Genomic DNA, 57,010 nt, shown 5'->3' with positions numbered 1-57,010 from the left:
AGCATCCTCGCTAAACCTGGTCCTTCTCCATTGTGTAATGATTCAGCAGTTCAATTCTGAACATGATGATCTCCTCCTTCTCCTCCGTTTTGGCCCTTCGTGTCCGTTAGTTCATATAAAAATGTTTCAGCTGGCGTTCTTTCGCTTCATTATAAAACTCTTCGACCTGCTGTTCTCGTTCATACTCTTCCGCACTTTTAAAACGCTTTGAAATGGTCAGTGTTAAAAAGAAAAGATTAATGGTCATTATCGCTCACCCCCTTTCAATATCCGCACAAGCGAAAATAACCCGCAGCAAAGTTCATATGCGCTGCGGGCAGACTAAATCCGCAGACAAAAGAAGACGATGCTTCTTTCCCTGCGGGGAGCTGCGAATGTCCTGATACTCCGAAATTAACGTGCTTGACGGGCAGAGGTTAAGGAAGGACACGAACTCTTCCACAGGCTGAATCGGTTCAATTGTAGATTTTGATTGCCGTTTAACGTCGTCATGTGATTCAACCTCCCTTTGCTTTTTTCTTACTTTGTAAGTATATCCATCAACTTCCATTTTGTAAACATTTTTTTCAAGATTTGGACGGAAAATGTGCTGGCATTCCGCTTCAATTGTCCGTGTTTTCCGGCATCTTTCTTACCTCAGGAAACTCTTTTCATCCCTTGCTTTTTCTGATCTTTTTTTGAATATGCAATAAAATAAATAAGGCCGACAAACACTGCCCCGCCGATGACATTCCCGATAAAGGCCGGAATGAGATTGCCAATCAGATCACCCCACGAAAAAGAACCTGCAAAAATCGCAGCCGGGATGATAAACATATTGGCTACAACGTGCTGAAAACCAATTGCGACAAACGCCATAATCGGAAACCATATACCCGCGATTTTTCCGGCTCCGTCTTCTGCGCCGAAAGAAAGCCAGACGGCCAAACAGACAAGCCAGTTACAGCCGATCGCCGAAACAATAACTTTTCCAAACGGCATATCCAATTTGCCTTGTGCGACCGCAATCGTTTTTTCCAAGTAAGGTCCTGTTTCGGTTAATCCGACAACATGTCCGAAAAAGTAAGCGACAAACAGTGCGCCGACAAGATTCATCAACGTCACGATCACCCAATTTTTCACTAATGCACCGGCGGATATTCTTCTGGAAAACAGCGCCATGGATACCGACATCATATTTCCCGTAATCAGCTCCGCGCCGGCAAGAACGACGAGCACCAATCCGATGGGAAACACGGACGCCCCGATTAAACTCGACAGGCTTCCCCATTCTTTCGGAAGGTCGCCGATGACACGGATATCAAGCAAATAACCGAGTGCGATAAACGCTCCTCCCAAAAATCCTAATACAATCAGTGCTGAAAGCGGTGAATGCACCTTTTTTACCCCTGATTCGACCGCAAGCTCCGCTATTTCGTCCGGTTTACGAAAAGCCATAATAACCCCTCCATTTAACAATTCAGCCCGCAGTTTCCAAAGACGCCTAACAAAAAAGGCAGCATTCAACTAACCCGTCTGAAAAAACGAGGGTTTGAATGCTGCCTAACTTGTATGCATACCCATACACCAATATCAAGCAGAATGAAAATATGCGGTATAGAATATGTACAGATCATGCACACATTCCATAAAAAATCGTCCTTAGGCCACTGCCGGCAGTTCATATCATATCAAATGTGACAATTTCGTGTCAATTGAATATTGTCAGCTTTTGATTTCTTCTTTATGCTCTTCAATTGAGCGGTCAAAGACAAACACCGATACAGCAATATTTTCCTCTATTTTTATATCTGAAAACAGATGCACCAGCTTTGCTCCGATGAGCTCTTCCATTCCGTCAGGCGTTTGTTTTGAATACAGTTCCTGAATTAAGCTGGTCCGCGCCGCATGAACCATTTCTCTTCCTTCAGGCGTGCGTGCGATAAACTGCTCACTTGCGCTTAGATTGCCGTAAAGTGTAGATACCGCCATGTTATCCACAAAAACGGTGTGAATTCGTTCAGGCCCCTTTCCAAATAATTCTTTGCGCAATTTCCGGATAATATCGTTAAATTCATGAATTTTTTTAGACATATTGTCCCCTCCGATTTTAGCCTATGAAAGACATTCCCGGTTCCCCTTTGTGACATTTCACCTGGTTAAAGTTTTCCTTTCGTATTGTATTATAATAAATATCACCTTATAATAAAAGCAGTGAAGATGGATTTGTAATAGGAAACGTGTTACGAGTCTATCGTTTTATACAAATAGGATTGGTCTGTTAGTAAGACTTGCTAGTGAACTATTCCGCCATGCGTATTTATACCGTTCTCCGGACAGGAGGCCGGTATCTATGTGCATGGCTTTTTTTCGAGTTTAAAAGATGGAGGGGAATTGGAAGTGACAGACGTTCAGTCTATCCGTGTCAAAATTGACGGCACGGAGTATGAAGCACCAGAGGGGTCTAAGATTTTAGATATTTTAAACCAAAACGGAATTGAGATTCCGCAAATATGCCATGTACCGGAAGTGGATCCGATTCAAACATGTGACACCTGTATTGTTGAAGTAAACGGGAAATTGCAGCGCTCTTGTTCCACGGCTGCAGAAAACGGGATGTCCATCTCGCTTACGTCGGGAAGGGTAAAAGAGGCTCAGACAGAGGCCATGGATCGCCTGCTCGAGAATCACCTGCTTTACTGTACGGTATGCGATAACAACAACGGCAACTGCACACTGCATAATACAGCGGAAATGATGGGAATTGAGCATCAGAAATATCCATATACGCCGAAAGATGATTCAAAGTGCGCGGTTGATATGTCTCACCCGTTTTACCGCTATGATCCGAACCAATGCATCGCCTGCGGCCAATGTGTGGAAGTGTGTCAAAACCTTCAGGTGAATGAGACTCTTTCAATTGATTGGGAGCGCGACCGCCCGCGGGTCATTTGGGATGAAGGCGTCGCCATTAATGAATCATCCTGCGTCAGCTGCGGCCAGTGTGTCACTGTCTGTCCTTGTAACGCACTGATGGAAAAATCAATGCTCGGCCAAGCCGGATTTATGACAGGTATAAAAGAAGATGTCATGGAACCGATGATTGATTTAGTAAAAAATGTTGAACCCGACTATACAAGCATCTTCGCCGTGTCAGAAGTGGAAGCGGCTATGCGCGATAAACGGACGAAAAAAACAAAAACAGTCTGCACGTTCTGCGGCGTCGGATGCTCTTTTGAAGTATGGACAAAAGGCCGTGACATCCTTAAAATTCAGCCTGTTTCCGATGCTCCGGTTAACGCGATTTCCACTTGTGTGAAAGGGAAATTCGGCTGGGACTTCGTGAATTCGGAAGAACGGATTACAAAACCGCTCATCCGGAAAAACGGCGCATTTGTTGAATCGTCATGGGAAGAAGCCCTTGACCTTGTCGCTTCAAGACTCGGTTCGATCAAGGCCGAACACGGAAATGGTTCTGTCGGTTTTATTTCTTCTTCTAAAATTACGAATGAAGACAACTACGTCATTCAAAAATTGGCACGCCAAGTATTTGAAACCAACAACGTGGATAACTGTTCACGCTACTGCCAGTCACCGGCAACGGACGGCTTATTCCGCACCGTCGGTATGGGCGGAGACGCCGGCACAATTAAAGATATCGCAAAAGCGGGCCTCGTGCTCATCGTCGGCGCCAATCCGGCGGAAGGACATCCGGTTCTGGCCACACGCGTGAAGCGCGCCCATAAGCTGCACGGCCAAAAACTGATTGTTGCCGATCTGCGCAGAAATGAAATGGCTGAACGGTCCGACCTCTTTATCAGCCCGAAACAAGGGACTGACCAGGTCTGGCTCATGGCAGTAACGAAATATATGATTGACCAAGGCTGGCACGATCAGGCGTTTATTGATGAAAATGTCAACTACTTTGATGATTATAAAGAAACGCTGGAAAAATACACATTGGAATATGCGGAGCGCATCACCGGACTTTCTCAGGATACGATCATCCGCATTGCCGAAATGATTCGTGATGCAGACGGCACTTGTGTTCTTTGGGGCATGGGCGTAACCCAGAATACAGGCGGCTCTGATACATCAGCGGCGATTTCCAACCTGCTGCTTGCCACAGGAAACTACCGCCGTCCGGGCGCCGGAGCCTATCCGCTGCGGGGACATAACAACGTTCAAGGCGCTTGCGATATGGGAACTCTTCCAGGCTGGCTTCCGGGATATCAGCATATTACAGATGATGCGGCACGCGCTAAATTCGAAAAAGCTTACGGTGTTGAAATTGACGGCAAGCCGGGTCTTGATAATATCGAAATGCTCCATGCGATTGAAGAAGGAAACATGAAAGCCATGTATCTCGTCGGTGAAGATATGGCGCTCGTCGATTCAAACGCCAACCATGTTCATGACATTTTATCCAGCCTTGATTTCTTTGTTGTACAGGATATTTTCCTTTCAAGAACGGCGCAATACGCGGATGTCATCCTGCCTGCGGTTCCATCTCTTGAAAAAGACGGAACATTTACAAACACAGAGCGTCGTGTGCAAAGATTGTATCAGGCGCTTCCGACACTCGGCGATGCAAAACCCGACTGGTGGATTATTCAGGAAGTCGCCAATCGTTTAGGCGCTGATTGGAATTACACGCATCCTAGCGACATTTTCTCAGAAATGGCGAGCCTTTCTCCGCTGTTCGGAAAAGCAAGCTACGACGTTCTTAGCGGCTGGAACAGCTTCCTGTGGGGAAGCTTTACGGGAGAAAGCACTCCGCTTCTTTATGAAGACGGCTTTAACTTCCCGGACAAAAAAGCCCGCTTTGCGCTGAGCGATTGGGTGGAGCCTGCTGTATTCCCTGAAGAATATGACCTGCATATTAACAACGGACGGATGCTTGAACATTTCCACGAAGGAAACATGACAAACAAGTCAAAAGGCATTCAGTCTAAAGTTCCGGATGTATTTGTTGAAGTATCGCCGGAGCTCGCGGCTGAACGCGGAATTTGCGACGGAACAATGATCCGGCTCGTCTCTCCTTTTGGGGCGGTTAAATTGAACGCGCTTGTGACAGACCGCGTCCGCGCAAATGAGCTTTATCTGCCGATGAACTCTACAGATAAAGATTCTGCGATTAATTTCCTGACCGGGCCTGCGTATGATTCACGGACACATACACCTGCCTATAAGCAGACAAAAGTCCGCATGGAAGTGCTCGGTTCCTGTGATACTCCGCCGCTTCCGAAAACGAATCCGCGGAACAAAAAACGTCATCCGCAAAACGGTGTGGAAGCTCAGCGAAAATGGAACCGTCCGGGCTATGTGCACTTAACTGATTAAGGAAAGGAGGAAACATTATGGCAAGCCCAATTACTGAAATTCAAAAAGAAACGAAAACAGAGGAACAGCTGAAAGCTGAAAAACTGGAAGAGCTGAAGACGCTTCTCGCAGAAAATGAAGAAGCCGTCGCGAAAACGATGTCCATCATGGCAGAGCTGAATAGCTTGGGCATTTTTGATGCCGCCGGCTATATGCTCCAGGCAAAAGAGGAGATTGCCAAAATCGCACTCGGACAGATTTCCCGGGAACCTGTCACCAATCTCCTGAATACGATGATGGCCGCGGGAGGCGCGCTGTCAAAAGCTGATCCCGAATTTATGGGCAGACTTTTAGAAAGCGCCATGGCCGGGACGGATCAGGCGCAAAGATTTTTAAAAGAGGACAGGAAAGTCAGTATGTTTGAACTGATGAAAGCCGTCGGTGATCCTGATATTAACCGCGCGCTCGGCTTCGGGCTGCAGTTTTTAAAAGGAATGGGAAAAGAATTACGCGAAACCCCGTCTGAATAAGAAACGAAAAAACCATTGTCAAAAGACAATGGCTTTTTTTATTCATCGGCCTCTTCCAGCCTCTTTTTATAAATAAGTGAACGGTCAACGCAGAAATAAGCGCCCGCTAAAAATACACAATCCGTTACAAACATCAGCATTTTCTGGCCCGCAGTCAGCCCTTGTCCGGGAAGAACCGCGCCGATATAAATGAAGGTGCTGACTGCAAGCAGAATAAATGCGTAATGCTTAAAATCTTCTATTAATGATTTCAGTCTTTTCTTCTCCATATAAGGTCACCTGCCAGTTTTATAGTCTACCAACATTATAATACAAGCTGACAGCCGACAGAGAATGTAAATCTATCCATTCTTTATAAAAGTGAATCAAGCGCCTGTTTCACATCCGCCGTTAAATCCTCAGTATCCTCAATACCGACTGAGATCCGCACGAGCCCGTCGGTAATGCCAAGCGCAAGCCGGCGGTCGCGCGGGATCGAAGCGTGCGTCATTCTGGACGGCACGGAGATTAAGCTTTCAACCGCTCCTAAACTTTCCGCGATCGTAAACAGGTTCAATTTTTCTAAAAACGTGTCGACGCGTTCGCTGCTGCCGACATCAAAGGAAATCATTCCGCCGAAACCGGAGCTTTGCGCTTTTGTCAGCTCATGGCCCGGATGTTTCGCTGATCCCGGATAGTAGAGCGTCTGAACGGCATCATGCGCTTCAAGCAGCCCGGCGATTTTCCCGGCGCTGTGATTGATGGCATCCATTCTGAGTCCCAGCGTTTTAATCCCTCTCATTAAAAGCCATGAATCCTGCGGTCCTAAAACGCCGCCTGTTGAGTTTTGCACGTAATGAAGCTTTTCACCGAGCTCTTTATCAGCCGTGACGACTAAGCCGCCGACGACATCGCTGTGGCCGCCGAGATATTTTGTCGCGCTGTGCAGCACGATGTCCGCGCCGAAGCTGAGCGGCTGCTGGAAATACGGCGTGTAAAACGTATTATCGACGATAAGCAATACGCCCGCTTCTTTTGCGATGTCAGACATCAGTTTGAGGTCAGTCACTTTCAATAGCGGGTTTGTCGGTGTTTCGATATAAATGGCTTTCGTATTCGGACGAATGGCCTTTTTGACTTTTTCTTCACTGCTCGTATCAACAAAGTCCGCTTCAATGCCGAAGCGGTTCAGCACACCTGTCATCACCCGGTAAGTGCCGCCGTATACATCATCCGTCAAAATAACATGATCGCCGCTGTCAAACAGCATCATGACGGCAGTAATCGCAGCCATGCCTGAGCCGAACGCATATCCCGCCGCTCCGCCTTCAAGCTCCGCAATTAAGCTTTCAAGCGCCGTCCGCGTCGGATTGGCCGTTCTTGAATATTCATAACCCGTGTGCTCGCCCGCTTTCGGCTGCCGGTACGTGCTTACTTGATAAATCGGTACGGAAACCGCTCCTGTTTTTTCATCTCCCGTAATTCCTCCGTGCACCATCAGCGTTTTTTTCTTCATCTTACTGACCTCCTTGAAAAATGTTTTTGCTTATATATCGATCGCTGCCGTCAGGGAAAATGGTGACGATATTTGATCCGGCGGGCGCTTTTTTCGCTTCTTCAAGCGCTGCATAAAGAGCCGCCCCTGAAGAGCTTCCGATTAAGAGGCCTTCTTTCTCGGCCGCTTCTCTGACAAGCGAAAACGCCGTATCGTCTTCCACCGTGTAAATGGCGTCAAAATGGTTCTCGTCCATATAATCCGGGATAAACTCCATGCCGATGCCTTCCGTTTTATGGGCATGCGGCTCTCCTCCGTTCAGGATCGAGCCTTCCGGTTCAACGATCACCGTTTTGACGGCAGGATTTTTCTCCTTTAAATAAGCTGCCGTACCGGCAAAGGTGCCGCCGGAACCCGCTCCTGCGACAAAAGCGTGGATATCCCCGCCGAGCGCGTTCCATATTTCGGGTCCGATCGTTTTGTAGTAAGTCAATGGATTTACTCGGTTTTTAAATTGCAGAACGGCATAAGAATTATTAATCTCTCTCTCCAGTTCAAGCGCTTTTCGGATGGCTCCCTGCATGCCTTCTTCTCTCGGCGTATGCACGATGTCCGCTCCGAGAGCTTTCATAATTTGCTGCTTTTCTCTGCTGAAATGCTCCGGGACGCAAAAAACGGCGCGAAGCTGATGCTTTCTGGCGCACAGAGCGAGTCCGATCCCGGTGTTTCCGGCAGTCGCCTCAATGATAACGCCGCCCGGTTTCACCTTTCCCGTGCGAAGCGCATCTTCAATGAGCATCCCGCCCAGCCTGTCTTTAATGCTTCCGCCCGGATTCATCATCTCAAGCTTAGCATAAACCGCTGTTCCCTCCGGTATATCAAAATGCTTGAGACGGAGCAGCGGTGTATTTCCGATCAGTTCTGTAATATCTGTTATCACGTTCAATATGTGTCCTCCTCCTGGAAAAGCGGAGGAGAACGAGAATCCCCCGCTTAGTGAATTCGTTTGATGACATTCAGGACAAGCTCAGTTGAATGAACGGCAGCCTGTTCTAAAAATTTATCAAATGAAACGTCAGATTCTTTTCCGGCAATATCAGATAAAGCTCTGATGACAACAAAAGGCGTTTTGAACTGGTGGCACACCTGTGCGACAGCCGCAGCTTCCATTTCAACCGCGTACAAATCCGCAAATTTGGCGCGTACGTCTTCAACCCGCTTCGGATCATTCATAAAAGAATCTCCCGTAGCGATTGTGCCTTTGGCGACTTGAATGCCGTTCAGTTCAGAAACCGCTTCCTCAGTAATGCTGATCAGCTTTTCATCAGCTTTGTATGCTGCCGGAAGACCCGGCACCTGTCCGTATTCATAGTCAAACGCCGTCACATCCACGTCATGATGGCGGACATCTGTTGAGATGACGACGTCGCCTACATTCAATGTATGATGAAAACCGCCCGCTGAGCCTGTGTTAATCACATAATCAGGTTTGAAACGGTCAAGCAGAAGCGTCGTGCTGATCGCTGCGTTGACTTTCCCGATACCCGATTTCAGCAAGATGACTTCGACGCCTTCATAGCTGCCAGTTGTAAACTCACAGTGAGCGATCATCTCTTGTTTTGCGTCTTTCAGTTTGCTTCTTAAAATCGTAACTTCTTCTTCCATTGCTCCGATGACTGCCAGTTTCATTTATACACAATCCCTTCGATTTACCGTTTAATCGCCTCCATTATCCAGACAAAGTCATTTTGCTGCGTAAACCGCGCGGCAAATCCCTCTTCTGAAAAGATGTTTTTCATTGTCCCGAGTGTCGGATAATGTTCCGTCTTTAAATCGTCCGCTAATTGATGATAGCCGTTTCGGATTGCTTTTTTAATGGTTTCATCATAAGCTTCATGATCTTTAAAGACTGTATCGGCAAACACTATTTTATCATGCTTCTGAAGGATTGCGCCATACTGCTTTACAGCCGTTCGCTTTTCTTCATCGGTTAAATGATGAAAGGCGTACGAGCTGACGATGGTATCTATTTGAAAAGGCGGAGCGGGAAACTCCAGAAAATCTCCGTCACTGAACACGGCTTTGTCAGAAAGCTTGTCAGCCGCCAGTTTTCTCATTGACGGAGACGGTTCTACACCAAACACCTTTTTGTTCGCGGCGGCTAATTTCGCCGTTAAATTCCCCGTTCCCGGTCCGAACTCTAAAACGTTTGAACCTGAAAGTGCGACAATGCTGTCAAGAATGTTGTCATATCCTTTAAAAACAGCAGCATATTGTTTGTCAGCCCCGTGCACTGTGGCGTCATAAGTCGCTGCCCAATCTTCAAATAAAGGAATAAATTCACGGCCCATATTTTTCACTCTCCATATTTTATAATTCCTATGAGTATAGTATGGATTAATCATGGAACAGTTACTATCCTATCACAAAAAAGAATGGAAGGGTACTAAAATACTTTGGGATTATTGCGCAATTACGGCAGAAAGGCTTATACTTTCATTGACTCAGAAGAAAAATCAGGAGGATCTGTACTGATGAATTTTCAATTGGATTTAATCAAAGATAAAGTAGAGTTTTTCGAAGCGGCATCTTTGCAGGAGCTTGAAAAGAAAATAAACGTTCAGATTGAAAACAACCAGGCGATTATGCTTCGCGTCCGTTCCGTATCCCATCAGGTGACGGCCGTTGACGGCAGAATCCTTTACAGCGCGTCGGTGCATTTTTCAGCTGACGTATGACAGAAAAATGCAGCTGATTAATCAGCTGCTTTTTTGCGGTTATTTTAAGGTTTCTACTTTTGTCGGCTTCCAGCCTTTTTTGTCTTTCCAAGTGATGGTGACCTGATACTTTTTGCCGTTCGTTTTGTCTAAAACTTTACCCTTCGCATCTTGCGGGCTTCCATTGTTTCCGAGCCACAGCACTGTCATGTGATCTTTTGACACGCCGGTTGCGTAAGAGATGGCGTCAAGCATTTCGGACCAGTCTTCAGAGCTTGAGTCATACGTCGCCGCATGTTCTCCCGTTTGCTTTGTGCCGACCGCTTTCCATTTTGGGTTAACAATTGTTTTCTCGACATCGCTTGATGAGCCGCCCTCTGTTATTTTTGCGCCTTTAAAAGGATCGCTTGAATCAGAGTCTTTTTTGCTGCTGTCATCACTTTTCGATGAATCATCGTCTTTTTTGCTGTCAGAGTCTGAAGATGAATCAGATGTGTCCTTATCCTGTTTATCTTTTTTGTCATCGTCTGATGCCGTATCTTTTTTGCTGTCTTTTATGTCTTCATCCGATGTCTGCTTCGTCTTGCCTGATGCAGGTGTTTCCTGCTTCTGGCTCGTGTCCGCTTTTTCGCTCACGTCGCCCGACGGACTGTTGATGAAGAGGCTGACGGCAACGACGACAATAAGAATAGATACGATAGCAATTAAAATGTTAAGCACCATATTTGCTTTTCTGCGCTTATCACGGTTTTCAAAACGAGATTGTTTATTGCTCAATCATTCTGCACTCCTTTATCCCTCTTGCTCAGCATATATTTTAACATGGGCTGAGCGGTTGTTCTATGTCTGATTTATTTCATTTTCATGTACCTTTTTAACAATATCATAAAACACTGTATTTGTCAGAGCCTTATCCCCCGGCGTGTCCATGTGCAGCACCACGAGAGCGTATTTCGGCTTGTCCGCGGGAAAGTATCCCGCAAACCATTTGTGGTAAAGCGTCTGTTTTTCTTTTGTGAACATTCCCGTCTGGGCCGTTCCCGATTTGCCTGCTATCTCATACGGCAGGTCCTGAAACCTTCGGCCGGTTCCTTTCGGTGAGGTGACGACTTCTCTGAGAATTTTTTGAAGCTGCTGCGCCGTATATTTGTCGATGTTTTCCCCTTTTAACGGCTGATCTTTGAATGATGCCATCGTCGTTTTGTTTTTGTATTCAATTTTGTCCGCGATTTTCACTTGTTTTTTTTCACCGCCGCGCGCGATCGCCGCCATCATATTGGCGACTTCAAGAGGCGTGACTTTCACGTTTTTTTGCCCGATCGCCGTCTGTGCGACGGCTTTTTTTACGGTTTTGTCTTTGTCATCTCCCCAAATGACCCCGCTTTTTTCATTATACAGCTGCCTGAATCGGTCTTCCCGGTACAGCTTGCCTTCCCAGCCCGCCCGCTGGGTGAGACCGAGTTTTTCCGCCATGTTTTCAATAACGGAATCATCTTTTTTGATCAATTTTTCCGCAAGACTTGTAAACGTATAATTGCAGCTTTGGGCAAAGCTTTCTCCAAAACTGAGCGTGCCTTTGTCATCCCCCGGCTCTCCGTACAGGTTGAGATTGCAGTTAAAGGATGTGCCCGGCTTCACTTCGTTTTGTTCTATTGCGGCTGCGGCGATCACCGTTTTAAATACTGATCCCGGATAAATCGGCGTCAGCATGTAATTTTGCAGTGTCTGCTGCTTTGACATGTCGGCGTCAGGCTTTGATACCATTCCGAGCACACTGCTTTTTTCAATGTCTAAAAGGACGGCTCCCCCCTTTTTTAACCCGCGGTCTTTCAATACATCTTCCATTGCTTTTTGAATATTGCGGTCGATGGAGGTTTTGACTTGCAGCGGATAAAACGCGTTTGCTTCAGCCGTATATTTGACGTCCATTCCGAATAAAGGGTTTCCCCTTCCGTCGACATGATACAAAAGTTTTGTGTCCTGATCCGCCAGTAAAAACTCATCAAACGTCCGCTCCATCCCGCTTGTCCCGATTTTTGCCGTGATCGGCAGTTCCTTCCTGCCGGGGTATTTCTTTTTCAAAAGCTCAGGGTCCTGGTTTGTCGCGCCCAACAGATGAGCGGCTATGTTTGTTTCTTTGCTGTCTTTCATATATACGCCGTAAATGCCGGGATATTTCAAAGAATTGATATTTGACACGGATTGTTTCGTCAAATGTTTTATTTTTCTGCTGTTCAGGATCACCGGTTTTTTTGCTTCCGTGAGCAGCTGCCTGAGCTCCCTCTGTTTCATTCCGAGAATGTCTGATACCCGGTCAACCGGCCAATCCTGCGTCACGAGAAAGGGAAACAGTATGACGGCAGGCTGCTTTTTTCCGGTCAGTTCTTTGCCGTTCCGATCAAGAAAAGAGCCGCGTCCGTCTGAAATAAGGACTTCTTCCGTCCGCTGCTTGACGCTTTCCTGAATCAGATTAATATTGGATTTTGAAAAAGATTCTGTAAAAAACAGCTGAATTTCAGCCAGCCTCGCAAGGAGAAAGAAAAACACGAGCAGAAAACAAATCACGGCCGTTTTCAGCCTTTTTGATACGATCATAAAAAAACACCTCATCCACATTTTGGACGAGGTGTTTCATTGTTAAACGGATCTTATGAAATTTTCACAATTTTCACGAGCATTTCTCCGCCCGGCGTCTGAACTGTCACTTCTTCGTCCACTTTTCTGCCGAGCAGGCTTTTGGCGATTGGCGAGTCGTTTGAAATTTTTCCTTCAAACGGATCAGCTTCAGCGCTTCCGACAATCGTGTAAGATTCTTCTTCACCGTCCGGCAATTCGATAAATGATACGGTTTTTCCCAAACCGACTACATTTGAACCGCCGTCGTCCTCGATGATTTTCGCATTCCGGATCATGTTTTCAAGCGTCGTGATGCGCCCTTCCACAAATGCCTGTTCTTCTTTTGCAGAATCATACTCAGAGTTCTCTGACAGATCTCCGAAGCTTCTTGCGATTTTAATGCGTTCTACTACTTCTTTACGTTTAACCGTTTTCAATTGCTCTAATTCTTGTTCAAGTTTTTGTTTTCCTTCGTGAGTCATCGGAAAAACTTTTTCTTGTGCCATGTTCCTTCACTCCTTGGTGGTTGTCCCTCAACAATAACGTGTGATTATGTATGAGAGCATAAACGAAAAAATCAAGAATGAGAACACAGGGCAGTCCTCGTTCTTCTCTCCCATATAGGTACTGTTTATCTTAAACTGAATGTGTGTTTTCTGCAAATGTTTCGGTTTATAAACAGGGAAAGAAGGGAACTGTCTCATTCCCTTCCAGCCTATACATAATATGGTCTGAGTTATTTATGTCTATGCTATGGTATTACAAAATTGCATTTTGTTCAAGGATCGTTTGAATCTTCGTGACCATCAGATCGATTGCGACGTGGTTTTGCCCGCCTTCCGGAATAATGATGTCCGCGTAGCGTTTCGTCGGTTCAACAAACTGATTGTGCATCGGTCTGACGACGGACACATACTGCTCAATGACAGAATCGATTGAACGGCCTCTTTCGTTAATATCTCTCATAATCCGTCTGATGATACGGAGATCCGCGTCCGTGTCAACATAAAGTTTCATATCCATGAGGTCGCGAAGCCTTTTATCTTCGAGAACGAGAATGCCTTCCAGAATTATGACATCCTTCGGCTCAACCGGAATGGTTTCCTCAGAACGCGTATGCAGTTTATAATCATAAATCGGCTTTTCTATCGGCCGGTAATTCAAAAGCTCTTGAATATGCTCGATTAAATAGTCATTATCAAATGCGAGCGGGTGATCATAGTTTGTGTTCAGCCTTTCTTCAAACGGAAGATGGCTTTGGTCTTTATAATAAAGGTCTTGCTGGATCATTAAAATCGAGTGTCCTTTAAACTGTTCATAGATGGAACGGGTGACGCTTGTTTTTCCTGATCCGGAACCTCCTGCGATGCCTATAACTACAGGACTCTTACCCATTGGTGATTACTTCCCCTTTCTCATCATGTTGCTCGGATAAATCTTTTTGTCTACTTTAAATGTAACGATTTGCAGGGGATGGCGGGCAGCATCAAGCTCGTTTCCGTCTTCGTCCCAAATAGTGCCGATTGTGAATGTGAAATTGTCGATTTCAGGACCGAAAAATTCCACTTCGTCACCTTGTTTAAAGAAATTGCGCTGCTGGAGCGTCACCATTTGAGTGTCCTCGTTATACGCGAGCACGAGACCGGCAAAATCAAATGTTGTTTTCTTTCCGTGTTCACCGAACATCTGCTCTTCATACCCGGGCGTGCCTTCAAAGAAAGCAGGCGCGGTATCCCGGTTTGCACATTTGTCCAGCTCATCCAGCCATTCTTTTTGAATGACAAAGTTTTCAGGATCAGCGCAGTATGCGTCGATGACTTTGCGATACACGCTGACAACCGTCGCAACGTAATGAATTGATTTCATCCGGCCTTCAATTTTCAGGCTGTCGATGCCCATCTCGATCATTTGCGGAATGGATTCAATCAATTTTAAATCTTTCGGACTCATCGCAAACGGAGCGTCTTCTTCATCATAGAGCGCGACCGCGTTTGCACCGTCTGTCTGATACAGGTCATAATCCCAGCGGCAGGACTGACAGCAGCCGCCGCGGTTGGAATCCCGGGCCGTCATATGATTGCTCAGCACGCATCGGCCTGAATAAGCGATACACATGGCGCCGTGGATAAAGGTTTCAATTTCAATATCCACCTTTTCCTTCATTTCTTTAATTTCCAGTCCGCTCGTTTCACGGGCAAGCACCACGCGGTCAAGCCCTTCTTCTTTCCAGAACTGCACCGCTTTCCAGTTGGAAAGGGACTGCTGTGTGCTGAGGTGAATTTCTACGTCCGGGACCACTCTCCGGCATGTTTCAATAATCAGCGGATCAGCGACGATAATTCCGGCAACTTTTGCGTCTCCCAACGCTTTTAAGTATTCTTCCAGACCGTCCATATTTTCATTATGGGCGAAAATGTTTGTTGTCACATATATTTTTGCCCCGTATTTTTTGGCAAATTCTACGCCCTCTGCGATTTCTTCTATTGAGAAGTTATCCGCATTTGAGCGGAGTCCGTATTCCTGTCCTCCGATAAAAACCGCGTCCGCTCCGTAATGAACGGCAATTTTTAATTTTTCAAGGTTTCCTGCCGGAGCAAGGAGTTCAGGTTTTTTCGTAATGACGCGTTTTCCGTTTACGACTTTGGAAATGGTTTGATTTACGGCTGTCATCCGTTGCACCCTCCTTTTTAATAGACCGTTTCTTTAAAGAAGAATCCTGTGTCGATGCTTCTGTTCACAGGCTGAATGCTTTCAATCCGCTCTATCCAGCTCTCTTTTTTCTCTTCGTATGTCTCTCGGCTTTCGAAGCACAAATCGATTGCTTCTCTGTACATGCGGGTCACTTCAGTTAAGTATTCAGGAGACTTCAAAACTCCGTCGATTTTGAAAGAATCGATGCCGGCGTCCATCAGGTCCTCTAATTCATCAATCATGCACACATCGTTCGGGCTCATGATGTGCGTGCCGTTTTCATCTTCAAAAATCGGGTATTTATTGCCCCGTTCCTTGTCATGCAGAAACATCCCCGCTTCTTTTTTCTTCTGTTCGATGTCCATGACTTTTCCCTGGTATTCGAAGTAATGGCCCACTAAAGAACGCTTCGATTGGAACATGCACGTCATGCCGTGGATTTGAATTTCAATTTCCACTTCGGCGTTTTCTTTTATGTCAATGATGCTGTCCATATTTAATTCCTTAGCCAGCACTGCCCGCCGTGCGCCTTTGCGTCCCCAGTAATTGCAGGAATAGTAGTTGGTTCCCGTTGTTTCCGTGCTCCAGTGCAGTTTAAGCTCGGGAGCCGCTTCACGCGCCGCCATTAAAACGGCCGGATCACCGAAAACAGCCGCATCAACGCCGGCCTCCTGCAAAAAGGCAAGATAGCCGTTCAGCTCGTCCACTTTTTCGTTGTGAAAAATAGCATTCACGGCGGCGTACACTTTCGCGCCTTCCTGATGAGCTGTCTTTACGGCTTCTTTTATATCTTCTCTTGAAAATTCACCGGCCAGTCTTAGGCCGTATCTCTGTTCTCCGACTAACAGGGCCGTTGCGCCCGCTTGAATGAGCGGAAGAATATCCTGTACAGAAGTCGGAGTCACCAAAAGTTCAGGTTTTTTCATGATCCTTCACCTCTTCTTTTTACTGATGGCGATGCCGTCTCCGACCGGCAGTATGACCGTTTGATAGTCAGGCCGGTTCATCAGCCATTGGTTATATTGATCAATTTTTTCAACAAGCTTCCGTCTTCTTTTCGGCTCAATGTCCGAGTGATTTTGTGCCACCAGTCCTTTAAACAGAACATTGTCCGTAAAAATGACTCCATCCGGCGCAAGCATCGGTTCATAGAGCTCAAAAAAGTTCGTGTACTGGCCTTTGGCCGCGTCGATAAAAATGGCATCATAAGGAGCCGTGACACGGACAGACTCAGAAAGTTCCAGCGCATCCCCGTGCATTACGTGAATCCGATTTTCCATTTCAAAGTCTTTTATATTGTTCACAGCTTCTTCATAGCGTTTGTCGTCCCGTTCAATCGTGTAAATATTCGCATCCGGAAGCTCAAGCGCCATCCGTATGGCGGAATATCCGATTGCCGCGCCGATTTCCAAAATGTTTTTCGCCTGTTGAATCGACAGCATTTGAAGCAGCACTTCAATGCCCGCTTCTTCCATAATCGGAACATGGTGCTCTTTTGCATAGGCTTCAAGCTTTTTCACTTTATCAGGCCGAGGCTTCAGCATCGCGTTTATATACTCGTTTATTTGTTCATACCGATCATTCACGGCAAACAGCCTCCGTTCTAAAAAGGAGTGCCCCTGACGAATCCGCGGGGACACTCTCTTAAGACACTTCTTTATCCATAAGTAAACAACCCGATATATTTTATCATAAAACCTTTCAGAATGGAATAAAAGGAGAGCTTTTGCCCTCCTTTTATTCGCTGTCTTTTTTGGAAATATACTTTTCCTTCGCTTTATTATGGTCTTTTAATGTTTTGGTGAAAACAACCTCGCCGTTTGATTTTGCAAGGAAATAGAGATAATCCGTTTTGTCAGGGCGGAGAGCCGCTTCCCATGATGAATCGCCGGCATTTGCAATCGGTCCCGGCGGCATCCCCTTATGTTTATACGTATTAAACGGAGAATCAATTTTCAGGTCTTTGTAGTAGACCCGGCTTTTATGCTTACCGGCCGCATATAATACCGTCGGGTCAGTCTGCAGCGGCATTTTTTCTTCGAGCCTGTTGTAAAAAACGCTGGCGATTTTGTGACGGTCGGCTTTGGCGGTGGCTTCTTCTTCAATAAGTGATGCCATTGTCAGCGCGTTATGGACGGAAAGTTTCTTTTTTTCCAGTTCAGATTTATACGTTTCGATACGGGTGTTTGTTTCCTGAACCATTGCCGTCAAAATCGTGTCAAGCGATGCATCCGGATCATTAAACGGATATGTGGCCGGATACAGATAGCCTTCGAGCGGATGCTTGAGCTTCTTGTTTGAAAGCGCGTCCGTTATCGTATCAGGAAACTGTTTTTTCAGTTTGCCGATGAATGTTTTGTCATCCAGTTTCGCCATGATCTCTTCTTTTGAATATGATGTTTCTTTTGCGATCGCATCCGCAATCTGTGTAAGCTGTTTTCCTTCAGGAACGGAGATCTGAAAGGCATATCCCGTTGATCCCGCGGTCAGTTTTTTGATAATCGCATCCGCATCCATTCCTTTATTCAGGTGGTAAAATCCCGCCTGAAACCCGGAAGCGCCTTTATACTTCACATACAGCTGAAATGCTTTTTTGCTTTTGATGACATGCTGATACTCAAGAATTTCAGCGATTGCCGAAACGGAAGAACCGCTCGGAATATTAATATTGACTGCCGTTTTGCTGCCTTTGTCAACCGGGGACAGCAGAGATTTTCCATAGAAAAAAGCACCGCCAATGATGATAAGCAGAGCGATCACGGAGGACAGTATTATCGTCGTTTTTTTGTTTTTACGCGGAAATGAATTTTTAGTCTGATTGATATTCATACAAGTATTTTCCTCCCAACAGCTCTTATACTACATGATTCTTGTGCATTCGGCAATTTATTACAAAAAAAAGCCGAAGCGCATATGCGCTCCGGCTTTTTCCGTTCATTTTATTCTTCGTCTTCTTCCGCTAAAAACGTGTTCAGCGTTTCTTCGATCATTTCCCACTCTTCATCGGTTTCAATCGGCATCAGTTCGCCGTCTTCACCGTTTTCGTTCGGTTCGAAGCTTGAAGCGTGAATTTCGATTTCATCATCGTCTTGAGCATCAATCGGATAATAAAGTACGTAAGATTTGTTGAATGTGTCGTTTTCAAATGTGAACAGCACTTCGCAAAGCTGTTCGTTGCCTTGATCATCGACAATTGTAATGTGTTTTTCGCCGTGTTCCATTTCTTTCACCTCTTAGTTTAAACTGTCCAGATATCCTTGAAGGATCATGACAGCCGCCATTTTATCAATGACTTTTTTTCGTTTTTGCCTGCTCACGTCAGCCGCGATCAGCATTTTTTCAGCCGCCATCGTCGTCAGACGCTCGTCCCACAGCACAACAGGGACATTGTACGCTGTTTCAAGCAGTTTCGCAAATGTTTGGCTGGCTTCGCCTCTTGGACCGATCGTCCCGTTCATGTTTTTCGGAAAACCGAGCACGATCTTCTCTACATTATAGTCTTTCATCAGCTCGGATAAACGGTCCAGACCGTAATCTCCTTCAGCCTCGTTTATTTTTATCGTCTCAATGCCTTGAGCGGTCCAGCCCATTTCATCGCTTAAAGCTACGCCGAGTGTTTTCGTTCCAAGATCAAGTCCCAATATTCTCATGAATGTATTTACGCCTCTTTATGCTGTTCTAGATAGGATTTTACCAATTCCTCGATTAATTCGTCACGTTCCAGTTTGCGAATTAAGTTCCGGGCGTCGCGATGCCTAGGAATGTATGCAGGATCTCCAGACAGCAAGTATCCGACAATCTGGTTGATAGGATTGTACCCCTTTTCCTGAAGCGCATCATATACCGTAATCAGCACTTCTTCGACGTTTGTTTCAGCAGAATCATCGGAGAAATTAAATTTCATCGTTTTATCAAACGAGCTCACCGTTTTGCACCTCTTTCCCAAATTCGCAGGCAAAGTTCAGCCTGAGGTCCTCATCTTATCATCATTCTACACTAGTTGAAAGGATTATAAAACGGATTTTATCCAATCTTCCGCAGATGCGAGCGCCTCTTCCAATTTTTCAGGCTGCTTTCCGCCGGCCTGCGCCATGTCCGGACGTCCTCCGCCTCCGCCTCCGCAGACTTCAGCCGCTTGTTTGACCATTTTGCCGGCATGAAGGCCTTTTTCGATCAGGTCTTTCGTCACGCCTGCTGAAAGGTTGACTTTCTCATTTTGCACGGCGCCGAGAATGATGACCGCAGAACCGAGCTTCGCTTTCAGATCATCCACCATAGTGCGAAGGTGGTTCATGTCTTTCGCATTTACTTTTTCAGCCAGCACTTTTACGCCGCCGATGTCTTTTACTTTAGACAGAATGGCTCCGGCTTCCACATTGCCGAGTTTGCTGAGCAATGATTCATTTTCTCTTTGCGCTTCCTTCAGCTCTGCTTGAAGAGACTGAATTCGCTTCGGTACGTCTTTTACGTTTGATTTCAGCTCGTCCGCAGCGTGCTGCAGAAGGCTGAGCTGGCTGTTCATTTCCTGATAAGCGCCTTTTCCTGTTACGGCTTCGATTCTTCGCGTCCCTGCGCCGATCCCTGATTCGGATACGATTTTAAACAGACCGATTTCTGCCGTATTCGTGACATGGCATCCCCCGCAAAGCTCAAGGCTGTAATCTCCGACTTGTACGACGCGGACGATATCGCCGTATTTCTCGCCGAACAGGGCCATTGCGCCCATTTCTTTCGCTTCATTGATCGGTTTCAAATCAATCGCTACCGGAATGCTCTCCCAGATTTTTTCGTTGACGATTCCTTCAATGCGTTCAAGTTCTTCTTTCGTCACTTGACCGAAATGAGAGAAGTCAAAACGCAGGCGATTTTCGGTAACGAGTGAACCCGCTTGGTTGACATGTGTGCCGAGAACGTCTTTCAGCGCCTGGTGCAGAAGGTGGGTAGCCGTATGGTTTTTCACCACGCCGCTTCTCATTTGATCTTCCACTTCAGCCGTCACGCTTGCGCCTTTTTGAATCGTGCCGCTATCCACCGTGCCTTCGTGTACATGCTGACCGTTCGGAGCTTTTTTCACGTCTTTAATGGTTACGACAGCCTGCTCGCTTCTCAGCACTCCTCTGTCACCAATCTGTCCGCCGCTTTCAGCATAGAAAGGCGTTTTGTCAAGAAGGATTTGGACGGTATCCCCTTCATGCGCCTCGCTGATTAATTGCCCGTCATGAAGAAGCTCGATCACCTTCGCTTCAGCTTTTACGGCACTGTAGCCGACAAATGTGCTTTCTGCGGTAATGTCGCGCAATGCGCCGCCCTGCACCTGCATGCTTCCTACATCTTGGCGCGCATTTCTCGCCCGTTCACGCTGTTTTTCCATTTCGGCTTCAAAGCCTTTATGGTCAACCGTCATTTGCTCATCTTCCGCGTATTCCTCCGTTAATTCAACCGGGAATCCGTACGTATCGTACAGTTTGAATACGTCTTTTCCGGAGATGATGCCGCTGCCTTTTTCCTTCTCTTTCTTTATCACGTCGGATAAAATGGCCAGACCTTCGTTTAATGTTTCGTGGAAGCGCTCTTCCTCCGTTTTGATGACTTTGGCGATAAAATCTTGCTTTTCTTTCACCTCCGGATAGAAAGCGTCCATAATTCCCGCAACAGTCGGTACCAGCTCATACATAAACGGACGGCTGATACCGATGGTTTTCGCGTATCGCACAGCCCGGCGCAAGAGGCGTCTCAGTACATACCCGCGCCCTTCATTTGACGGCAGAGCTCCGTCGCTTACCGCAAATGCGACCGTTCTGATATGATCGGCGATCACTTTAAAAGCCGTATCCTTCACTGCATCCTTTCCGTAAGCATCTCCGGAAATGCGCTCTGTTGCTTCAATAATCGGCATAAACAAATCAGTGTCAAAGTTTGTCGGGACGTCCTGAATCACGGAGACCATCCGTTCAAGCCCCATGCCCGTATCAATGTTTTTCTTCGGAAGCGGTGTGTACGTGCCGTCCGGATTGTGGTTGAACTCTGAGAATACCAGGTTCCATACTTCAAGATAGCGGTCATTTTCGCCGCCCGGATACAATTCAGAATCTGACGGGTCATTGCCGTATTTCTCGCCGCGGTCATAGAAAATTTCCGTATTCGGTCCGCTCGGGCCTTCGCCGATATCCCAGAAGTTCCCTTCCAGACGGATGATTCTTTCTTCCGGAACGCCGATTTTTTCCGCCCATAGCGTATAAGCTTCTTCATCCTCAGGGTGAACCGTTACAGACAGCAGCTCCGGATCAAAGCCGATCCACTTTTCGCTCGTTAAAAACTCCCATGCCCACGTGATGGCTTCTTCTTTAAAATAATCACCGATGGAAAAGTTTCCGAGCATCTCAAAGAACGTGTGGTGGCGCGCCGTTTTCCCCACATTTTCAATATCATTTGTGCGGATTGATTTTTGCGCGTTTACAATTCTCGGATTCTCCGGCACAACGCGGCCGTCAAAGTATTTTTTCAGCGTCGCAACGCCGCTGTTGATCCATAATAAAGACGGATCTTCATGCGGAACCAATGAGGCGCTCGGTTCAACGGCATGGCCTTTTTCTTTAAAGAAATCTAAAAACATTTGACGCACTTCAGCAGAAGTTAAGTGTTTCATCTATATTCCTCCTTATCACTACCCGAAATTCTCTTTTGCGACAGCAAAAAAGCTCTCTCCCTATGCAAACCATGCGTTCACACAGGGACGAGAGCTGTCTCGCGGTACCACCCTGATTACAGGCCGAAAAAGGCCTGTCACCTTTCATCCCGTAACGCAGGATTGCGGCAGCCTTTAACTGCACTCAGGATTAGCTTCGGCCGATCTTCTGCTGAAGCTCCTTTCAGCGTATCGGAGCTTCTCTCTTAAACAGGGCTTCGGCGTACTCATATCCGTCACTCGAGATTCGTATGTATTCTACTCGAAATTATAGACAAGCAGAACCCGAATGTCAATGTTCCGTCCTGATCCGCAAAAAGTGAATGGCCGTCACTTTTAAAACGGCTGCCGCCGGAACAGCGAGAATCATGCCGGGGATGCCCGCGAGCTCTCCTCCGGCAAGGAGCGCCAGCATGATCACGACGGGGTGCATTCTGAGACTGCGCCCGACAATAAGCGGGCTCAAAATGTTTCCTTCTATAAATTGCAGAATAAAAATGGTGACGATTACGATGATCACAGCTTTAGCAGAAATCGCCAGCGAAAGGAGCAGCGCCGGTACAGCGCCGATAAACGGACCGAAATACGGGATGACATTCGTAATCCCGATGGCAAGGCCCAAAATCAGCGGGTAAGGAAGCCCGAACAGCCAAAATGAAACGCCGGCTATTAGCCCGAGCAAAAAACAAACGAGAAGCTGACCGCGGATGTAATCACCGAGAGAGTCGTCCACATCCCGCAGAAATTCACTCCCCCTTTTCCTCCAGGACTTCGGCGTCAAATACCAGACTGTCTTTTTCATGACGTCTATATCCTTCACCATATAGAACACGAGAAAAGGAATCGTCGCCGCGATCAGGATATAATCAAGCACGAAACGGATGCTTCTGATCGTGCTTTCAATCGTGCCGGCAAGAAACGTTTCTGTCTGCTGAATCATTTTGTCCATCCGATGGTGCATGCCGTCAGGCCAATGATCCGTGTGATTATGCAGATGCTTCAGCATACTGTTGTAGTTTTTGGCAAGACCGGGAATGCTCTCAGACAGATCCTGCAGCTGTTCAATTAAAACAGGAACCCCTTTATAAACCCCCCAGCCGATTCCGCCGAAAAACAGGCAATAAATCAGAAGCAGGCTTAAAGTTCTAGGCATCCCTTTTCTATGAAGCCATTCAGTAATCGGAAGTAAAAGATAAGCAATAAATACTGCGATGAATATAGGAATAAAGAGAGATTTTATAACAAGCCAAATGGGAGACCATAACATATCGAGCATGCAAAAGACATACACTGTTAACAAAACGAGCAGACATACAGCCGTCCACATTAAGAGCTGCAGCGGTTTTTGAAGCATGACGTTTCACCTCTTGCTTTATCTTTTGACAGAAAGCCGGAATTATTCCCGTTTCATAAACTCCGCCTTATGACGCAGACCTCTTGACGGAAATAATTATCAGAAATTACGAAATAATCTAAATAATATTCATAAAAATCTGTATAACCATCGTAATGTGTTAAAGGATTTCAAAAACTGTCCAGTCAATATGACTCATGTTTTTTAAGGAGGATGGCCATGATTTCATTTCAGGATGTAAATAAGCACTACGGACATTTCCACGTGCTGAAAAACATTAATCTGCACATTAAAAAAGGGGAAGTCGTCGTTATCATCGGACCTTCAGGATCGGGAAAAAGCACGCTTCTCCGCTGCATTAATCAGCTGGAAACAGTTGATGGAGGCGCCTTAACAGTAAACGGCGTCTCCATCCATGACAAGAAAACGGATATAAATAAAGTCCGCCGCAATATCGGCATGGTGTTTCAGCATTTTCATCTGTACCCGCACAAAACCGTTCTGCAAAACATTATGCTCGCACCGATCAAAGTGCTTAAGCAATCAAAAGAAGAAGCAAAAGAAACGGCCTTATACTATTTGAAAAAAGTCGGTATACCGGAAAAAGCGGACGCTTATCCTTCACAGCTTTCCGGCGGCCAGCAGCAGCGTGTCGCCATCGCCAGGGGGCTTGCGATGAAGCCCGAAATTATGCTGTTTGACGAACCTACATCCGCGCTTGATCCGGAAATGATCGGGGAAGTGCTGGATGTCATGAAAACACTCGCAAAAGAAGGCATGACCATGGCAGTCGTCACACATGAAATGGGATTCGCAAAAGAAGTGGCGGACCGCATCGTGTTTATCGACGGCGGAGCCATCTTAGAAGAAGCTGCACCGGCTGAATTTTACGAAAGCCCCCGTGAAGAGAGGGCGCGTTTATTCTTAAGCCGTATTTTAAATCACTGAAAAGAAACGGAGGAGCGCTTATGTCACGCGTAACAAAATGGTTGTCATTCGGATTGATATCACTGCTGGCCGTCTTTATGCTGGCAGCCTGCGGAGGGAAAGATACGTCCGGGGATTCAAAGGGAACGGGAAAAGACACGTTAGCCTCTATTAAAGACAGAGACAAAATCATCTTCGGCGTCAAAACCGACACGAGGTTATTCGGACTGAAAAACCCAAGCTCCGGTGATATTGAAGGCTTCGATATCGATATCTCAAAACAGCTTGCAAAAGATATTCTGGGGGATGAGAAGAAAGCGGAATTTAAAGAAGTGACGTCAAAAACGAGAATTCCGATGCTGCAAAACGGCGATATCGACGCCATCACCGCCACGATGACGATAACGGATGAGCGGAAAAAAGAAGTTGATTTCTCAGATGTTTATTTTGAAGCCGGGCAATCCCTGCTCGTCAAAAAAGGAAGCAGCATCAAAAGCACCGAAGACCTGGGAAAAGGCTCAAAAGTATTGGCGGTAAAAGGCTCTACTTCCTCACAAAACATCAGAGAAAAAGCGCCTGACGCCTCAGTGCTGGAATTTGAAAATTACGCCGAAGCGTTCACCGCGCTAAAAGCGGGACAGGGAGATGCGCTCACAACCGATAATGCGATTTTATACGGCATGGCGGATGAAAATAAACAATATCAGCTGACAGGCGAAACCTTCACCGATGAACCTTACGGAATCGCCGTCAAAAAAGGCCAATCCGGACTTATCAAGGAAATCAACGCCTCTTTGAAAAAAATGAAAGCCGACGGCAGGTACGAAAAAATCTATAAAAAATGGATTAAAGAAGAACCGGCAAAATAGAAAGGACCGCGGGATGAGCAGGCATGCTCATCCCCGTTTTATAAGGAGTGACATAGATGAACTTTTCAATTTTAACGGAAAACTTCGATATGTATATGGACGGTTTCCTGCACACATTGCTTGCGAGCTTCATCGCGCTGGCAGGCAGCTTTGCGCTGGGCGTTCTGATCGCAGTCATGAGAATCACGGCTTTCAAACCCCTTCAATGGATCGGCACTGCGTATGTGGAATTTATCCGGAACATCCCGCTTCTCCTCATCACATTCGTTTTTTATTTCGGACTTCCGAACGCCGGGCTGAGATTGGACGGCTTTCAGGCGGGAACGATTGCGCTGACGATTTACACGTCGGCCTTTATCGCAGAAGCCATCAGAGCCGGAATTCAGACTGTCTCCAAAGGGCAGATGGAAGCAGCCAGATCGTCAGGCTTCACCTACAGTCAGGCGATGAGATACGTCATTCTTCCTCAGGCCGTAAAAATCGTGATTCCCCCGCTCGGAAACCAATTTCTCAACCTTGTCAAAAACTCATCAATACTCGGAGTGGTGGCGGGACTCGATTTGATGTATCAGGCGGATCTCGTTTCCTCAAGTACTCTTGTCGTGTTTGATGTCTATATTTTCGTCGCGCTTTTTTATTTGATAGTAACGATCCCGCTCAGCATCGGGGTTCACTATTTGGAAAGACGTCTCGGAAAGAGTTATTAGAGAAGGAGAGTGAAAAACATGGATTTTAGCGGCGCCTATACACCTGACCATCTGCTGTTTTTATGGGACGGCTTTTTGGTCACACTTTATGTTGCGCTGATCTCCATTGTCCTGAGTTTTATTTTCGGGCTTGCCGCCGGCACTTTGCGCTATGCGAAAATTCCTATCGTCTCGGGCATTATAGCGGCCATTGTGGAAACCATCCGCAACCTGCCGCTGTTATTAATCATTTTCTTTACGTTTTTTGCCCTTCCGGAAATCGGGATCAAACTGGAAATTACCGCGGCCGCCATCACGGCGCTGACGATTTTTGAATCGGCCATGCTGTCAGAAATCATCAGAAGCGGTTTGCAATCCGTTGACAAAGGACAGATTGAAGCGGCGCGTTCTTCAGGACTGACGTACACGCAGACTCTTTTTCTCGTCATCATGCCGCAGGCGCTCAGGCGTATGGTTCCTCCGATTGTGAGCCAGTTTATTTCTTTATTAAAGGATACGTCACTTGCGGTCGTCATCGCTCTGCCCGAACTGATTCATAACGCGCAGATTTTAAACGGACAAAGCGCTGACGGGGGATATTTTTTCCCGATCTTTCTGCTGGCGGCCCTGATGTATTTCGCGGTCAATTACAGCCTGTCTCTTGCAGCCAGACGGCTGGAAGCGAGACAAACGTAAAAAGGATACTTCCGGAGAAGTATCCTTTTTTCTGCTTAAAACATTTTCATGACTCGTCTTCTCATCCGTTTCATACCTTTTTTATTCAGCATATCGGACTGAGAAGCCATACGATACATAACGGCTCCAGCTCCTAAAGCCAACAGAGAGGTCATTGTTCTGCCCATCGCGCGTATCTCCTTTCAACTTTAAAAATTGATACTGCGTTCGTCTTCAGAAAACAAATCATCAAGACTGCTTAACGTGCCGTCTTCCTCTACTTGATGTGTCGCAATTTTGCCTTTGGCCACCGTCAGCTCAATGAAGCAGCCCCAGCAATAGTATTGGTTTACGCCGATTTTGCCGATATCTTTACTTTTGCAGTTCGGACATACAAGCACAGACTACACCTCTTATCCGTTCAGGACGATGCCTTCTTTCCCCGCTTCGATAAGCGTATCGGCGGCGCGGCGCACTTGGCGTCTGCCAGCCAGATCTGAAAAGAAGCCGTCCGAGAGTTCATATGCTACGATTATGCCCCTGTCCAAACAAAAGTATACATCTTCCAGCAAACCGAACATTTCACCATCAGGCGATTTCACCGGCTGCATCTTAATCTGTTCAAAAGTGAAACAGCTCTTCGGCAAAGGCTGCAAATGAGCATGACCGGCAGCTACGGCTTCTTGATCCATCTCTTTTATATCACTTGCCTCTAAAAAAAGATGGCGGTTGTGAAACAGGCGTTTCTGCTCCAGCACGAAACCGAGAAACCGGCCGTCCAGAGAGAAACATACATCCGATATCATCCCGAGACTGCGCCCGGTGTTTTCGTCATATACTGTTCGTCCTTCAGCTGCATGGCATGTTCTCAAAGTGTGATCAACCACCTTTTGTTGAACACGTATAGGTTTTGCCAAGAAGCCGGGCAGCATACTTTGAAATGACTTCCACAGGCGAAAACCCGGCGCATGTTTATGCTCCGGGTTTTATTTACGCTTTTTCTTCCATAAAGTCAAACGGCGTGATGCCTTCCATTCCGATGTTCGCATCATATACACTGAACGGCAGCTCTTTTTGCAGGGCGGCCAGTTCTGCATCCATCTCTTCAGTCTGCTCTGTGAGCCTGTTTTTAAGCGACGTCTGTCTGACGGTGGCATCATTGTTTTTGACGCCCCATTCAAGTGCTTCTTCTTCTCCGCAAAGAATCAGAAATTTTTTCGCCCTTGTTATGGCGGTATAAAGCAGATTTCTCCTGAGCATTCGATAGTAGCCTTTGACGACAGGCAGGACGACAATCGGGAATTCGCTTCCCTGCGACTTATGAATGGAACAGCAGTAAGCGTGGGTAAACTGGCTGAAATCCTTTTTCGTAAAGGTGATTTCGTTGCCGTCAAACGAGACGACGACCATGTCTTCTTTTTCCGTATTTTCTTTGGCATAAAAAATGGACACGATTTCGCCGATATCGCCGTTAAACACATTGTTTTCCGGCTGGTTGACAAGCTGCAATATTTTATCGCCCGTCCTGTAGACGACATCACCGAATTTCAGCTCCCGCCTTTTTTCTTTCGGCGGATTCATGATGTCTTGAAGAAGCATATTCAGCTCGTTAATTCCCGCTTTTCCCCTGTACATCGGGGCGAGCACTTGAATATCCCTGGAGGTATACCCCTTTTTTAACGCGTTCGAGACGACCTGATCCACGACTTCTTTCATCTGTGAAGAATTACAGCGGATAAATGAGCGGTCCTTTGTCGGCGCGGTCAGCCCTTTTGGAAGCAGTCCTTTTTTCATATCATGCGCAAGTTCCACAATGGATGATCCTTCAGCCTGACGGTAAATATCTGTCAGACGCACGGTCGGCAGCACCTCAGAAGCCAAAAGGTCTCTGAGCACCTGCCCCGGTCCTACTGAAGGAAGCTGGTCTTCATCACCGACGACAATGAGCTGAATGTGCTTAGGAAGCGCCTTAAACAAATGGCTGGCGAGCCAGATATCGAGCATACTCGCTTCGTCTATAATGATCAGTTTCCCTTCAATCGGCTGATCTTCATTGTAGGTAAAGCCTTCAGCGCCATTCCAGCCGAGCAGCCTGTGAATCGTAACAGCCGGCAGACCCGTAGATTCGCTCATCCGTTTTGCAGCTCTTCCGGTCGGCGCGGCAAGCAGCACCGGAAACGCCTCGTCTTTTTTATAATCACCGGGGTCAAGCGATACTCCGTGCAGTTCACTGTATAATTCCACGATTCCTTTAATAACGGTCGTTTTCCCCGTCCCGGGTCCTCCGGTCAGTAAAAGCATCGGTGAAGACAGCGCTTTTTGAATGGCATCCTTTTGGCTTGGTGCGTATTGAACATTCATCCGTTCTTCCAGTTCACCGAGTGCAAGCAGAAATTCCGATTCAGGAAATTGATCGGCATACTCCGTCTGAGCCGCAATGTCGAGCACGCGTTTTGCAACATTTTGTTCCGCGTAAAACAAGGACGGAAAATAGCAGCGCTCTCCTTCAATGACGATATCCTTACTCTCCCCGAGGGCGATGATGCCGTCAGCCGCATCCATCTCCGTAACGCGGCCGCCTTCAGCTGACTGATTCAGGAGCGTTTGCGTATTGATAATCAGCTGCTTTGTCTCTATGTACGTATGGCCTTCTGAAAGACAGGTCGATTCAATCGTATATAAGATTGCCGCTTTGATCCGCTCCGGGTGGTTTCCTGACAGACCCATTTTTCCGCCCAGCTCGTCAGCTTTCACAAAGCCGATGCCTTCAACGTCTTTTACAAGCTGATAAGGATTTTCCTGAATTTTCTCCAGGGTTTCCGTTTCGTAGGCCTGATATATTTTCATTGATAGCTGGGGCCCGAAACCGTATTGATTCAGAGAGATCATAATCTGCTCAAGCCCCTGATGCCGCTGCAGCTCTCCGGCAAGCTTATCCGCTTTCTTTTTCGACATTTTCGGCACATCGTAAAGCACCGACGCATCCGTCAGAATTTTATTGAGCGCGCCGTCTCCGAGCTTTTTGACGATTTCTTCCGCCGTTTTTTTTCCGATTCCTTCAAACAGATCACTTGATAAGTAGTGAATGATCCCTTCTTTTGTGGTCGGAATTTCTTTTTTAAAGTGTTCAGCCTGAAATTGCAGGCCGAACTTAGGATGCGTGGCGGTTTTTCCGTAAAATGTGTAGGTCTCATCTTCTTGCAGCAGAGGGAAGTAGCCCGTTACGGATACGACCTTGTCTTCGATCGCCTCAGACGTTTCTGCAACTTTGACTTTCAGCACTGTATACAGGTTGGTGTCATTATGATAAATGACCGTATGAATGACGCCTTTTACATACGGCTGTTCTTCGATGTTCAGCTGATCCACGAGCCTTCCCTCCTTTTGTTATGACTGGGTGATAAGCTGTTTCGCATGAAGCGCAAGCATATGATCAGGCTGTATGCCGATTGCGCCTTCCAGCATCTCAAGCGCCTTTTCACGATTTTCTTTGTACGCGTAAGCGACTCCGGCATTATAAAATGAGTCCGCGTGGCTTGGGTCCTGCTCGATCACCGTCTCAAACTGTGCCAGAGCTTCATCCAGCATTTCTTCATTTGCGAGACACATTCCGAACTGGAAGCGTGCTTCCGTGTCATTTTCGTTTAATTCAACGGCACGCTGCAAATACGGCAGTGCAAGCTTCGGCCGCTCTAATTTAACGAGAACGGTCCCCAGCATATAAAACAAATCTCCGTTTTCCATTCCGGAGCGAAGCGCTTTTTCAAACATATCCTTCGCTTCGGAAAACGATTCTTTCATCACATATACGTTTCCCGCACCGTAATAAGCGGCTGCCGCCGAATTGTCCAATTCAAGCGCTCTGTTATAGAATGCAAGCGCCCGTTCGAGTTCGTTCACAGAAGAAAGCAGATTTGCGAAGTTGATATACGGCACCGGATCTTGGCCGTTTTCCTCAATCGCTTTCGTAAAAGCCTCTGCCGCTTTTTCAAAATCGCCCTCCTGCATGGCGTCAATCCCGATTTTATTATAATCCATTTTTAACTTCCTTTCGCTAAAAAACCCCAACATGCGAGTTGAGGTTTTTTACATGTGTTATACGTACCACAATTTTGTTCCGTCTTTATAAACGTCATCTATCGTTCCGCCGCCGAGGCACTCTTCTCCGTCATAAAAAACGACGGCTTGTCCCGGTGTGACGGCACGTACCTGCCCGTCAAAAATGACTTCCGCTTCATCATCACCCGTCATTTTCACCGTTACTTTGTGATCTTCCTGACGGTAGCGGAATTTCGCCGTGCATGTCATTTCGCCGCCGTCCATCAGACCTGGACGCGTCCAGCTGACATTTGTCGCCGTGATCTTATCGGAATACAGAAGCGGATTATGGAATCCTTGATCAACATACAGAATGTTTTTTTCAAGATCTTTACCGACGGCGAACCACGGCTCGCCGCTTCCGCCGATTCCAAGACCGTGGCGCTGTCCGATTGTATAATACATCAGACCGTCATGACGCCCTTTTACTTCTCCGTCCATTGTCATCATATCGCCCGGCTGAGCGGGGAGATATTGGCTGAGAAACGTTTTGAAGTTGCGTTCGCCGATAAAGCAGATTCCCGTGCTGTCTTTTTTCGCAGCTGTCGCAAGTTCCCCTTCTTTGGCGATTTCCCGCACGCGGCTTTTTTGCAGATCACCGATCGGGAACATGACTTTGCTGAGCTGTTCCTGATTGAGCTGATTCAGAAAATAAGTCTGGTCCTTGTTTTCATCCAGACCGCGGAGCATGCGCACTGTACCTGCGCTTCTGTCCACGCGGGCGTAATGGCCCGTCGCAAGATAATCCGCGCCGAGTGACAGAGCATGATCCAAGAAAGCCTTAAACTTAATTTCTTTATTGCACATGACATCCGGATTGGGGGTTCTTCCGGCTTTATATTCATCAAGGAAATATTGAAATACCTTTTCCCAATATTGCTTCTCAAAGTTGACGGCATAATACGGAATTCCGATCTGGTTGCAGACCCGGATGACGTCTTCATAATCTTCCGTCGCCGTGCAAAAACCGTTTTCGTCCGTATCATCCCAGTTTTTCATAAAGATTCCGATTACATCGTAGCCCTGCTCCTTCAGCAGAAGGGCCGCCACGGAAGAGTCCACGCCGCCGGACATGCCGACTACGACTCTTGTATCCTCCGGCCGTTTTTCCATTTGCATTCACTCCATTAAAAACGTAAGTCCGCCGTTTTAAGCAAGCCGTTTAACGACGGCGGCAAGCTTTTCGGCGGCTGTTTCGATTTGTTCCGCCGTATTGCCGAGGCCGAAGCTGAGGCGGATTGACGAAGTCAGCCTGCCGCTCTCACTTCCGAACATGGCCGTAAGCACATGGGACGGAAGAACGGATCCCGCTGTACAAGCAGATCCGCTGGAGACGGCAATGCCTTCCATGTCAAGATTGACCAGCAGCGCTTCCACCGGCACACCGGGAAAGTAAAGGTTTAAAATATGAGGCAGGCATTTCTCGGCATCTCCGTTCACCTCCGCTGTAACGCCGGATTTTTCCAGCGTGCTCATGATAATGTTCTTAAACTCCTTATACTTCGCTGTTTTCTCTTCCCTCTCACGGTTTGAAAGGACGACCGCTTCTTTTAAGCCGGCGATGCCCGGTACATTTTCCGTCCCCGCGCGGCGCTTTCGTTCCTGCTCTCCCCCGAGAAGAATCGGTGACAGCTTCACCTCTTGATTTACATATAAAAAGCCTGTCCCTTTAGGCCCGTTAAGCTTGTGACCGGAAACAGACAGCATGTCAATTCTGCTTTTTTTCACGTCAATCGGCATATAACCGAATGCCTGGACGGCATCTGTGTGAAAATAGGCCTGATGCCCGCTTAACAGCTCTCCGATTTCGTCAATCGGCTGAATGGTTCCGACTTCGTTATTGCCATACATGACGGTAACAAGGATTGTATCATCACGGAGCGCTTCTTTCACCTGATTTGCACTGATCCGTCCTGAAGGGCCGGGGATGAGGTATGTCACCTCAAAGCCGTCTTCTTCCAGCTTTTCGCAGGCGTGCAATACAGCATGATGCTCAACAGCGGTGGTAATGATATGCTTTCCTTCATTCTTCCGGGCGGCAGCCGTTCCGAAAATCGCTAAATTATCAGCCTCCGTGCCGCCGCTTGTGAAAATAATTTCCTGTTCTTTCGCACTGATTTCGCGCGCGATGTCCGCTCTCGCTTCATCGACCCATTTCCGGGATTCTCTCCCGAATGAATGAATGCTTGACGGGTTGCCGAAACTGCCGAAGAAATGGGGCTTCATTTCTTCGAGCACACGCTCATCCATCGGGGAAGTCGCGGCATGATCTAAATAAATCCGTTCCATTGTCTGTACACCTCTGGTTTAAATATAGAACATATAAGCTTCCTGCTCGCCGTCCGTGTAGCTCGCAAGGTCTTCTAACGTCGTGCTGTCCAGCACGTCTTTTACAGCGTCGCGGATGCGGATCCATAACTCCCGCTTGGCAGGCTCTTCATCCTCAAGCACTTCTACCGGGCTGATCGGCCCTTCCAGCACTCTGATAATGTCTCCGGCCGTTATCTCTTCAGGCTGGCCCCCGAGCACGTAACCCCCGTAAGCGCCTCTGATGCTTTTTACGAGTCCGGCGTTTCTGAGCGGTGATACAAGCTGTTCCAAGTAATGCTCAGAAAGGCTGTTTGTTTGGGCGATGCTTTTGAGCGACGTCGGACCGTCTCCGTGCTTTTTCGCCAATTCAATCATAATGGTGAGCCCGTATCTTCCCTTTGTCGATATTTTCAATATGAACACCCCAGTCAATTCTAATTGTTAATTTATACAAGTAAATGGATATGAATAATCTGTTTAGTATCTTATAGACCAACTGTTATTATAACATAACTTATCCTAATTTTCATTGAAACACGGGGCCCGCCGCAATTCGCTTTTCTAATCGTCCGTTTTCCGTTACCCTGTATATGTAAGGAGAGATGTTCATGAAACCATTGGCGTATCGGATGCGGCCTGCCAATATCGAAGACATTATCGGCCAGGAACATTTGGTCAAAGAAGATAAAATCATCGGCAGAATGGTGCGTGCAAAGCACTTATCATCCATGATCCTGTACGGACCGCCGGGCATCGGAAAAACGTCCATCGCCACAGCGATCGCAGGATCGACAAGCATCGCATTCAGGAAATTGAATGCCGTCATTCATAATAAAAAAGACATGGAGATTGTCGTACAGGAAGCGAAAATGTCAGGCCAGGTCATTTTAATCCTTGACGAAGTGCACAGGCTTGATAAGGGAAAGCAGGATTTTCTGCTGCCCTATTTAGAAAACGGCATGATTATTTTAATCGGCGCGACGACCGCCAACCCTTATCATGCCATTAACCCGGCCATCAGAAGCCGGACCCAGATATTTGAGCTCGAACCGTTAACACCCGATCTGATCAAGCAGGCATTGAAAAGAGCGCTCACAGATGAACACCGGGGACTCGGTTCCTACAGCGTTTCGGTGGACGACGACGCGATGGATCATTTCGCACAAGGGTGCGGAGGAGACGTCCGCTCCGCTTTGAACGCACTGGAGCTTGCCGTGCTCTCCACAAAGGAATCAAGCGACGGCACGATCCGGATTACACGGGAAACGGCGGAAGAATGTCTGCAGAAAAAAAGCTATACTCATGATAAAAACGGCGATGCGCATTATGACGTCTTATCCGCCTTCCAAAAATCGATCCGAGGCTCGGACGCAAACGCCGCCCTTCATTATCTGGCCCGTCTGATCGAAGCCGGAGACCTTGAAAGCATATCAAGAAGGCTTCTCGTGATCGCCTATGAAGATATCGGCCTCGCAAGCCCGCAGGCAGGCCCCCGGGTGCTGAGCGCGATTCAGACCGCAGAACGGATCGGCTTTCCGGAAGCGAGAATTCCGCTGGCCAATGCGGTAATCGAATTATGCCTCTCGCCAAAATCAAACTCCGCCATCTCAGCCGTTGATGAGGCGCTCAAAGACATCAGGACGGGTAAAATCGGCGATGTGCCGAAACATTTAAAAGACGCCCACTATAAAGGGGCCCAAGAGCTCGGACGCGGGATCGGCTATCAATATCCTCACGATTTCGAGAACGGATGGGTCGAACAGCAATATTTGCCTGATCCGTTAAAAAACAAGCAATACTATAAACCGAAACAAACGGGGAAATTTGAAGCCGCCATAAAGCAAGTGTATGAAAAACTGATGAAGCAGAAAAAATAACCGGACAAGGACACCCTATGTGTTCTTGTCTTTTTTGATACCGGCCAAAATCTTTCGTGTAAACGGCGGATTCAAATAAAAAACAGCCTTTCCTGAAGAAGGCTGTTTTTCTTTTTATTTATCTTTAACCCGTTTAATGTCGATCTCCTTTAAGAGCTCCATGACAACATGTCCGCCCATAATCAGACCGGCCACTGACGGAACCCAGGCGTTGGAAGACGGCGGCATTTGCGCTTTGCGGATTTTCGCTTCATCATTCCCGACTTCTTTTCTGACGTCTTCACGGATGACGATCGGGCTTTCATCAGAAAAAATGACCTGTACGCCTTTTTTAATGCCCTCTTTGCGAAGCCTTGTGCGGACGACTTTGGCAATCGGATCAGTATGGGTTTTTGAAATATCAGCAATCTGAAAGCGTGTCGGGTCTGTTTTATTCGCCGCTCCCATGCTTGAAATCAGCGGAACATTCCGTTTCAGACATTCTTTCATCAGATGAATTTTATAATGAATCGTATCCGACGCGTCAATGACGTAATCGAGCGGATGCTCAAAGAACTGCTCATACGTCTCTTCCGTATAAAACATTTTTAAGGCGACGACGTCACAATCCGGATTAATATCCGCGATCCGCTCTTTCATCAAGTCTGTTTTCGGCTGTCCCACCGTCGACAAAAGCGCATGCAGCTGGCGGTTTACGTTTGTAATGTCAACATCATCTTTATCGACAAGCACGATCCGCCCCACTCCGGACCTCGCCAATGCTTCGGCTGCGAATGAACCGACTCCGCCGACGCCGAGAACGGCCACCGTGCTGTTTTTTAACGTGTCCAGCCCTTCTTTTCCAATCGCTAGCTCATTTCTGGAAAACTGATGTAACAAGAACCTCACTCCACATTCTGGTTTTATAAACTCGGCTTGTCAAAAAGCCGCTGGTTTTAGCGCACAAAAAATAAAGTCCCAATTGTGCCGTTGCAGCTTTCCTTCGTTTTGAACCCGCTCTCAGCAGGTGGGTGCCCTTTTTTAAATCTTGTAAGTCCTCTTAACGAATGAAAAGAGGCATGTACGCCATTTAAAAATGCGGGCTCCCAAATCAAAAAAATGTTCGGTCAAAACTAGGTGTACAACTAACACATCAGGACTTTATTTAACTTGTCAAAATCATATCACAGCAGATTTTGATTTTCAAGAAACAAACTGCTGATCTTTACTGTTTCACTTTTCTTTTGACAGAAAGGTGAAGTTCTTCAAGCTGGGCGTCGCTCACTTCGCCGGGCGCTTCCGTAAGAAGGCAGCTTGCGCTTGCCGTTTTCGGGAAAGCGATCGTATCTCTTAAGTTTGTGCGGCCTGCAAGAAGCATAACCAAACGGTCTAAGCCGAGCGCGATTCCGCCGTGCGGAGGGGCGCCGTATTCAAAGGCTTCAAGAAGGTATCCGAACTCCTCCTCCGCTTCTTCTTTTGTAAAGCCGAGAAGCCCGAACATTTTTTCCTGAACGTCTTTTTCAAAAATACGGATTGAGCCTCCGCCGAGTTCATAGCCGTTTAAGACAAGGTCGTAAGCCTGCGCTTTCATATCTTCAGGCGCCGTTTCAATCAGGTCAAGATCTTCACGGACAGGCATTGTAAACGGGTGGTGAGCCGCATAGAAACGGCCTTCTTCCTCGTCATGCTCCAGTAACGGCCAGTCCACAACCCACAGGAAGTTGAAGAGGCTTTCGTCAATCAGGCCGCGTTCTTTGCCGAGCTTTAAGCGAAGCGCGCCGAGGGATTGAGCCACAACCTCAAACTTATCAGCCCCGAACAGGAGCAGATCGCCTTCAGAAGCATCAAGCGCTTCAGCCAGTTTTGCCTGCTTCTCTTCATCAAAGAATTTCGCAATCGGGCCTTTTACGCCGTCAGCTTCAACTTTCACCCAAGCGAGACCTTTCGCGCCGTAATTTCCGGCAAAAACGCCGAGCGCATCGATATCTTTTCTGGAATAGTCGCCGGCAGCGCCTTTGACATTGATCGCTTTTACAACGCCGCCGTTTGCCACGGCTGATGAGAACACCTTAAATTCAGTATCTTTCACTATGTCTGACACGTCCGTCAGCAGCATGCCGAAGCGGGTGTCAGGCTTGTCGGAACCGTAGCTGTTCATCGCTTCTTCATATGTCATTCTCGGAAGCGGAAGCGGTACTTCAACACCTTTTGTTTCAAGCATGACTTTCGCCATCATCTCTTCCGCCAGAGCCATGATGTCCTCTTGACTCATAAAGGACATTTCTATATCAATCTGCGTAAATTCCGGCTGGCGGTCGGCACGCAAGTCTTCATCGCGGAAGCAGCGGGCCACTTGATAATACCGTTCAAAGCCCGACACCATCAGAAGCTGTTTAAAAATCTGCGGCGATTGCGGAAGGGCGTAAAATTCTCCTTCATGCACCCGGCTCGGCACTAAGTAATCACGGGCGCCTTCGGGAGAGCTTTTTGTTAAAATCGGTGTTTCAATATCAAGAAATCCGTTTTCATCCAAGAAATGGCGGATGGATTTTGTGACTTGGTGGCGCATTTGCAATGTTTGAAACATCGCCGGGCGGCGCAAATCCAAATAGCGGTGTTTTAACCGGACGTCTTCAGAAACGTCAGCCGCCTGGTCACTGATCGGAAACGGAGGTGTTTTCGCCGTGCTGAGCACCGTCACCGCTTCAGCTTTGATTTCAATTTTACCGGTTTTCAGGTTGGGATTCACCGTGCCTTCTTCACGGGCAGAAACCGTGCCTTCGATATCAAGCACATATTCGTTTCTGATTGCTTCCGCTGCGGCAAGGGCTTCCTTCGATACGTCAGGGTTGAACACGACTTGCACAATACCCGAGCGGTCGCGCAAATCAATGAAAATCAAGCCGCCGAGATCGCGCCGTTTCTGCACCCACCCTTTCAGTTTGACGGTTTCGCCAATCGCTTTTTCAGTTATCTCGCCACAATAATATGTTCTTCCAAACATAGCGTTCCTCTCCTTCACTGCTTTTGATCTGCCTTTAACACTTGTATCAGCTCGTCTAACACCACTTCACGCTGCTCTCCTGTTTCCGCATCTTTTACATTGATTTTATTTTGGGCAAGCTCATCTTCCCCTAAAATCGCAATAAAACGTGCGCCGAGGCGGTCAGCCGTTTTGAATTGGCCCTTCATCTTTTTATTTTCATAATCGATTTCACTTGAGATGCCCGCTTCTCTCAGTTTGTACACGAGGGAAACGGAATAATCCTTCGCTTTTTCTCCGAGCGTCACGATGTAGCAGTCAATCCCCTGATTGACGGGAAGCTCTGTTTTCTCAGCGTCAATGGCTGCCAGCAGACGTTCGATGCTCATCGCAAATCCGATACCCGGCGCTTCAGGTCCGCCGATCTGTTCAACAAGCCCGTCATAGCGGCCCCCGCCGGCAAGGGTTGTAATCGCTCCGAATCCTTCGGCATTGCTCATAATTTCAAAAGCGGTATGGTTATAATAATCAAGCCCTCTGACAAGGTTCGGATCTATTTCGAACGGGATGCCGAGATCGTTTAAGTATTGTTTTACTTTCTCAAAATAAGCGGCTGATTCTTCATTTAAGTAATCAAGAATGGACGGAGCCGTTTTCATCAGGTCATGCTCTCTGTCTTTCTTGCAGTCAAGAATTCTGAGCGGGTTTGTGTGCAGGCGCGACTGGCAGTCTGAGCAAAATTCTCCGATGCGCGGTTCAAAATGTTTGACGAGCGCTTCCCGGTAGGATTTGCGGCTCTCCTGGTCACCAAGGCTGTTCAGCACAAGCTTGACATGTTTCAAACCGGCTTTACGGTAAATACTCATCGCAAGCGCAATGACTTCTGCATCCACGGCCGGATCTTTGGAGCCGATCGCTTCAATTCCGAATTGATAGAATTGGCGGAAACGTCCTGTCTGCGGACGTTCGTAACGGAACATCGGTCCGACATAATAAAGCTTCGTCGGCTGCACCGGGTTCGCAAATAATTTATTTTCATTGAACGCGCGGACTGCGGCGGCTGTTCCTTCCGGCCGAAGCGTCAGGCTTCTCCCTTTACGGTCTTCAAACGTGTACATTTCTTTCTGCACGATATCTGTAGACTCACCGACGCCTCTTGCGAACAGTTCCGTATGCTCGAAAATCGGCGTGCGGATTTCTTTATATTGATAAGTGCGGCACGTCTCCCTCATAATTTGTTCGACGAACTGCCATCTGTCTGATTCACCCGGCAGTATGTCCTGTGTGCCTCTCGGAATGTGATATGCCATGTTACAGGCCTCCTTAATGTCTTTCTTCAAATAAAAAAACTCCCGCTCCTACTATACATGTATAGTAGGGACGAGAGTTATACCCGTGGTGCCACCCTAGTTGGAATGCCGAAGCATCCCCGCTCTGACCTTTAACGCAGGTTCACGTCCGCTGCCTAATGACTTGCAAAAGCGTTCAGCAGGGAACCTCCGGAGTGTTGTTTCGAGAAAGATGCAGTGCGGATCCGCTTTCAGCCCGGGACGGTTCCTCTCTTCTCCATGCATTCTGACCTACTCTTCTCCATTATCGGTTCAAAATCGTTATCATGACTTATGTACATCAATTTCTATTATAATAATGGGATTGCACTCCCCTGTCAAGTTTTATTCCGTCTGTTTTTCCTTGCGACCGCTTCTTTCGATAAGAGACCGAACTCCGTCGCCGTCTCTTCAAGAAAACCCGCCTTTTCTCTATCGCTCTGATCACTGAAGTGCAGATTTCCTTCCGCATCGTGCAGCGCGCGTCCCATTTTTGGTTGATATTTCATGATTTGCACACCTTTTCGCTGTATTTATGACTAGTATAAACAAACCATTTTATTTTTATTTAACATTCAGCAAGGAAAATACGATATTATACAAGAATGTATTTTAGTTAGTTCAGAAAGGAGGACAGCCATGAAGAAGAGAACTCTTGCTCTTATTTTATGCGGCGTCATCATCACAGCGCTTCTTCCGTCATTCCACACCGCAATCGCCGCAGAGGGAGAAGCGGTCATCGCGACAGACAAGATCAATGTCAGAGGCGGTCCCGGCCTGAGCTATGGAATTAAGGCTGAAGTAAAAAAAGGGGAAAGATACCCGATCGCTAAAGAAGAGGGAGACTGGGTGCAGCTTCAGCTGAGCCCCGGTAAAACCGGATGGGTCGTTTCCTGGCTGATATCAAAAACAGCCGGGGGAGCAGACAATTCATCCGCAACAAGGGGAACAGTCACTTCCACCGATCCTGACCTCCGCATCAGAAAAGGCCCGGGGACATCATATGAAGTCATCGGCAAACTTCCGCAAGGCGCACATGCATCTGTGCTGGACAAGAACAGCGGATGGGTGAACATTTCTTATCAAGGCACAACCGGATGGGTTTCTTCCGAATACGTCACCGCGGACAGCGGCGGATCGGATACGAAAGCAACTTCCGCCCGAAGCGGGTCAAAAAGCGGAGCGGTCGGCGTTTCTTCATTGAATGTCAGAAGTGCAGCATCACATGATTCAGCGATTATGACTAAATTATCACGCGGAACAAAGGTTTCCATCTTAAGTGAAGACCACGGCTGGCTGAAAATTGAAGCAAACGGGCAAAAAGGCTGGGCAGCAAGCCACTACATCATAAAGGATTCTGACTCATCGGGCAGCGCATCCGGCTCGGGAGACGGTTCTGCGGGCTCACGCTCCTCGAAAAAAGCGTATATTGTTTACGGCGGCACCAACTTAAGGAGCTCGGCCTCGACTTCCGCTTCTATCGTAAAAAGAGCAGATAAAGGCGCAGCCTACCCGATTGTCGGCTCAAGCGGCAAATGGTATGAAGTCCGGCTTGAAAACGGACAAACCGCATATGTGGCAAACTGGGTCGTACAAACGTCAAAAAGCGGGGAGGAAACAGGAGAAGCACCTTCTCCCGACACGTCGGGCGGCAGCGGCTCACTTAAAAACAAAACGATCGTCGTTGATCCCGGACACGGAGGAAAAGACAGCGGAACGATCGGCTACTCCGGAAAGTTTGAAAAAAACGTAACGATTAAAACCGCTAAGCTGCTGGCCCAAAAATTGCGGGCATCCGGTGCAAACGTGTATATCACCAGACAGGATGATACTTTTATCAGCCTGCAGGCCAGGGTTTCAACCTCTCATTACCGGAATGCGGATGCCTTTATCAGCATTCACTATGACAGCTATGCCGATACGTCAACGCGGGGAAGCACGGCTTATTATTACAGTCCGTCTAAGGATCGCCAGCTTGCCTCAGACGTCCATTCTGAAGTACTGAAGCGTTCCCCTATCCCGGATCGCGGCGTTCTGTTTGGCGATTATTACGTCCTGAGGGAAAATAAACGGCCTGCCATGCTGTATGAGCTCGGCTATCTCAGTCAACCGCAAGAAGAAACAATCATACATAGCGGCTCTTATCAGGAAAAAGTGACAGACGGAATTGAAAGCGGATTGGAACATTATTTTCAATCATAAAAAAAGCTGCCGAACGGCAGCTTTTTTTATTGTTTAGAATCCATAATCAATGTAATCGGCCCGGAATTCGTCAGCTGAACATCCATCATGGCTCCGAATATTCCTGTTTCCACTTTGACTCCTTTTTCCCGAAGGAGTTCGTTCCACTTTTCATAAAGGAGCACAGCCTGATCCGGTTTAGCCGCATTCATAAAATTCGGGCGTCTCCCTTTCTTCGTTTCGCCGTAAAGCGTAAACTGGGAAACGGATAAAATCTCCCCGCCCGTATCCAAAAGCGATAAATTCATCTTGCCGCTTTCATCATCAAAAATCCGAAGATTCACGATTTTATCCGCCAAGTAAGCGGCATCTTCTTCTGTATCTTCATGAGTGATGCCGACAAGCGCCATAATGCCGGGTCCGATCCGGCCGGCGACAGCGCCGTCAACCGTCACACTTGCTTCTGTTACACGCTGAACAACTAATTTCATAGCAAGCTCCTTTTAGTTCATTACCCGCCGGACTGAATAGATGTCTCTGATCTGCTTAATCCGCTCGACCACTTTATGCAGATGGTTGATGTTTTGAATAAAAATCGCCATATGAATCGTAGCGACTTTATTGCGGTCGGATTTGCCGGAGACAGAGGAGATGTTGGTTTTCGTCTCATTTACGGCTTGGAGCACCTCATTTAAAAGCCCGAGACGGTCATACCCCAAAATCTCAATCTCAACGTTATATTCTTTGCGTCTTTGAACCTGTGATTCATGCTCCCATTCAACAGGGATCAGACGTTCCTGCGCTTCATTCGTTTTGACGTTCGGACAGTCATCCCGGTGAACGGATACACCGCGCCCTTTTGTAATAAAACCGACGATATGGTCGCCCGGCACCGGGTTGCAGCATTTCGACAAGCGGACGAGAAGGTTGTCAATGCCTTTTACGCGCACACCCGCTTCCCGTTTTCTCCCTTGCGGATAATGTTTCGGCTCGGAAGTGACTTCCTGAACGATTTTTTCCTGCTCTTCCTGGTCACGCAGCTTCCGCTCTTTTTCAGTGAGCCTGTTGGCCACCTGAAGAGCGGTAATGCCGTTATACCCGACCGCCGCGTACATATCCTCTTCATTTGAGAAATTGAACTTGTCGGCAACTTTTTGAAGATTTTCGAGTGTTAAAACATCTTTCACTTCAAAATCAAGATTTTTAATTTCTTTCTCGACAAGCTCACGGCCTTTTTCGACGTTTTCTTCACGGCGCTGTTTCTTAAAGAATTGGCGGATTTTGTGTTTCGCCTGGGACGTCTGCGCCAGTTTGACCCAGTCTTGGCTCGGGCCGTATGAATGCTTGGACGTCAGAATCTCGACGATGTCGCCCGTCCGGAGCTTATGGTCAAGCGTCACCATTTTTCCGTTCACTTTCGCCCCGATTGTTTTGTTGCCGATCTCCGAGTGTATCCTGTAGGAAAAATCAATCGGCACAGAGCCTGACGGCAGTTCAATGACATCGCCTTTTGGCGTAAATACGTATACCATGTCAGAAAACAGATCGATTTTCAGCGATTCCATAAATTCTTCCGCATCCGTAGACTCGTTTTGGAATTCCAGAATTTCACGGAACCAGGACAGTTTTTTCTCAAATGTCGCTTCTTCGTTTGCAGCCTTGCCTTCTTTATATGCCCAGTGTGCGGCCACCCCGTATTCAGCGATCTCATGCATCTCAAACGTTCTGATCTGCACTTCCAGCGGATCGCCTTTAGGCCCGATTACGGTCGTATGCAGCGACTGATACATATTCGGCTTAGGCATCGCAATATAATCTTTGAATCTGCCCGGCATCGGCTTCCAGCACGTATGAATAATGCCGAGTACGGCGTAGCAGTCTTTAATGCTTCCGACAAGAATACGGACGGCGAGCAGATCATATATTTCATTGAACTGTTTATTTTGCAGCGCCATCTTGCGGTAAATGCTGTAGATGTGCTTCGGACGTCCTGAAAAGTCCGCTTTGATATTCACTTCTTCGACCCGTTTTTTCACTTCATTGACAACCTCTTCGACATAAAGTTCGCGTTCCGCGCGCTTTTTCTTCATGAGGTTGACGATTCTGTAATACTGCTGAGGATTCAAATAACGGAGAGCGGTGTCTTCAAGCTCCCATTTGATTTTAGAAATCCCGAGCCGATGGGCCAGCGGAGCGAAAATCTCCAGCGTCTCATTTGAAATTCTCCGCTGCTTTTCCTGCGGAAGATGCTTTAACGTCCGCATATTGTGAAGGCGATCCGCCAGCTTGATCAATATGACTCTGATATCCTGAGCCATAGCGACAAACATTTTTCGATGGTTTTCCGCCTGCTGCTCCTCTTGAGATTTATACTTAATTTTACCGAGCTTCGTCACGCCGTCGACAAGCATCGCCACTTCTTCAGAAAATGCTTCCTTCAGGTCGTCGAGGGTGACATCCGTGTCCTCTACCACGTCATGCAGAAATCCGCCCGCAATTGTGGAAGGGTCCATTTCCAGATCGACGAGAATCCCCGCCACCTGAATCGGATGAATGATGTACGGCTCACCTGATTTGCGGTACTGTTCGCGATGCGCGTTTTGCGCATACAGGTAAGCTTTCTCAACAAACGCAATCTGCTCCTCCGGCAGATAAGTGCGCGCTTTATCTATTACTTGCTCGGCAGTCAATACTTGTTCGTTCGCCATGGAATCACCTTTTTTAAATGTAAACTGTATTAGTTTATTATCAAGAAAAAAACGAGAGATGTAAAGGGCAGAAGTTCAAAACACCTAAAGAATCTGTCAGGATGATGAAATAATAGGAAAAAAGCACCCTGACACGAGTGCTTTTTTCCATATGCGGTTAATATTTCATTAATGTTAAAATATCGTAATCGTCAAGCTTGTCTCTGCCGTCAAGGTAAGAAAGCTCGATTAAGAACGCAATACCGGCTACGACGCCGCCCAGTTCTTCGACTAGCTTAATCGTTGCTTCGATCGTGCCGCCTGTTGCAAGCAAGTCATCAGTAATCAGCACGCGCTGTCCCGGCAGAATCGCATCTTTATGAATCGTCAGTACGTCTTTTCCGTACTCCAAACCGTAATCGACTTTAATGACCTCACGCGGAAGTTTTCCTTCTTTCCGAACCGGCGCAAAGCCGACTCCGAGAGCGTATGCAACCGGACAGCCGATAATAAAGCCGCGCGCTTCAGGCCCGACAACTAAATCAATTTCTTTTTCTTTTGCATATTCAACAATTTGGTCAGTAGCGTAACGGTATACGTCGCCTTTGTCCATCAATGTCGTAATATCTTTAAATTGTACGCCTTCTTTCGGGTAATCGGGCACAATTGTTACGTATTTTTTAAGATCCATCTGTTCTATGTCCTCCTCGTACTTTCATAAGCTTCTGAACCTTGGTTCATCAGCTTATTCAGCCATTCCTTCAGCTCATGGGCTGCGGAATAATTGAGCTTCTGGTCTAATTCCATCAGCTGCTGTTTTACCTGATAGGTTTGCGAATCTGCCAGGTCGCGTTTTTTCGCGCCGCTCACGACAGACAGCACACCATCTTCTATTTTAACAAAACCGAGATCAAAAAACACCTTTGTCATGAAATTGATTGTGTCAATTGACCATCCTCTGTGTCTCGCAAGCTCTGAACCATGCTTGCCGAAGTCAAAAGCGCCCCTTTTTAAGAGAAATGCGTAAAACCACTTGAAATCATTCCGCGATGGAAATGAGGACAGGAAATGTTCTTCATGATTGATAAAAACAAAATAAATCCGTTCCGGCTTCTTTCCGTCAAGCAAATGCTGCAGGCGATCCGCTGACGGCGGCACATCCAGAAAAACGGCATATTTTCCGTCAAGCTGGAGAGCTTCCGCCTCGGATTCCGATGTGATCCCGGCCAGCTCGCCCGACAGCTCTTTTGCACGGAGCTTCTGAGCGGTTTTTTCGTTAAAGCTGATGAGCACCCGTTTTTCCTTCGGCAGCGAGGTGACCGTGTCTTCCCACGTCCGCTTGCCCCTGATATCAAAAAGCTGCCATTCCGGCACCGCAGCATCTTTAATCATCAGCTGGGGTTTCTTTCTGTTGTTCCATTCATTAATGGACATCTCGCCGACAATGGAAATCGTTGATCCGGGGACAACTCCGGCTTCAAGCTCCCCTTTGTTAAAGCCGACGCAGTCAAGGACGGCGGAATCACTTTTCACCGTCATTTTCACGTGATTTTTATTCGCTCCGATCAGGCGCACATCATCAAGCACGGCATTTTTCACCATCACATGCGGTTTAGGGTTAAGCATGCCGAACGGCGACAGCATATTCAATTCTGTAATGCTTTCAACGGTTATGTCTTCAACGCCGCAGACAAGATCAACCTCCTGAACGGGAATAAAATCCTCTTCCGTAAGGGTTTCTTCAGCCATTTGATTCAGCCTGTCCCTTAATTCCGCCACATCTTCAGCCTTCAACGTCATTCCTGCCGCCATCGGATGCCCGCCGAAATGAGGAAGAATGTCTCTGCACTGTGAAAGGCTCGTAAAAAGGTTGAAGCCTCTGATGCTTCGCGCCGACCCTTTAGCGATGCCCTGCTCCTCATCTATCCCAAGCACAACAGCGGGCCGGTAAAAACGTTCAGCCAGCTTCGATGCGACAATACCGACGACTCCCGGATTCCAGCCGGCTTTTGCCACTACAATGGCAGACGGGTTTCCGCCTTGCTGCTGAACCATTTCAACAGCCTCTTCGGTCATGGTTTTCACTATTTTCTGCCGCTCTTTATTCAGCCGGTCAATATCCGAAGCCAGTTCCTCCGCTTCAAACTGATCTTCGGTCATCAGCAGATGCACGGCGGGATCAGCCTGTTCTATTCTTCCGACGGCATTGAGCCTCGGCGCGACCTGAAATCCGATCGTTTCCTCATCAGCTTGTCCGATATCTCCGCCGGAAAGCTTAATCAGAGCTTTGAGGCCCGGCCGATTTGTCGTCCGAAGCCTTTCGATCCCAAGTGACGCAATTAATCTGTTTTCATCATGAAGAGGCACCAGATCTGCAACCGTACCGATTGCCGCCAAGTCCAGCATAGCTTCCGGCAAAGAACCCGTAAGCGCGTGGGCAAGCTTAAACGCCACACCGACGCCGGCCAATTCTTTAAACGGATAGCCGCATCCCGGCTGCTTCGGGTGGATGATCGCAAATACGTCAGGAAGCTCGGGTCCCGGCTCATGGTGGTCGGTAATAATGACGTCTAAGCCCAGCTCTTTTGCGACTTCAGCTTCATGGACGGCGGCGATTCCCGTATCCACTGTAATGATCAGCGAAAATCCCCGCTCTTTTATGGAACGGAAAGCTTGTTCATTCGGGCCGTAGCCTTCTGTGAAACGGTCGGGAATATAAAAGTCAACGTCCGCCGACAGCTGTCTGAGTGCCGTCAGCATCACTGACGTGCTTGTAACGCCGTCTGCATCGTAATCTCCGTAAATCATAATCGGTTCCCCTTGAGAAACCGCCAGTTTTATCCGATCAACTGCTTCCCGCATTCCCTTTAATTCATACGGGTCATAAAAGTCTGCATCCTTTGTATGTAAAAACAGCCTTGCGCTTTCGGCAGTATCAAAACCTCTTTTTACAAGCAGTGATGCCACAAGAGGTGTTATGTCCAATTGTTCTGTGAGTGATTTGACTTTTTCCTGATCCGGCTGCTGGATTTCCCAGCGCATTTTTGACGCTAACATAAATTCACCCCTCAACCACCCTATTATACTAGAGCGGACTGAGGGGTTTCAAATGTTATTCTGATCCTTTTTTCTCTTCAAGCATTTCTTCCGGCGGCGCGGCTGTTTTTTGGCCGTCCGAATCAGCCGTCAATTCACCTGCGGATCTGTTTTCTTTCCGCAGCATTTTAATTTCGCGCTTCAGCTTCATCACTTGAAATATGCCGGCCGAAAACACGATCAGCGCTCCCATTAACACAGAACCTAAAATGACTAAAATCAGCGGCCATTCAGCGGTTCCGAACAGATAATCAACCTCAACCGCCCGCACGTTAATGACAGCAAAAATGGCGACAATCAGAGTAAATAGTAATGCGAATATAATAGTCCATTGTTTATTCATGCGTCTGCCCCCAATCGTTCACTCTTATCTTTTCCCCCATTTTCCCGGGAGTAAACCCCGGTCTCAGGAAATCCGGGCCGTTAACTGCTCGCGGACCAGCTTTTTCAGTCCGCTTCTTTCTCCCGATATGACGAGGGTGTCCCCTTCTTCAATTACGGTATCAATGCCGGGGCTCAGCTGTTTTTGCCGATTTTTCTTTACGATCGCAATAATCTGGACGTTGTAATGTTTCTTGATCTCCAAATCTCCGATTGTACGGCTGACAGCCGGTGCATGAGATTCGGCTTTAAACCACTCAATGACGAGGCCATCAAGCGCGACTTCCACAGATTCCAGCGCTTTCGGCTTATACGTCATCCCGCCTAAAATAGCGGAAATCTGCCTCGCCTCTTCGTCGTTAAATTCAACGCATGCCAAGCATTCGTCATGATCATTCTCATCGAAGTAATAGAGCTCTTTTCTGCCGTCATCATGAAGAATAATACTGATTTTATCGTGATTTTTCGTAATGACTTCTACTTTCTGGCCGATGCCCGGAAGCTCCGACTCACGAACGTTCATAAGAACCCTCCTACATGTTTTTACAATGATGATTGATTATGTAAGCGTATGTCATTATAGCAAATGCAGGTTTTAAGTTCAATGCGGCCTGAAAAAACAGGCTGCCTTCTGCAAGACAGCCTGTTCCCATTTTACTCTTCGATTGATTTTTTCCCTTTAAATTCTTTTCCTTTCCATACAAGCCACAGCTGCGCGGCGATGTAAAGAGAGGAATAAACACCCGTCAATAAACCGACCAATAAAGCGACGGAGAAGTTTGTAATTGACGATGAGCCCAAAATGAGCAGCACGACGACAACAATCACAACGGTCAAGACCGTATTGATCGAACGTGTAAAGGTTTGCTGCAAGCTCAGATTCACGATATGTTCCAGATCGGCAAATGACTTCGGCTTACGTTTTTTCATCTGCTCACGTATCCGGTCAAATGTAACGATCGTATCATTTATCGAGTAACCGATTATGGTGAGTACAGCGGCGATAAAGGTGACATCGACCTCCAGCCTGGTAATGCTGAAAAACGCGACGATAAAGAAAGCGTCATACAGCAGGGATACAATTGCGGCGATTGCCATTCTGTACTCGAAACGGATTGACACGTAAATAATGATGCCGATTGATGCAATGGCGACAGCATATAAAGCATTACGGGCCAGTTCTTTTCCGACTGTCGGCGATACCGTGCTGACGTTCGGTTCAGATCCGTATTTGTCCTTAAAGTACGTTTTGATTTCAGCGATTTTTTCTTTAGACGGCTCTCCGACAAACCGGGCCGCGGCAACATGGTTCTCTTTACCAGAAAGCACGATGTTTTCCGGCTCCATGCCGAGAGAATCAAAATCTTTTTCAACCTGCTGCGCCGTCAAAGAATGATTGCTCTGCACGTCAATCCGCGCGCCGCTTGCAAAATCGATTCCCAGGTTGAGCTTAAAGACCAGTAAGATGATAATTCCCGCAATGGTTACAGCGCTTGAGAAAATAAAGAAATATTTTCGCTTGCTCGTGAAATCCCATTTTTGGAATGCCGTATGCGGTTCAGTATTTTCATCCGTTTTTTGAATGTCCATAATATGTTTTTTCTTGACGCCGAACCAGCCTTTTTTCCGGTCAAGCCATCTGCTTTCCACGAGAAGAGAGAGCAGGAATCTTGAAAGGAAGACAGCTGTAATAAAGCTTGTCAGAATTGACAAAATCAGCATCGTCGCAAACCCTTTTACAGAGCTTGTCCCGAAAATAAAGAGTACGACCGCTGCGATGATCGTTGTGATGTTCGCATCGAAAATCGTCGCGAATGACCGTCTGTTCCCTGAACGGAAAGCTGAGCGGACGGATTTGCCGAGTTTCAGTTCTTCTTTTATCCGTTCATAGGTGATGATGTTGGCGTCAACCGCCATCCCGACACCCAAAATGAGCGCCGCAATACCCGGAAGCGTCAGCACCGCCTGCATCCAGTCAAACACTTGAAGCGTAATATACACGTATACAGAAAGCGTAATTACCGCTATGAGTCCAGGCAGTCTGTAATAAAGCAACATAAATAAGAAAACAATTGCAATACCGATGATGCCGGCCTCTACCGTATCATGCAAAGCCTGCTGTCCGAATTGCGCCCCTACGGAAGTAGAGTATTTTTCGGTCAGTTTCACAGGCAGCGCGCCCGCGTTTAAAATATTGGCCAAGTCCTTTGCTTTTTGAACGGTGAACTGGCCTTCAATCGTGACATCCTTTGTATTTAGTTCCCGGCTCACATTCGGAGCGGATACATATTTCGGATGTTTTTTGCCGACTTCTTTTTTAAATGAATCGCCTTTTTGGTAATCAAGCCAGATCACAAGCTGATTATTAGGCGCCATTTTCTTGACTTTTTTCGTCACTTCTCCGAACTTATCCGCATCCTTCAGCTTAACGCTGACAATCGGTTCGTTCGTCGTCGGATCAAAGGTTTGCTTCGCGCCGTTTTCCACGAGATCAGAGCCGTTTAAAAGCTCTTTATCATTCGTATCCCTGAACGAGAGCTGCGCTTCCGTTGACAGAATTTCGCGCGCCCTGTTCTGATTCGTGACGCCCGCCAGCTGAACGCGGATGCGGTTATTTCCTTCAATCTGAATGTTCGGCTCGCTTACGCCGAGAACGTTAGCCCGGCGGTTCAGCGCCTGCACCGTGCTGACGAGCACGTCTTTTGTGATTTTATCGCCTTTTTTGACGGGCTGCACATCGTACAGAACTTCAAACCCGCCGCGTAAATCCAATCCTAACGTAATATTATTGGCAGCCGGTTTTGTAAAATACCCCAGCCCTGTGCCGATCAATAATACGATCAGGAAAAACGCAATCAAGCGTCCTTTTTTCATTATGTATTTCCTCCTTAAACCTATGCCGTCAAATCATTATCTCAGCAGTTCATCTAAAGCTTCCTGACCCTCATCGCTTTCCAGCCAATTAGACGACTTAAAAGCTTCAACGGTTGCATAGTTCATAAAATCGCCAATTTTAACTGATAAAATATGACCGGCCAATTCATGCAGCGGCAGTTCCTTTTTCTGTTTCCACTTTTTATGTATTAAGTATGACCATAAACTCTCGTGCTCAACATCATCGTATCCGAGGATTTTGAACTCTTCAAGTTTACTGTACAAAAAAGGCCGCAAATGATCTTTGTATATTTCGGCGGGATGTTTCTCCACTGGGCGCTCGCTCCTTTTTCCATTTTTCTCGAAGACTTGTCATGCTCGGACGACATCGGCGCATATCTTTATTGTATATGATTCCAGGTAGTTTGAGAAGGCAGGGGTTTATAAAATGGCAAAACAGACTTTTTTAAGAGGCACTCTTATTCTCATCGCAGCCGGGATGATTACGAGAATGCTCGGCTTTGTCAACCGGGTGGTTATCGCCCGGTTTATCGGTGAAGAAGGGGTCGGTTTATACATGATGGCTGCCCCGACATTTTTTTTGGCCACCACTTTGACTCAATTCGGCCTCCCCGTTGCCATCAGCAAACTTGTCGCTGAAGCAAGCGCGCGGGGGGACCGGCAGAAAATGAAACACATTTTAGTGATGTCGCTTACCGTCACCGGGATATTAAGTCTCATCTTCACGCCGCTGTTTTTATGCTTTGCGCCGATTATGTCCGAAACGATGCTGACGGATCAGCGCACGGTTTACCCGCTTCTGGCGATTACGCCCGTCGTGCCGATTATCGCAATCTCCAGCGTGCTGCGCGGTTACTTTCAGGGCAGGCAGAATATGAACCCGCTGGCGTTTTCCCAAGTGCTTGAGCAGATCGTGCGGATTTCACTTGTCGCGGTCTGCACGACGGTGTTTCTGCCGTACGGGATTGAATATGCCGCAGCCGGAGCTATGATTTCGTCTGTCATCGGGGAGCTTGCCTCTCTTATTTATTTATTCATTTGTTTTAAAGCAAATAAAACAATCAGAATCAGAAAACAATTTTTCAAGTCGATTGCAAATGGAAAAGAAACCTTCCGCCAGCTGATGAGCGTGTCGCTCCCGACAACCGGAAGCCGCTTCATCGGAAATTTATCTTGGTTTTTTGAACCTATTGTCGTCGCGCAGAGCCTTGCGATTGCAGGAGTGGCCACCGCTGCCGCCACCAGCCAGTACGGGGAGCTGACCGGATTTGCCATGACGGTTTTGACGCTGCCCAGCTTTATAACCTATTCTCTGTCAACGGCGCTTGTTCCTGCGATCAGTGAAGGAATGGAGCAAAAAAAGCTGCAAGTTGTCGAATACCGTCTGGAACAGGCGATGAGGCTGTGTCTTTTAAGCGGAGGCATTTCGGTGGTTATTTTATTCTCTTTCGCTGATGAACTGATGTCCGTCATGTACGGATCAACTAATGCAGCGGTATTTGTTAAAGTGATGGCGCCGTTTTTTCTGCTTTACTATTTTCAGGGGCCCCTTCAGGCGGTGCTGCAGGCTCTCAATTTAGCCGGGGCCGCCATGATGAACAGTTTTATCGGCGCCGCTGTCAAAACCGGCCTGATTTTTGTTTTGGCGACCAGGCCTTCATTGGGCATCATGGGCGCCGCACTTGCGATTGTAACGGGGATGGTCCTTGTCACCCTGCTGCATGCGTCCACCGTAAGCAAGGTGCTTCCGATCAGCATTAAAATAAAAGAATACGCGCTCTGTTTTGCCGTTATATTCATTTGCGGTTATGTCAGCCGCATCATCAAGCACGCCGTTCATTTTTCAGGGTCAGAGGCTGTTAATCTCACAGGCTGGATTGCAATGACCGCGATTTTGTACATTGCGCTTCTTCTGTTATTCAGGCTGATTAAAAGGGAAGAGCTGATCCGGATTCCGGTCATCGGCAAGTTCGTGACGCGGTAAAACCGATTTATGGCTCCCCTTTTTCATCTTTAAGATCAATAAAAAAAGCGCCGTCCGTAAACGTGCAGAATGATATAACCGAAAGATCGCGATATCCTCTTTTTGCTAAATTTTTTTCGAGCCAGTGTTTATCTTTCCCGATTCTGTCCAGATGCTCGTTCTGAATGACCCCGTCAACGATAAGCGATGTTTCCATCTGCTTATCCTTATTAGTTTTCTTTTTGACGATCGACAGTTTGCCCGAAGACTCCAAAATGGCGTATGACACGTCAGAGATTCTATCGATGTTATTTTCCCTCAGCTGCATAAGAAGATCGTCAAAATTGTAGCGCTGCGATCTCATCGCCCGTTCATCAATTTTTCCCTGTTTTATAATAATGGTGGGTTTTCCGTCAAGCAGCTGCCGTATTTTTTGGCTTTTGAGCGAAATAAAAGCAAGGCTTACTTGAATAATCATTAAAACGACAATCGGCACAATTGTATGCAAAAGCTTATCTTTTACATTTTCAATTGCCAATACGGCAATCTCGGCAATCATAATGGAGACGACAAGGTCTAAAATGCTCAGTTCTCCGATTTCCCGTTTTCCCATCAGTCTGAAAATCACAAGAATGATAAAATAAAGCACAATCGTACGAAACGTAATAATGATAATATCTTCCATATCGCACCTCCAACGGTCATAGCATTTGCCATCGGCTCTGAATTATGTAAGAAACGGGCTGAACATCATGCATTTACGTCTAATTCGAACATTCAGAGAATACATTTAGAAAAAGACGGGCTCCGGCTTGTCATATATCAGGCCGCAGGGGCGGAGAGGAGATAAAAATGGAAGAAACGAAACAAGTGGGAAGAGGCGTCTTGTATGGCTTAGTGGCTATCTTTGCGGTGATGCTTCTTACGAGTTTGGCGATTTCGCTTTTACTGACGGTTACCTCAATGGAAGAATCATCTTTCAGCTGGCTGATCACCGCGCTTTCCTTTCTTTCTTTATTTGCGGGCGGTTTTATATCGGGCGGCAAAGCGAAGGAAAAAGGCTGGATGATCGGGGCTTTAACCGCCGTCTGTTTTTCATTAATCATCTTGCTGTTTCAATATTTAGGGTTCGGAAAAACGTTTACATCCGGTCAGCTTTTGTTTCATCTCGGCTTTTTGGGAGTCAGCATGCTGGGCGGCATTTTCGGAGTGAATTTGAAAGGAAGCAGATCAGCGTAATAAAAAAAGAGCGGATTCTCCGCTCTTTTTTTGTATGTATGAGCTTCGCTGTTATTCAGCGGAAGCTTCTCTGATTGCGCGGCGGTCAAATGTTAAACGGGTGTTATCACCTGTTTTAATGACGACCTTGCTTTCATCAATTGAATCAACAGTGCCGTGCAATCCTCCGATTGTCACCACTGTATCCCCTTTTTTCAGCTCTTCCTGCATCTGGCGTACGGCCTTCTGCTGCTTTTGCTGCGGACGGATGAGCAGGAAATAAAGCACTGCAAACATTAAAATAATAGGAACGATTGTGCCTAAAGTACCCATCTGTTTCCCTCCTTTCAAGAATGGTTTTATTTAGAAGCTTTTCGCATTTGGCTTATTATAGCCGTAACGCTCAAAGAACTCTTCTCGGAAATCACCAAGACGATCCTCCCGGATGGCTTGTCTGACCTGCTCCATTAAGTGTAACAGAAAATGAAGGTTATGGTAAGTTGTTAATCGAATTCCAAACGTTTCATTACAGCGGATCAAATGTCTGATGTAAGCGCGGGAGTAATTTTGGCATGTATGGCAGCTGCACTCTTCGTCAATCGGACGGAAATCACGCTCATATTTGGCGTTTTTCATGTTCAGACGCCCTTCATTCGTAAACACCGTGCCGTTTCGGGCAATCCGGGTCGGCAGTACGCAGTCAAACATATCCACGCCGCGGATGGCGCCGTCAATTAAGGCATCCGGTGAACCCACACCCATTAAATATCTCGGCTTGTCCTTCGGTAAAAGCGGAGTTGTAAACTCAAGCACTCGGTTCATGACGTGCTTCGGCTCGCCGACAGATAATCCGCCTATGGCATAACCCGGAAAATCAAGCGAAACCAAGTCTTTTGCACTTTGTGTCCGCAGATCTTCGTATTCTCCGCCCTGTACGATTCCGAACAGCCCCTGCTCATCTGAGCGCCCGTGCGCCTCCAGGCAGCGTTCCGCCCAGCGGCTGGTCCGTTCCACAGAGCGTTTCATGTAATCATACTCTGCCGGATACGGCGGACACTCATCAAACGCCATCATGATATCAGAGCCGAGGGCGTTTTGAATTTCCATCGCTTTTTCCGGAGATAAAAACAGTTTGTCTCCGTTTAAGTGATTGCGGAAATGAACGCCTTCTTCTTCTATATTACGAAACTTGCTCAATGAAAAGACCTGAAAACCGCCGGAATCCGTTAAAATCGCGCGGTCCCAGTTCATAAACTTATGAAGCCCGCCCGCTTCTTTTACAATGTCATGTCCCGGGCGGAGCCATAAATGGTACGTATTGCTTAAAATAATGCCCGCATCCATAGATTTCAGCTCGTCCGGAGACATCGTCTTTACCGTAGCAAGCGTGCCGACCGGCATAAATACAGGCGTCTCAAAGGAGCCGTGGGGCGTATGAACTCTGCCCAGGCGCGCTCCCGTTTGTTTGCATTCCTTTATAAATTCATAACGTATCGGTTGTTCAGCCACTTTGTATGAGGCCTCCTGTCATTCAAATTAGATAATCAGCATGGCGTCGCCAAAGCTGAAGAAACGATATTCCTCTTCTACCGCATGACGGTAGGCGGAAAGAACATGCTCTCTGCCGGCAAGCGCAGAAACGAGCATGATAAGCGAAGATTTCGGCAGATGAAAATTGGTGATCATGCCGTCAATCGCCTTAAATTCATATCCCGGATAAATGAAGATGGACGTCCAGCCGCTTGAAGCGGTAAATACGCCGTCATGCTCGCCTGCAATGGTTTCCAGGGTGCGCGTTGATGTCGTCCCGACCGACACGATGCGCCCTCCCGCCTTTCTGACCTCGTTTAAAGAGGCGGCGGTTTCTTCCGTCATTTCATAAAATTCCGCGTGCATGTTATGCTCTTCCACATCATCCGCACTGACCGGGCGGAATGTGCCGAGTCCCACATGAAGTGTGATAAATTCAATCCGCACACCCTTTTGCTTCAGCTCGTCCAGAATCTCTTCCGTAAAATGAAGTCCGGCCGTCGGAGCTGCGGCAGATCCGATTTCTTTTGAAAAGACGGTCTGATACCGTTCTTTATCATCAAGCTGCTCTTTAATATAAGGAGGCAGCGGCATTTCACCGAGTGATTCAAGCACTTCGTAAAAAATCCCGTCATACCGGAATTCTATTTTTCTGCCTCCGTGATCAAGCTCCTCCGTGCAGACCGCTGTCAGCCGGCCGTCGCCAAATGTCAGGACCGTTCCTTTTTTTACGCGTTTCGCCGGCTTTACGAGCGTTTCCCATGTATCATTTTCTTCCTGTTTTAATAACAGAAGCTCCACTTTCGCCCCCGTATCTTCTTTTGTGCCGAATAATCTTGCAGGCAGCACACGGGTATTGTTCAAGACGAGGCAATCCCCTTCATTAAAAAAGCTTACAATCTCTTTAAATGAACTGTCCGTCAGCCCGCCCGTCTGTTTGTCGAGCACCATCAGCCGCGATGCGTCACGCTCTTTCAGCGGCACTTGGGCAATGAGGCGTTCAGGCAGTTCAAAATCAAATAAATCGACTTTCATCATTTCACCTTTATTCTGTCTATTGTTATTTCATTCTGCCGAAAAAATTAAGCAGAATGGATAGTATCACACTGATCACAATACAAGTGACAACGGGAAAGAAAAATGTAACATTTCCCTTCTTAACGAAAATATCTCCGGGCAGCCTTCCGACAAAGTGCCAGACTGCGCCGGCAATAAGCAAAACGGCACCGAGAACCATGAGAACCTTCGGAAAGTCAGTCACGGGCGGGCGCCTCCAATCGAAAATGTTCATACACAGCCGGAGTCACGACCCGTCCCCTCGGCGTCCTCTGGAGAAATCCGATCTGCAGCAGATACGGTTCGTACACATCCTCTATTGTATGCGGTTCTTCGCCGATTGTCGCGGAAATCGTATCAAGGCCGACGGGGCCGCCGCTGAATTTTTCGATCATGCCCATCAGCAGCTTATGGTCGATATGGTCAAGGCCGAGCGCATCGACTTGAAGACGTTCGAGCGCGTCGTGAGCGATTTCTTCCGTGATGCGGCTGTCGCCGAGCACCTGGGCAAAATCTCTCACCCTTCTGAGAAGCCGGTTTGCAACCCGCGGCGTTCCCCTTGACCGTCTGGCGATTTCCAGAGCCGGAGCTTCTTCGATATCCACTTCAAAAACGTCAGCCGTTCTTGACACGATATCTGTCAGCTCTTCCTGCGTATAGTATTCAAGGCGCGACAGCACCCCGAACCGGTCTCTGAGCGGTGCGGTCAATAATCCGACCCTTGTCGTCGCTCCTACAAGCGTAAAAGGGGGAAGGTCGAGACGGACGGAGCGGGCGGACGGGCCTTTTCCGATGACAATATCAAGGCAGAAATCCTCCATCGCCGGGTACAGCACTTCCTCAATTGAGCGGTTCAGCCTGTGAATTTCGTCTATAAACAGCACATCCCCTGGTTCGAGCGCC

Annotated in this window: 58 protein-coding genes, 1 other RNA gene and 2 other annotated features (1 of these 61 only partly in view); of the genes, 11 read left to right on the top strand and 48 right to left on the bottom strand. The window is 47.3% G+C overall.

Going from position 1 to position 57,010, the window contains the following annotated elements:
- Positions 1-106: 106 nt before the first annotated feature.
- The 3 genes from CXL14_RS10630 to CXL14_RS10615 all read right to left on the bottom strand — a co-directional run bounded on the left by CXL14_RS10630 (position 107) and on the right by CXL14_RS10615 (position 2,073).
- Entirely contained in the window at positions 107-247 is a 141-nt protein-coding gene (locus CXL14_RS10630) for a YrzI family small protein (protein ID WP_003152787.1), read from the bottom strand.
- 389 nt (positions 248-636) lie between these two features.
- Positions 637-1,437, bottom strand: a complete 801-nt coding sequence (locus CXL14_RS10620) for a formate/nitrite transporter family protein (RefSeq protein ID WP_007408225.1) — start codon at positions 1,435-1,437, stop codon at positions 637-639.
- A gap of 267 nt (positions 1,438-1,704) precedes the next feature.
- The gene (locus CXL14_RS10615; protein ID WP_007408224.1) at positions 1,705-2,073 is read right to left on the bottom strand and encodes a Na-translocating system protein MpsC family protein; all 369 of its coding nucleotides are present in this window, start codon (positions 2,071-2,073) and stop codon (positions 1,705-1,707) included.
- A 306-nt stretch (positions 2,074-2,379) separates the two neighbouring features.
- Between CXL14_RS10615 and fdhF the strand changes: the two genes are divergently transcribed.
- Together fdhF and CXL14_RS10605 are read left to right on the top strand one after the other, a co-directional pair.
- Complete coding sequence (gene fdhF / locus CXL14_RS10610) at positions 2,380-5,322, top strand: formate dehydrogenase subunit alpha (protein ID WP_087920802.1); 2,943 nt, start codon at positions 2,380-2,382, stop codon at positions 5,320-5,322.
- A gap of 17 nt (positions 5,323-5,339) precedes the next feature.
- Positions 5,340-5,831, top strand: coding sequence for a helical membrane plugin domain-containing protein (locus CXL14_RS10605; protein ID WP_007612765.1), 492 nt, complete (start codon positions 5,340-5,342; stop codon positions 5,829-5,831).
- Between the two features lie 38 nt (positions 5,832-5,869).
- Here the strand turns inward: CXL14_RS10605 and CXL14_RS10600 are convergent, their stop codons facing one another.
- From CXL14_RS10600 to CXL14_RS10580, 5 genes are all read right to left on the bottom strand, one after another.
- Entirely contained in the window at positions 5,870-6,100 is a 231-nt protein-coding gene (locus CXL14_RS10600) for a YrhC family protein (protein WP_012118061.1), read from the bottom strand.
- 83 nt (positions 6,101-6,183) lie between these two features.
- On the bottom strand, positions 6,184-7,326 hold the full coding sequence (locus tag CXL14_RS10595; RefSeq protein ID WP_101287789.1) for a bifunctional cystathionine gamma-lyase/homocysteine desulfhydrase: 1,143 nt from the start codon (positions 7,324-7,326) through the stop codon (positions 6,184-6,186).
- Position 7,327: 1 nt separating this feature from the next.
- The gene (locus CXL14_RS10590) at positions 7,328-8,251 is read right to left on the bottom strand and encodes an O-acetylserine dependent cystathionine beta-synthase (protein WP_015387961.1); all 924 of its coding nucleotides are present in this window, start codon (positions 8,249-8,251) and stop codon (positions 7,328-7,330) included.
- A gap of 47 nt (positions 8,252-8,298) precedes the next feature.
- The gene (gene mtnN / locus CXL14_RS10585; protein ID WP_003152774.1) at positions 8,299-8,994 is read right to left on the bottom strand and encodes a 5'-methylthioadenosine/S-adenosylhomocysteine nucleosidase; all 696 of its coding nucleotides are present in this window, start codon (positions 8,992-8,994) and stop codon (positions 8,299-8,301) included.
- A 20-nt stretch (positions 8,995-9,014) separates the two neighbouring features.
- Positions 9,015-9,656, bottom strand: coding sequence for a class I SAM-dependent methyltransferase (locus CXL14_RS10580; RefSeq protein ID WP_014418461.1), 642 nt, complete (start codon positions 9,654-9,656; stop codon positions 9,015-9,017).
- A 183-nt stretch (positions 9,657-9,839) separates the two neighbouring features.
- Here CXL14_RS10580 and CXL14_RS10575 point away from each other — a divergent pair, with 183 nt between their 5' ends.
- Positions 9,840-10,043 (top strand): YrzA family protein, encoded by a 204-nt coding sequence (locus tag CXL14_RS10575; RefSeq protein WP_003152771.1) that lies wholly within the window; start codon positions 9,840-9,842, stop codon positions 10,041-10,043.
- 39 nt (positions 10,044-10,082) lie between these two features.
- On the opposite strand, the gene CXL14_RS10570 is transcribed toward CXL14_RS10575, so the two are convergent.
- The 13 genes from CXL14_RS10570 to CXL14_RS10510 all read right to left on the bottom strand — a co-directional run bounded on the left by CXL14_RS10570 (position 10,083) and on the right by CXL14_RS10510 (position 23,368).
- Positions 10,083-10,799, bottom strand: coding sequence for a YrrS family protein (locus tag CXL14_RS10570; RefSeq protein WP_021494371.1), 717 nt, complete (start codon positions 10,797-10,799; stop codon positions 10,083-10,085).
- A 63-nt stretch (positions 10,800-10,862) separates the two neighbouring features.
- Positions 10,863-12,617, bottom strand: coding sequence for a peptidoglycan D,D-transpeptidase FtsI family protein (locus CXL14_RS10565; RefSeq protein ID WP_089072450.1), 1,755 nt, complete (start codon positions 12,615-12,617; stop codon positions 10,863-10,865).
- 53 nt (positions 12,618-12,670) lie between these two features.
- A complete protein-coding gene (greA, locus tag CXL14_RS10560) occupies positions 12,671-13,144 on the bottom strand; it encodes a transcription elongation factor GreA (RefSeq protein ID WP_003152766.1) in 474 nt (157 codons plus the stop codon).
- Between the two features lie 253 nt (positions 13,145-13,397).
- Entirely contained in the window at positions 13,398-14,033 is a 636-nt protein-coding gene (gene udk / locus CXL14_RS10555; protein ID WP_003152763.1) for a uridine kinase, read from the bottom strand.
- Between the two features lie 6 nt (positions 14,034-14,039).
- Complete coding sequence (locus CXL14_RS10550; protein ID WP_089072451.1) at positions 14,040-15,308, bottom strand: peptidase U32 family protein; 1,269 nt, start codon at positions 15,306-15,308, stop codon at positions 14,040-14,042.
- Between the two features lie 17 nt (positions 15,309-15,325).
- Positions 15,326-16,255, bottom strand: a complete 930-nt coding sequence (locus CXL14_RS10545; protein WP_007408214.1) for a peptidase U32 family protein — start codon at positions 16,253-16,255, stop codon at positions 15,326-15,328.
- Positions 16,256-16,261: 6 nt separating this feature from the next.
- Positions 16,262-16,915 carry an O-methyltransferase gene (locus CXL14_RS10540; RefSeq protein WP_014418515.1) on the bottom strand — a complete coding sequence of 218 codons (654 nt, stop codon included), beginning with the start codon at positions 16,913-16,915 and terminating at the stop codon, positions 16,262-16,264.
- Between the two features lie 151 nt (positions 16,916-17,066).
- Positions 17,067-18,158: an endolytic transglycosylase MltG gene (gene mltG, locus CXL14_RS10535; protein WP_089072452.1), complete on the bottom strand. Its 1,092-nt coding sequence runs from the start codon at positions 18,156-18,158 to the stop codon at positions 17,067-17,069.
- A gap of 110 nt (positions 18,159-18,268) precedes the next feature.
- Entirely contained in the window at positions 18,269-18,550 is a 282-nt protein-coding gene (locus tag CXL14_RS10530) for a DUF1292 domain-containing protein (RefSeq protein ID WP_003152751.1), read from the bottom strand.
- A gap of 12 nt (positions 18,551-18,562) precedes the next feature.
- Positions 18,563-18,979 carry a Holliday junction resolvase RuvX gene (ruvX, locus tag CXL14_RS10525; protein ID WP_003152750.1) on the bottom strand — a complete coding sequence of 139 codons (417 nt, stop codon included), beginning with the start codon at positions 18,977-18,979 and terminating at the stop codon, positions 18,563-18,565.
- Between the two features lie 8 nt (positions 18,980-18,987).
- Positions 18,988-19,254, bottom strand: coding sequence for an IreB family regulatory phosphoprotein (locus CXL14_RS10520; protein ID WP_003152749.1), 267 nt, complete (start codon positions 19,252-19,254; stop codon positions 18,988-18,990).
- 84 nt (positions 19,255-19,338) lie between these two features.
- Positions 19,339-21,975, bottom strand: coding sequence for an alanine--tRNA ligase (gene alaS / locus CXL14_RS10515; protein WP_101287788.1), 2,637 nt, complete (start codon positions 21,973-21,975; stop codon positions 19,339-19,341).
- Between the two features lie 80 nt (positions 21,976-22,055).
- Positions 22,056-22,263: a binding site (T-box leader), on the bottom strand.
- A 43-nt stretch (positions 22,264-22,306) separates the two neighbouring features.
- Positions 22,307-23,368 (bottom strand): AI-2E family transporter, encoded by a 1,062-nt coding sequence (locus CXL14_RS10510; RefSeq protein ID WP_007612803.1) that lies wholly within the window; start codon positions 23,366-23,368, stop codon positions 22,307-22,309.
- 219 nt (positions 23,369-23,587) lie between these two features.
- On the opposite strand from CXL14_RS10510, the gene CXL14_RS10505 reads away from it, so the two are divergent.
- From CXL14_RS10505 to CXL14_RS10490, 4 genes are read left to right on the top strand one after another with little or no spacing between them, the layout of a single operon-like run.
- Positions 23,588-24,316: an amino acid ABC transporter ATP-binding protein gene (locus CXL14_RS10505; protein ID WP_007408209.1), complete on the top strand. Its 729-nt coding sequence runs from the start codon at positions 23,588-23,590 to the stop codon at positions 24,314-24,316.
- Positions 24,317-24,336: 20 nt separating this feature from the next.
- Positions 24,337-25,164 (top strand): transporter substrate-binding domain-containing protein, encoded by an 828-nt coding sequence (locus CXL14_RS10500; RefSeq protein WP_021494374.1) that lies wholly within the window; start codon positions 24,337-24,339, stop codon positions 25,162-25,164.
- 56 nt (positions 25,165-25,220) lie between these two features.
- Positions 25,221-25,871 (top strand): amino acid ABC transporter permease, encoded by a 651-nt coding sequence (locus CXL14_RS10495; protein ID WP_007408207.1) that lies wholly within the window; start codon positions 25,221-25,223, stop codon positions 25,869-25,871.
- Positions 25,872-25,889: 18 nt separating this feature from the next.
- Complete coding sequence (locus CXL14_RS10490) at positions 25,890-26,546, top strand: amino acid ABC transporter permease (RefSeq protein WP_088056445.1); 657 nt, start codon at positions 25,890-25,892, stop codon at positions 26,544-26,546.
- Between the two features lie 35 nt (positions 26,547-26,581).
- On the opposite strand, the gene CXL14_RS10485 is transcribed toward CXL14_RS10490, so the two are convergent.
- The 8 genes from CXL14_RS10485 to cymR all read right to left on the bottom strand — a co-directional run bounded on the left by CXL14_RS10485 (position 26,582) and on the right by cymR (position 33,347).
- Positions 26,582-26,713, bottom strand: coding sequence for a YrzQ family protein (locus tag CXL14_RS10485; protein ID WP_003152741.1), 132 nt, complete (start codon positions 26,711-26,713; stop codon positions 26,582-26,584).
- 21 nt (positions 26,714-26,734) lie between these two features.
- On the bottom strand, positions 26,735-26,926 hold the full coding sequence (locus CXL14_RS10480; RefSeq protein WP_003152738.1) for a hypothetical protein: 192 nt from the start codon (positions 26,924-26,926) through the stop codon (positions 26,735-26,737).
- A gap of 12 nt (positions 26,927-26,938) precedes the next feature.
- Positions 26,939-27,397, bottom strand: a complete 459-nt coding sequence (locus CXL14_RS10475) for a PRC-barrel domain-containing protein (protein WP_007408205.1) — start codon at positions 27,395-27,397, stop codon at positions 26,939-26,941.
- 118 nt (positions 27,398-27,515) lie between these two features.
- Positions 27,516-29,894, bottom strand: coding sequence for an SF1B family DNA helicase RecD2 (recD2, locus tag CXL14_RS10470; protein ID WP_061862426.1), 2,379 nt, complete (start codon positions 29,892-29,894; stop codon positions 27,516-27,518).
- 18 nt (positions 29,895-29,912) lie between these two features.
- Positions 29,913-30,533: a tetratricopeptide repeat protein gene (locus CXL14_RS10465; protein WP_088056567.1), complete on the bottom strand. Its 621-nt coding sequence runs from the start codon at positions 30,531-30,533 to the stop codon at positions 29,913-29,915.
- 87 nt (positions 30,534-30,620) lie between these two features.
- Positions 30,621-31,736, bottom strand: a complete 1,116-nt coding sequence (gene mnmA, locus CXL14_RS10460) for a tRNA 2-thiouridine(34) synthase MnmA (RefSeq protein WP_088056444.1) — start codon at positions 31,734-31,736, stop codon at positions 30,621-30,623.
- Positions 31,737-31,772: 36 nt separating this feature from the next.
- On the bottom strand, positions 31,773-32,912 hold the full coding sequence (locus tag CXL14_RS10455) for a cysteine desulfurase family protein (RefSeq protein WP_007612815.1): 1,140 nt from the start codon (positions 32,910-32,912) through the stop codon (positions 31,773-31,775).
- A gap of 18 nt (positions 32,913-32,930) precedes the next feature.
- On the bottom strand, positions 32,931-33,347 hold the full coding sequence (cymR, locus tag CXL14_RS10450) for a cysteine metabolism transcriptional regulator CymR (protein ID WP_003152730.1): 417 nt from the start codon (positions 33,345-33,347) through the stop codon (positions 32,931-32,933).
- A gap of 194 nt (positions 33,348-33,541) precedes the next feature.
- Between cymR and CXL14_RS10445 the strand changes: the two genes are divergently transcribed.
- Positions 33,542-34,810 (top strand): replication-associated recombination protein A, encoded by a 1,269-nt coding sequence (locus tag CXL14_RS10445; protein WP_003152729.1) that lies wholly within the window; start codon positions 33,542-33,544, stop codon positions 34,808-34,810.
- A 114-nt stretch (positions 34,811-34,924) separates the two neighbouring features.
- On the opposite strand, the gene CXL14_RS10440 is transcribed toward CXL14_RS10445, so the two are convergent.
- The 5 genes from CXL14_RS10440 to CXL14_RS20060 form a co-directional block, all read right to left on the bottom strand.
- Positions 34,925-35,689 carry a tRNA threonylcarbamoyladenosine dehydratase gene (locus CXL14_RS10440; RefSeq protein WP_017418227.1) on the bottom strand — a complete coding sequence of 255 codons (765 nt, stop codon included), beginning with the start codon at positions 35,687-35,689 and terminating at the stop codon, positions 34,925-34,927.
- A gap of 71 nt (positions 35,690-35,760) precedes the next feature.
- Positions 35,761-35,952, bottom strand: a non-coding RNA gene (gene ssrS, locus CXL14_RS10435) — 6S RNA.
- 62 nt (positions 35,953-36,014) lie between these two features.
- Positions 36,015-37,793, bottom strand: a complete 1,779-nt coding sequence (gene aspS / locus CXL14_RS10430; protein ID WP_007408199.1) for an aspartate--tRNA ligase — start codon at positions 37,791-37,793, stop codon at positions 36,015-36,017.
- A 14-nt stretch (positions 37,794-37,807) separates the two neighbouring features.
- Positions 37,808-39,082, bottom strand: coding sequence for a histidine--tRNA ligase (gene hisS, locus CXL14_RS10425; protein ID WP_088056443.1), 1,275 nt, complete (start codon positions 39,080-39,082; stop codon positions 37,808-37,810).
- A 63-nt stretch (positions 39,083-39,145) separates the two neighbouring features.
- Positions 39,146-39,378 (bottom strand) — a binding site (T-box leader).
- 60 nt (positions 39,379-39,438) lie between these two features.
- Positions 39,439-39,609, bottom strand: coding sequence for a YrzK family protein (locus tag CXL14_RS20060; RefSeq protein ID WP_003152722.1), 171 nt, complete (start codon positions 39,607-39,609; stop codon positions 39,439-39,441).
- A gap of 130 nt (positions 39,610-39,739) precedes the next feature.
- On the opposite strand from CXL14_RS20060, the gene CXL14_RS10420 reads away from it, so the two are divergent.
- A complete protein-coding gene (locus CXL14_RS10420; protein ID WP_101287786.1) occupies positions 39,740-41,302 on the top strand; it encodes an N-acetylmuramoyl-L-alanine amidase family protein in 1,563 nt (520 codons plus the stop codon).
- 26 nt (positions 41,303-41,328) lie between these two features.
- On the opposite strand, the gene dtd is transcribed toward CXL14_RS10420, so the two are convergent.
- The 8 genes from dtd to CXL14_RS10380 form a co-directional block, all read right to left on the bottom strand.
- On the bottom strand, positions 41,329-41,772 hold the full coding sequence (gene dtd / locus CXL14_RS10415; RefSeq protein ID WP_007408194.1) for a D-aminoacyl-tRNA deacylase: 444 nt from the start codon (positions 41,770-41,772) through the stop codon (positions 41,329-41,331).
- Between the two features lie 12 nt (positions 41,773-41,784).
- Positions 41,785-43,989, bottom strand: a complete 2,205-nt coding sequence (relA, locus tag CXL14_RS10410) for a GTP diphosphokinase (protein WP_003152716.1) — start codon at positions 43,987-43,989, stop codon at positions 41,785-41,787.
- Positions 43,990-44,146: 157 nt separating this feature from the next.
- On the bottom strand, positions 44,147-44,659 hold the full coding sequence (locus tag CXL14_RS10405) for an adenine phosphoribosyltransferase (protein ID WP_003152714.1): 513 nt from the start codon (positions 44,657-44,659) through the stop codon (positions 44,147-44,149).
- 5 nt (positions 44,660-44,664) lie between these two features.
- The gene (gene recJ / locus CXL14_RS10400) at positions 44,665-47,025 is read right to left on the bottom strand and encodes a single-stranded-DNA-specific exonuclease RecJ (protein ID WP_014418527.1); all 2,361 of its coding nucleotides are present in this window, start codon (positions 47,023-47,025) and stop codon (positions 44,665-44,667) included.
- A 55-nt stretch (positions 47,026-47,080) separates the two neighbouring features.
- Positions 47,081-47,407 (bottom strand): LapA family protein, encoded by a 327-nt coding sequence (locus CXL14_RS10395; protein WP_014418528.1) that lies wholly within the window; start codon positions 47,405-47,407, stop codon positions 47,081-47,083.
- 63 nt (positions 47,408-47,470) lie between these two features.
- Complete coding sequence (locus tag CXL14_RS10390; protein ID WP_014418529.1) at positions 47,471-47,968, bottom strand: cation:proton antiporter regulatory subunit; 498 nt, start codon at positions 47,966-47,968, stop codon at positions 47,471-47,473.
- Positions 47,969-48,099: 131 nt separating this feature from the next.
- The gene (gene secDF, locus CXL14_RS10385) at positions 48,100-50,319 is read right to left on the bottom strand and encodes a protein translocase subunit SecDF (protein ID WP_014418530.1); all 2,220 of its coding nucleotides are present in this window, start codon (positions 50,317-50,319) and stop codon (positions 48,100-48,102) included.
- 36 nt (positions 50,320-50,355) lie between these two features.
- On the bottom strand, positions 50,356-50,652 hold the full coding sequence (locus tag CXL14_RS10380; protein ID WP_014418531.1) for a post-transcriptional regulator: 297 nt from the start codon (positions 50,650-50,652) through the stop codon (positions 50,356-50,358).
- A 115-nt stretch (positions 50,653-50,767) separates the two neighbouring features.
- On the opposite strand from CXL14_RS10380, the gene spoVB reads away from it, so the two are divergent.
- Positions 50,768-52,324, top strand: coding sequence for a stage V sporulation protein B (gene spoVB, locus CXL14_RS10375; RefSeq protein ID WP_014418532.1), 1,557 nt, complete (start codon positions 50,768-50,770; stop codon positions 52,322-52,324).
- 7 nt (positions 52,325-52,331) lie between these two features.
- Here the strand turns inward: spoVB and CXL14_RS10370 are convergent, their stop codons facing one another.
- The gene (locus CXL14_RS10370; RefSeq protein ID WP_014418533.1) at positions 52,332-52,988 is read right to left on the bottom strand and encodes a DUF421 domain-containing protein; all 657 of its coding nucleotides are present in this window, start codon (positions 52,986-52,988) and stop codon (positions 52,332-52,334) included.
- Positions 52,989-53,155: 167 nt separating this feature from the next.
- Here CXL14_RS10370 and CXL14_RS10365 point away from each other — a divergent pair, with 167 nt between their 5' ends.
- Entirely contained in the window at positions 53,156-53,542 is a 387-nt protein-coding gene (locus tag CXL14_RS10365; RefSeq protein ID WP_003152697.1) for a TIGR04086 family membrane protein, read from the top strand.
- A 51-nt stretch (positions 53,543-53,593) separates the two neighbouring features.
- On the opposite strand, the gene yajC is transcribed toward CXL14_RS10365, so the two are convergent.
- The 5 genes in view from yajC to ruvB are tightly spaced (at most 30 nt apart) and all read right to left on the bottom strand, a layout consistent with a single transcriptional unit that may run on beyond the window.
- Positions 53,594-53,854, bottom strand: a complete 261-nt coding sequence (gene yajC / locus CXL14_RS10360; RefSeq protein ID WP_007408187.1) for a preprotein translocase subunit YajC — start codon at positions 53,852-53,854, stop codon at positions 53,594-53,596.
- A gap of 30 nt (positions 53,855-53,884) precedes the next feature.
- Positions 53,885-55,030 carry a tRNA guanosine(34) transglycosylase Tgt gene (tgt, locus tag CXL14_RS10355; RefSeq protein ID WP_014305500.1) on the bottom strand — a complete coding sequence of 382 codons (1,146 nt, stop codon included), beginning with the start codon at positions 55,028-55,030 and terminating at the stop codon, positions 53,885-53,887.
- A 27-nt stretch (positions 55,031-55,057) separates the two neighbouring features.
- Positions 55,058-56,086: a tRNA preQ1(34) S-adenosylmethionine ribosyltransferase-isomerase QueA gene (queA, locus tag CXL14_RS10350; RefSeq protein WP_003152692.1), complete on the bottom strand. Its 1,029-nt coding sequence runs from the start codon at positions 56,084-56,086 to the stop codon at positions 55,058-55,060.
- Between the two features lie 25 nt (positions 56,087-56,111).
- Complete coding sequence (locus tag CXL14_RS10345) at positions 56,112-56,312, bottom strand: DUF2905 domain-containing protein (protein WP_003152687.1); 201 nt, start codon at positions 56,310-56,312, stop codon at positions 56,112-56,114.
- Positions 56,305-57,010, bottom strand: the 3' portion of a protein-coding gene (gene ruvB, locus CXL14_RS10340) for a Holliday junction branch migration DNA helicase RuvB (protein WP_003152685.1). The gene runs 299 nt beyond the window's last position; the window shows 706 of its 1,005 coding nt (coding positions 300-1,005); the start codon falls outside the window, past its right edge — the gene reads right to left on this strand; it ends in the stop codon at positions 56,305-56,307. Before ruvB ends, CXL14_RS10345 begins: the two co-directional genes overlap by 8 nt.

This window comes from Bacillus sp. SJ-10 (genome assembly GCF_002843505.1).
In the GTDB taxonomy this organism is placed as follows: Bacteria; Bacillota; Bacilli; order Bacillales; family Bacillaceae; genus Bacillus; species Bacillus velezensis.
Note: the sequence above shows the minus strand (reverse complement) of the source record. Positions and strands in the feature narration are given on the sequence as shown.

What these genes read in the sequence shown, in the direction of transcription:
- alaS (WP_101287788.1), bottom strand. Translation starts at nt 21,975, where the DNA reads ATGAAACACTTAACTTCTGCTGAAGTGCGTCAAATGTTTTTAGATTTC.
- CXL14_RS10445 (WP_003152729.1), top strand. Translation starts at nt 33,542, where the DNA reads ATGAAACCATTGGCGTATCGGATGCGGCCTGCCAATATCGAAGACATT.
- CXL14_RS10580 (WP_014418461.1), bottom strand. Translation starts at nt 9,656, where the DNA reads ATGGGCCGTGAATTTATTCCTTTATTTGAAGATTGGGCAGCGACTTAT.
- ruvX (WP_003152750.1), bottom strand. Translation starts at nt 18,979, where the DNA reads ATGAGAATATTGGGACTTGATCTTGGAACGAAAACACTCGGCGTAGCT.
- CXL14_RS10490 (WP_088056445.1), top strand. Translation starts at nt 25,890, where the DNA reads ATGGATTTTAGCGGCGCCTATACACCTGACCATCTGCTGTTTTTATGG.
- CXL14_RS10395 (WP_014418528.1), bottom strand. Translation starts at nt 47,407, where the DNA reads ATGAATAAACAATGGACTATTATATTCGCATTACTATTTACTCTGATT.
- CXL14_RS20060 (WP_003152722.1), bottom strand. Translation starts at nt 39,609, where the DNA reads ATGAAATATCAACCAAAAATGGGACGCGCGCTGCACGATGCGGAAGGA.
- CXL14_RS10455 (WP_007612815.1), bottom strand. Translation starts at nt 32,912, where the DNA reads ATGGAACGGATTTATTTAGATCATGCCGCGACTTCCCCGATGGATGAG.
- CXL14_RS10615 (WP_007408224.1), bottom strand. Translation starts at nt 2,073, where the DNA reads ATGTCTAAAAAAATTCATGAATTTAACGATATTATCCGGAAATTGCGC.
- yajC (WP_007408187.1), bottom strand. Translation starts at nt 53,854, where the DNA reads ATGGGTACTTTAGGCACAATCGTTCCTATTATTTTAATGTTTGCAGTG.
- CXL14_RS10495 (WP_007408207.1), top strand. Translation starts at nt 25,221, where the DNA reads ATGAACTTTTCAATTTTAACGGAAAACTTCGATATGTATATGGACGGT.
- CXL14_RS10550 (WP_089072451.1), bottom strand. Translation starts at nt 15,308, where the DNA reads ATGACAGCCGTAAATCAAACCATTTCCAAAGTCGTAAACGGAAAACGC.
- mnmA (WP_088056444.1), bottom strand. Translation starts at nt 31,736, where the DNA reads ATGGAAAAACGGCCGGAGGATACAAGAGTCGTAGTCGGCATGTCCGGC.
- CXL14_RS10405 (WP_003152714.1), bottom strand. Translation starts at nt 44,659, where the DNA reads ATGGATCTTAAAAAATACGTAACAATTGTGCCCGATTACCCGAAAGAA.
- CXL14_RS10420 (WP_101287786.1), top strand. Translation starts at nt 39,740, where the DNA reads ATGAAGAAGAGAACTCTTGCTCTTATTTTATGCGGCGTCATCATCACA.
- CXL14_RS10465 (WP_088056567.1), bottom strand. Translation starts at nt 30,533, where the DNA reads ATGCAGGAGGGCGATTTTGAAAAAGCGGCAGAGGCTTTTACGAAAGCG.
- mtnN (WP_003152774.1), bottom strand. Translation starts at nt 8,994, where the DNA reads ATGAAACTGGCAGTCATCGGAGCAATGGAAGAAGAAGTTACGATTTTA.
- CXL14_RS10565 (WP_089072450.1), bottom strand. Translation starts at nt 12,617, where the DNA reads ATGATCGTATCAAAAAGGCTGAAAACGGCCGTGATTTGTTTTCTGCTC.
- CXL14_RS10485 (WP_003152741.1), bottom strand. Translation starts at nt 26,713, where the DNA reads ATGGGCAGAACAATGACCTCTCTGTTGGCTTTAGGAGCTGGAGCCGTT.
- CXL14_RS10510 (WP_007612803.1), bottom strand. Translation starts at nt 23,368, where the DNA reads ATGCTTCAAAAACCGCTGCAGCTCTTAATGTGGACGGCTGTATGTCTG.
- CXL14_RS10370 (WP_014418533.1), bottom strand. Translation starts at nt 52,988, where the DNA reads ATGGAAGATATTATCATTATTACGTTTCGTACGATTGTGCTTTATTTT.
- CXL14_RS10620 (WP_007408225.1), bottom strand. Translation starts at nt 1,437, where the DNA reads ATGGCTTTTCGTAAACCGGACGAAATAGCGGAGCTTGCGGTCGAATCA.
- CXL14_RS10390 (WP_014418529.1), bottom strand. Translation starts at nt 47,968, where the DNA reads ATGAACGTTCGTGAGTCGGAGCTTCCGGGCATCGGCCAGAAAGTAGAA.
- dtd (WP_007408194.1), bottom strand. Translation starts at nt 41,772, where the DNA reads ATGAAATTAGTTGTTCAGCGTGTAACAGAAGCAAGTGTGACGGTTGAC.
- hisS (WP_088056443.1), bottom strand. Translation starts at nt 39,082, where the DNA reads ATGGCATATCACATTCCGAGAGGCACACAGGACATACTGCCGGGTGAA.
- recJ (WP_014418527.1), bottom strand. Translation starts at nt 47,025, where the DNA reads ATGTTAGCGTCAAAAATGCGCTGGGAAATCCAGCAGCCGGATCAGGAA.
- CXL14_RS10630 (WP_003152787.1), bottom strand. Translation starts at nt 247, where the DNA reads ATGACCATTAATCTTTTCTTTTTAACACTGACCATTTCAAAGCGTTTT.
- CXL14_RS10500 (WP_021494374.1), top strand. Translation starts at nt 24,337, where the DNA reads ATGTCACGCGTAACAAAATGGTTGTCATTCGGATTGATATCACTGCTG.
- CXL14_RS10605 (WP_007612765.1), top strand. Translation starts at nt 5,340, where the DNA reads ATGGCAAGCCCAATTACTGAAATTCAAAAAGAAACGAAAACAGAGGAA.
- mltG (WP_089072452.1), bottom strand. Translation starts at nt 18,158, where the DNA reads ATGAATATCAATCAGACTAAAAATTCATTTCCGCGTAAAAACAAAAAA.
- CXL14_RS10530 (WP_003152751.1), bottom strand. Translation starts at nt 18,550, where the DNA reads ATGGAACACGGCGAAAAACACATTACAATTGTCGATGATCAAGGCAAC.
- aspS (WP_007408199.1), bottom strand. Translation starts at nt 37,793, where the DNA reads ATGTTTGGAAGAACATATTATTGTGGCGAGATAACTGAAAAAGCGATT.
- spoVB (WP_014418532.1), top strand. Translation starts at nt 50,768, where the DNA reads ATGGCAAAACAGACTTTTTTAAGAGGCACTCTTATTCTCATCGCAGCC.
- CXL14_RS10600 (WP_012118061.1), bottom strand. Translation starts at nt 6,100, where the DNA reads ATGGAGAAGAAAAGACTGAAATCATTAATAGAAGATTTTAAGCATTAC.
- CXL14_RS10505 (WP_007408209.1), top strand. Translation starts at nt 23,588, where the DNA reads ATGATTTCATTTCAGGATGTAAATAAGCACTACGGACATTTCCACGTG.
- relA (WP_003152716.1), bottom strand. Translation starts at nt 43,989, where the DNA reads ATGGCGAACGAACAAGTATTGACTGCCGAGCAAGTAATAGATAAAGCG.
- CXL14_RS10545 (WP_007408214.1), bottom strand. Translation starts at nt 16,255, where the DNA reads ATGAAAAAACCTGAACTTTTGGTGACTCCGACTTCTGTACAGGATATT.
- queA (WP_003152692.1), bottom strand. Translation starts at nt 56,086, where the DNA reads ATGAAAGTCGATTTATTTGATTTTGAACTGCCTGAACGCCTCATTGCC.
- CXL14_RS10365 (WP_003152697.1), top strand. Translation starts at nt 53,156, where the DNA reads ATGGAAGAAACGAAACAAGTGGGAAGAGGCGTCTTGTATGGCTTAGTG.
- CXL14_RS10575 (WP_003152771.1), top strand. Translation starts at nt 9,840, where the DNA reads ATGAATTTTCAATTGGATTTAATCAAAGATAAAGTAGAGTTTTTCGAA.
- greA (WP_003152766.1), bottom strand. Translation starts at nt 13,144, where the DNA reads ATGGCACAAGAAAAAGTTTTTCCGATGACTCACGAAGGAAAACAAAAA.
- CXL14_RS10595 (WP_101287789.1), bottom strand. Translation starts at nt 7,326, where the DNA reads ATGAAGAAAAAAACGCTGATGGTGCACGGAGGAATTACGGGAGATGAA.
- udk (WP_003152763.1), bottom strand. Translation starts at nt 14,033, where the DNA reads ATGGGTAAGAGTCCTGTAGTTATAGGCATCGCAGGAGGTTCCGGATCA.
- secDF (WP_014418530.1), bottom strand. Translation starts at nt 50,319, where the DNA reads ATGAAAAAAGGACGCTTGATTGCGTTTTTCCTGATCGTATTATTGATC.